47 protein-coding genes and 1 pseudogene (1 of these 48 cut by a window edge) are annotated in these 45,327 nt (G+C 30.6%); 40 read left to right on the top strand and 8 right to left on the bottom strand.

The features are described from left to right. Nucleotides 1–172: 172 nt before the first annotated feature. Together J2Z44_RS12940 and J2Z44_RS12935 are read right to left on the bottom strand one after the other, a co-directional pair. Nucleotides 173–1,552: an MATE family efflux transporter gene (locus tag J2Z44_RS12940; RefSeq protein WP_342591517.1), complete on the bottom strand. Its 1,380-nt coding sequence runs from the start codon at nucleotides 1,550–1,552 to the stop codon at nucleotides 173–175. Between the two features lie 307 nt (nucleotides 1,553–1,859). Next, nucleotides 1,860–3,938: a helix-turn-helix domain-containing protein gene (locus tag J2Z44_RS12935; protein ID WP_209649637.1), complete on the bottom strand. Its 2,079-nt coding sequence runs from the start codon at nucleotides 3,936–3,938 to the stop codon at nucleotides 1,860–1,862. Nucleotides 3,939–4,169: 231 nt separating this feature from the next. Between J2Z44_RS12935 and J2Z44_RS12930 the strand changes: the two genes are divergently transcribed. From J2Z44_RS12930 to J2Z44_RS12900, 7 genes are all read left to right on the top strand, one after another. After that, nucleotides 4,170–4,727, top strand: coding sequence for a GNAT family N-acetyltransferase (locus J2Z44_RS12930; RefSeq protein ID WP_209649634.1), 558 nt, complete (start codon nucleotides 4,170–4,172; stop codon nucleotides 4,725–4,727). Between the two features lie 14 nt (nucleotides 4,728–4,741). Next, nucleotides 4,742–5,245, top strand: coding sequence for a hypothetical protein (locus tag J2Z44_RS12925; protein ID WP_021282934.1), 504 nt, complete (start codon nucleotides 4,742–4,744; stop codon nucleotides 5,243–5,245). Nucleotides 5,246–5,421: 176 nt separating this feature from the next. Continuing rightward, nucleotides 5,422–6,168 carry a nickel pincer cofactor biosynthesis protein LarB gene (larB, locus tag J2Z44_RS12920; protein ID WP_021282933.1) on the top strand — a complete coding sequence of 249 codons (747 nt, stop codon included), beginning with the start codon at nucleotides 5,422–5,424 and terminating at the stop codon, nucleotides 6,166–6,168. A gap of 74 nt (nucleotides 6,169–6,242) precedes the next feature. Then, nucleotides 6,243–6,428, top strand: a complete 186-nt coding sequence (locus J2Z44_RS12915; RefSeq protein WP_021282932.1) for a DUF6440 family protein — start codon at nucleotides 6,243–6,245, stop codon at nucleotides 6,426–6,428. Nucleotides 6,429–6,771: 343 nt separating this feature from the next. After that, complete coding sequence (locus J2Z44_RS12910; protein ID WP_021282931.1) at nucleotides 6,772–7,446, top strand: uracil-DNA glycosylase; 675 nt, start codon at nucleotides 6,772–6,774, stop codon at nucleotides 7,444–7,446. Nucleotides 7,447–8,317: 871 nt separating this feature from the next. Continuing rightward, a complete protein-coding gene (locus tag J2Z44_RS12905; protein ID WP_021282880.1) occupies nucleotides 8,318–9,478 on the top strand; it encodes a murein hydrolase activator EnvC family protein in 1,161 nt (386 codons plus the stop codon). A 167-nt stretch (nucleotides 9,479–9,645) separates the two neighbouring features. After that, on the top strand, nucleotides 9,646–9,900 hold the full coding sequence (locus J2Z44_RS12900) for a hypothetical protein (RefSeq protein WP_021282881.1): 255 nt from the start codon (nucleotides 9,646–9,648) through the stop codon (nucleotides 9,898–9,900). A gap of 404 nt (nucleotides 9,901–10,304) precedes the next feature. Here the strand turns inward: J2Z44_RS12900 and J2Z44_RS12895 are convergent, their stop codons facing one another. Beyond that, nucleotides 10,305–11,243: a hypothetical protein gene (locus tag J2Z44_RS12895; RefSeq protein WP_209649633.1), complete on the bottom strand. Its 939-nt coding sequence runs from the start codon at nucleotides 11,241–11,243 to the stop codon at nucleotides 10,305–10,307. A 395-nt stretch (nucleotides 11,244–11,638) separates the two neighbouring features. On the opposite strand from J2Z44_RS12895, the gene J2Z44_RS12890 reads away from it, so the two are divergent. From J2Z44_RS12890 to J2Z44_RS12870, 5 genes are all read left to right on the top strand, one after another. Beyond that, nucleotides 11,639–11,839 carry a hypothetical protein gene (locus J2Z44_RS12890; protein WP_021282884.1) on the top strand — a complete coding sequence of 67 codons (201 nt, stop codon included), beginning with the start codon at nucleotides 11,639–11,641 and terminating at the stop codon, nucleotides 11,837–11,839. Between the two features lie 378 nt (nucleotides 11,840–12,217). Continuing rightward, nucleotides 12,218–12,589 (top strand): ArsR/SmtB family transcription factor, encoded by a 372-nt coding sequence (locus J2Z44_RS12885; protein ID WP_021282885.1) that lies wholly within the window; start codon nucleotides 12,218–12,220, stop codon nucleotides 12,587–12,589. Between the two features lie 376 nt (nucleotides 12,590–12,965). Continuing rightward, the gene (locus tag J2Z44_RS12880; protein WP_245353295.1) at nucleotides 12,966–13,943 is read left to right on the top strand and encodes a permease; all 978 of its coding nucleotides are present in this window, start codon (nucleotides 12,966–12,968) and stop codon (nucleotides 13,941–13,943) included. Between the two features lie 193 nt (nucleotides 13,944–14,136). Then, entirely contained in the window at nucleotides 14,137–14,367 is a 231-nt protein-coding gene (locus tag J2Z44_RS12875) for a thioredoxin family protein (RefSeq protein WP_021282126.1), read from the top strand. Nucleotides 14,368–14,469: 102 nt separating this feature from the next. Continuing rightward, the gene (locus J2Z44_RS12870) at nucleotides 14,470–15,405 is read left to right on the top strand and encodes a CobW family GTP-binding protein (RefSeq protein WP_021282127.1); all 936 of its coding nucleotides are present in this window, start codon (nucleotides 14,470–14,472) and stop codon (nucleotides 15,403–15,405) included. A gap of 161 nt (nucleotides 15,406–15,566) precedes the next feature. Here J2Z44_RS12870 and J2Z44_RS12865 read toward each other — a convergent pair whose 3' ends face one another. Both J2Z44_RS12865 and J2Z44_RS12860 read right to left on the bottom strand, forming a co-directional pair. After that, the gene (locus J2Z44_RS12865; RefSeq protein WP_021282128.1) at nucleotides 15,567–16,340 is read right to left on the bottom strand and encodes a flagellar motor protein MotB; all 774 of its coding nucleotides are present in this window, start codon (nucleotides 16,338–16,340) and stop codon (nucleotides 15,567–15,569) included. A 2-nt stretch (nucleotides 16,341–16,342) separates the two neighbouring features. Continuing rightward, nucleotides 16,343–17,139: pseudogene (locus J2Z44_RS12860) on the bottom strand (flagellar motor protein). Between the two features lie 330 nt (nucleotides 17,140–17,469). On the opposite strand from J2Z44_RS12860, the gene J2Z44_RS12855 reads away from it, so the two are divergent. Further along, complete coding sequence (locus tag J2Z44_RS12855; RefSeq protein WP_021282132.1) at nucleotides 17,470–17,718, top strand: hypothetical protein; 249 nt, start codon at nucleotides 17,470–17,472, stop codon at nucleotides 17,716–17,718. A 160-nt stretch (nucleotides 17,719–17,878) separates the two neighbouring features. On the opposite strand, the gene J2Z44_RS12850 is transcribed toward J2Z44_RS12855, so the two are convergent. Further along, nucleotides 17,879–18,451, bottom strand: coding sequence for a nitroreductase family protein (locus J2Z44_RS12850; protein ID WP_021282133.1), 573 nt, complete (start codon nucleotides 18,449–18,451; stop codon nucleotides 17,879–17,881). Between the two features lie 466 nt (nucleotides 18,452–18,917). Here J2Z44_RS12850 and J2Z44_RS12845 point away from each other — a divergent pair, with 466 nt between their 5' ends. The 7 genes from J2Z44_RS12845 (at nucleotide 18,918) to J2Z44_RS12815 (ending at nucleotide 25,725) form a co-directional block, all read left to right on the top strand. Next, nucleotides 18,918–19,496, top strand: coding sequence for a hypothetical protein (locus J2Z44_RS12845; protein ID WP_021282134.1), 579 nt, complete (start codon nucleotides 18,918–18,920; stop codon nucleotides 19,494–19,496). A gap of 448 nt (nucleotides 19,497–19,944) precedes the next feature. Further along, nucleotides 19,945–20,628 (top strand): nitrite/sulfite reductase domain-containing protein, encoded by a 684-nt coding sequence (locus J2Z44_RS12840; RefSeq protein WP_021282135.1) that lies wholly within the window; start codon nucleotides 19,945–19,947, stop codon nucleotides 20,626–20,628. Further along, nucleotides 20,615–20,848 (top strand): DUF2164 domain-containing protein, encoded by a 234-nt coding sequence (locus J2Z44_RS12835; protein WP_021282136.1) that lies wholly within the window; start codon nucleotides 20,615–20,617, stop codon nucleotides 20,846–20,848. Before J2Z44_RS12840 ends, J2Z44_RS12835 begins: the two co-directional genes overlap by 14 nt. Before the next feature lie 368 nt (nucleotides 20,849–21,216). Continuing rightward, nucleotides 21,217–22,164: a DUF6263 family protein gene (locus J2Z44_RS12830; RefSeq protein ID WP_021282137.1), complete on the top strand. Its 948-nt coding sequence runs from the start codon at nucleotides 21,217–21,219 to the stop codon at nucleotides 22,162–22,164. 202 nt (nucleotides 22,165–22,366) lie between these two features. After that, on the top strand, nucleotides 22,367–24,283 hold the full coding sequence (gene cooS / locus J2Z44_RS12825; RefSeq protein WP_021282138.1) for an anaerobic carbon-monoxide dehydrogenase catalytic subunit: 1,917 nt from the start codon (nucleotides 22,367–22,369) through the stop codon (nucleotides 24,281–24,283). 261 nt (nucleotides 24,284–24,544) lie between these two features. Next, nucleotides 24,545–24,805, top strand: coding sequence for a cupin domain-containing protein (locus tag J2Z44_RS12820; RefSeq protein ID WP_021282139.1), 261 nt, complete (start codon nucleotides 24,545–24,547; stop codon nucleotides 24,803–24,805). 386 nt (nucleotides 24,806–25,191) lie between these two features. Then, a complete protein-coding gene (locus tag J2Z44_RS12815; RefSeq protein WP_021282140.1) occupies nucleotides 25,192–25,725 on the top strand; it encodes a protease complex subunit PrcB family protein in 534 nt (177 codons plus the stop codon). Between the two features lie 208 nt (nucleotides 25,726–25,933). On the opposite strand, the gene J2Z44_RS12810 is transcribed toward J2Z44_RS12815, so the two are convergent. After that, nucleotides 25,934–26,761 (bottom strand): MBL fold metallo-hydrolase, encoded by an 828-nt coding sequence (locus J2Z44_RS12810; protein ID WP_021282141.1) that lies wholly within the window; start codon nucleotides 26,759–26,761, stop codon nucleotides 25,934–25,936. A 349-nt stretch (nucleotides 26,762–27,110) separates the two neighbouring features. Here J2Z44_RS12810 and J2Z44_RS12805 point away from each other — a divergent pair, with 349 nt between their 5' ends. The 5 genes from J2Z44_RS12805 to J2Z44_RS12785 all read left to right on the top strand — a co-directional run bounded on the left by J2Z44_RS12805 (nucleotide 27,111) and on the right by J2Z44_RS12785 (nucleotide 30,467). Beyond that, nucleotides 27,111–27,302 (top strand): hypothetical protein, encoded by a 192-nt coding sequence (locus tag J2Z44_RS12805; RefSeq protein WP_021282142.1) that lies wholly within the window; start codon nucleotides 27,111–27,113, stop codon nucleotides 27,300–27,302. A 190-nt stretch (nucleotides 27,303–27,492) separates the two neighbouring features. Beyond that, the gene (locus J2Z44_RS12800; protein WP_209649631.1) at nucleotides 27,493–27,759 is read left to right on the top strand and encodes a 2TM domain-containing protein; all 267 of its coding nucleotides are present in this window, start codon (nucleotides 27,493–27,495) and stop codon (nucleotides 27,757–27,759) included. A 210-nt stretch (nucleotides 27,760–27,969) separates the two neighbouring features. Further along, complete coding sequence (locus J2Z44_RS12795) at nucleotides 27,970–28,968, top strand: NADH:flavin oxidoreductase (protein ID WP_209649629.1); 999 nt, start codon at nucleotides 27,970–27,972, stop codon at nucleotides 28,966–28,968. Between the two features lie 182 nt (nucleotides 28,969–29,150). After that, a complete protein-coding gene (locus J2Z44_RS12790) occupies nucleotides 29,151–29,513 on the top strand; it encodes a VOC family protein (protein ID WP_021283641.1) in 363 nt (120 codons plus the stop codon). A gap of 273 nt (nucleotides 29,514–29,786) precedes the next feature. Next, complete coding sequence (locus tag J2Z44_RS12785) at nucleotides 29,787–30,467, top strand: hypothetical protein (RefSeq protein ID WP_021283642.1); 681 nt, start codon at nucleotides 29,787–29,789, stop codon at nucleotides 30,465–30,467. A gap of 217 nt (nucleotides 30,468–30,684) precedes the next feature. On the opposite strand, the gene J2Z44_RS12780 is transcribed toward J2Z44_RS12785, so the two are convergent. Further along, entirely contained in the window at nucleotides 30,685–31,284 is a 600-nt protein-coding gene (locus J2Z44_RS12780) for a stage II sporulation protein M (RefSeq protein WP_209649628.1), read from the bottom strand. 466 nt (nucleotides 31,285–31,750) lie between these two features. Here J2Z44_RS12780 and J2Z44_RS12775 point away from each other — a divergent pair, with 466 nt between their 5' ends. The 15 genes from J2Z44_RS12775 to J2Z44_RS12705 form a co-directional block, all read left to right on the top strand. Beyond that, complete coding sequence (locus J2Z44_RS12775) at nucleotides 31,751–32,548, top strand: lipid II flippase Amj family protein (protein ID WP_021283644.1); 798 nt, start codon at nucleotides 31,751–31,753, stop codon at nucleotides 32,546–32,548. 43 nt (nucleotides 32,549–32,591) lie between these two features. Then, nucleotides 32,592–33,239, top strand: a complete 648-nt coding sequence (locus J2Z44_RS12770; RefSeq protein WP_021283645.1) for a zinc dependent phospholipase C family protein — start codon at nucleotides 32,592–32,594, stop codon at nucleotides 33,237–33,239. 174 nt (nucleotides 33,240–33,413) lie between these two features. Then, nucleotides 33,414–34,211, top strand: coding sequence for an APH(3') family aminoglycoside O-phosphotransferase (locus tag J2Z44_RS12765; protein ID WP_021283646.1), 798 nt, complete (start codon nucleotides 33,414–33,416; stop codon nucleotides 34,209–34,211). Nucleotides 34,212–35,217: 1,006 nt separating this feature from the next. Further along, a complete protein-coding gene (locus tag J2Z44_RS12760) occupies nucleotides 35,218–36,570 on the top strand; it encodes an MATE family efflux transporter (protein WP_021283647.1) in 1,353 nt (450 codons plus the stop codon). 1 nt (nucleotide 36,571) lies between these two features. Continuing rightward, nucleotides 36,572–37,879, top strand: a complete 1,308-nt coding sequence (locus J2Z44_RS12755) for a GNAT family N-acetyltransferase (RefSeq protein WP_031271514.1) — start codon at nucleotides 36,572–36,574, stop codon at nucleotides 37,877–37,879. Between the two features lie 88 nt (nucleotides 37,880–37,967). Beyond that, nucleotides 37,968–38,474, top strand: coding sequence for a GNAT family N-acetyltransferase (locus J2Z44_RS12750; protein WP_021283649.1), 507 nt, complete (start codon nucleotides 37,968–37,970; stop codon nucleotides 38,472–38,474). Nucleotides 38,475–38,549: 75 nt separating this feature from the next. Then, entirely contained in the window at nucleotides 38,550–39,371 is an 822-nt protein-coding gene (locus tag J2Z44_RS12745; RefSeq protein ID WP_021283650.1) for a GNAT family N-acetyltransferase, read from the top strand. Between the two features lie 47 nt (nucleotides 39,372–39,418). Continuing rightward, complete coding sequence (locus tag J2Z44_RS12740; RefSeq protein WP_021283651.1) at nucleotides 39,419–40,063, top strand: MBL fold metallo-hydrolase; 645 nt, start codon at nucleotides 39,419–39,421, stop codon at nucleotides 40,061–40,063. 75 nt (nucleotides 40,064–40,138) lie between these two features. Next, nucleotides 40,139–40,582, top strand: coding sequence for a GNAT family N-acetyltransferase (locus J2Z44_RS12735; protein ID WP_021283652.1), 444 nt, complete (start codon nucleotides 40,139–40,141; stop codon nucleotides 40,580–40,582). A gap of 115 nt (nucleotides 40,583–40,697) precedes the next feature. Next, the gene (locus J2Z44_RS12730; protein ID WP_021283653.1) at nucleotides 40,698–41,459 is read left to right on the top strand and encodes a Nif3-like dinuclear metal center hexameric protein; all 762 of its coding nucleotides are present in this window, start codon (nucleotides 40,698–40,700) and stop codon (nucleotides 41,457–41,459) included. Between the two features lie 55 nt (nucleotides 41,460–41,514). Continuing rightward, nucleotides 41,515–42,549 carry a hypothetical protein gene (locus J2Z44_RS12725; protein WP_021283654.1) on the top strand — a complete coding sequence of 345 codons (1,035 nt, stop codon included), beginning with the start codon at nucleotides 41,515–41,517 and terminating at the stop codon, nucleotides 42,547–42,549. Nucleotides 42,550–42,585: 36 nt separating this feature from the next. Next, a complete protein-coding gene (locus J2Z44_RS12720; protein WP_152513261.1) occupies nucleotides 42,586–43,173 on the top strand; it encodes a GNAT family N-acetyltransferase in 588 nt (195 codons plus the stop codon). Between the two features lie 48 nt (nucleotides 43,174–43,221). After that, entirely contained in the window at nucleotides 43,222–43,827 is a 606-nt protein-coding gene (locus J2Z44_RS12715) for a GNAT family N-acetyltransferase (protein ID WP_021283656.1), read from the top strand. A 22-nt stretch (nucleotides 43,828–43,849) separates the two neighbouring features. Next, a complete protein-coding gene (locus J2Z44_RS12710; protein WP_021283657.1) occupies nucleotides 43,850–44,323 on the top strand; it encodes a GNAT family N-acetyltransferase in 474 nt (157 codons plus the stop codon). 166 nt (nucleotides 44,324–44,489) lie between these two features. Beyond that, on the top strand, nucleotides 44,490–45,327 hold the 5' portion of the coding sequence (locus J2Z44_RS12705; protein ID WP_161624470.1) for an MBL fold metallo-hydrolase. 11 nt of this gene lie beyond the right edge of the window; 838 of the gene's 849 nt are visible here — the first part of the coding sequence; its start codon is at nucleotides 44,490–44,492; the stop codon falls past the right edge of the window.

Genomic DNA, 45,327 nt, shown 5'->3' with positions numbered 1-45,327 from the left:
ATGGTTTATATAAAAATCATAGACAAATTGAACTGAAAAATATACAGAAAATTAATTGCTTAATTGGAAAATTAAGTTATTCGGAATATGAGTTAAAATTAGAATGACAAATAGAATTGTAAAATAAAAAACTGCTTCTAAAGTTATATATAGAAGCAGTTTTTCTTATAAGTTAATTTAAAGCAATTTTTTTACAAGGTAGTTTTTCAGAGAACATATCTTGTTTTGACGCTTTATTTAAAAGAAATGAAGATACTAAAGCAGAGATTAAATCAGAAACAGGATAAGCTATCCAAGCGCCTAAGGTTCCAAGGATTTGAACAAAAATAAATGCCAAAGGGATAAAAATTACAAGTTGTCTAAAAACAGATAATAAGAAACTTTTTTTAGCTTCACCAATTGCTTGGTAATAGTAGATAGCAATATAATATATGCCAGTAAAGGGAAGTAATGAAATGCAAATTCTAAAAGCTTTAACTGCTGAAGGTAATATTTCTTTATCCATTAGAAAAAAGCCTATAATTTCATTAGATAACAAACCAAGAATTCCAGCAAAAATTATTGATACAAAGGTTACGGTTTTAATTGAAGCCCTAACTGTTTCTTTCATCCGATTATATTTTTCAGCTCCAAAATTGTAGGCTACTATAGGTTGCATAGCAGAGCTTATACCAATTATTGCAATGAACATAAACATGGAGATTTTTGTGATTACTCCGATGATTATAATTGCTGTATCTCCGCCTTTAGAATAAAGCAAATTATTTAGTATTACAGATACTACTGCATCAGAAATTTCAATTACAAAGGTAGAAAAACCAATAGCAATTATACCCATGATTATATCTAGATTTAAGGAAGAGAAAATTGCTTTTATTGAAACTTTAATTTTAAAGCTTTTTACTACATCCTTAAACTTATAAACAATGAAGAAAAAGGAGACAACTTGAGAAAATACAGTTGCAATAGCAGCGCCTTGTATACCTATTCCATAATGGGCTACTAGGATATAATCCAAAATAACATTTAATATGGCACCAATTGAATTGGCATAAAGGGTTATTTTTGTATTTCCTAAGGCAGTCATAATATAGCAAGCAACTAAGCCTAAACATTGGAATATAGCACCAATTAAAATTATCGATACATATTCATTAGTTAAAGGATAAGTTATACTACTAGCTCCAAGTTTATAGAGTATAGACTCTTTAAATAAAAATATCAATAAAGGGATAACTACCATTAGAATTAGGATAGTTACAAAAGCATTAATTATGGTTTTCTCTATTTCTAAGAAGTTTTTTTCACCTAGATTGCGTGATACATAAGTTGAAGTACCAACAGCAACTAAGAAACCAAGAGCAATTAAAAATCTTTGAATTGGAAAGGATATAGTTAGTGCAGCAATAGCATTAGGTCCAATGTAGCGACCAACATATATAGTATCCACCATGTTATAAAGTTCAGCTACTAATAACGAAATAATAGCTGGTATAGCAAATCTTAAGAGTATCTTACTAATTTTTCCTTCAGAAAAAATTCTATCGTCCATTCCCATGAATTCCACCTCAATTTTAAGTAATCTATATAAATGTCTTTTCGTGATTTTATAGAGTAAATCAAACTATCAATCCTCTTTCAATATTATTTAGGGTGTAAAATAATGCTTATAAATTAGAAAACAAGCTTTCATGATTTTCAATTAATGAAAATAAGGTTTTATTTTTGAAAACTAGTTCTTATAATTCTATTATAGAAATTAAACGAATTTCTTACATTCACTTCTATGCTGAATAAAAGGTACTTTCATGATAAAGTTACCTATTCCTAAATATAAAAGAAAGCACAAAACCACCTGATTAAGGATGGTTTTGTACTTTTTTAATTAAAATGAGAATTGCACCATAGCTTTTAAGTAAAGTTTGAAGGTTTATTACAGCACTTTTTTTGAAATGCTGAAATCTAATTTGGGGAAATGAGGCTTTATAAAGAATTTCCTTTTCTTCTTTAGTCAATCTTTTAGGGCTACCCATTTGGAGCCAGTAGTTAAAAGAAGAACCCTGTTTTTCACTTATTTCATAGCTAGTAATCTTAATATCAGAACAGGTATTTATTATGTTTAAAGAAAGCTTCTTTGAAGTAGCATTTTTTACCCCTCTTAATTTTGAAAATTTCTCTAAGGGGATTAGCTTATCTATATCCTGATGAAAGTTATAAAGTAAAATTTGATATTCATCTTCAGTTTTAGTAACAATGTATCCATCTTCTTGAGCTACTAAAATATCACCAAGTTTATTTAAAAGATAATAACCATAGTAGGAAGGTTTTTTTATACCTTTATCATTAATTAAACCAGGATATCCGAAAAATACTTCATTGGTTAAGTCTACCTGTTTATCTAAAACATCAAAAGCTCTTAAAAAAGGCAAGCTATCTTTATTTGCTAGAAGGTTATGAATTACATAAGGAAGCATATAGCCTGTATCATAGATAGGGTTTATTTGTGAAATTTTATCCATTGTGTAGTTAGCGTGGATTTCAATATTATGGTTATTTATAAATAATTCTTGTATTTTGAATTTTAAGGTCTCTGGAAGCTCACTACTAAGTTCAAACTTAAAGGCTTTAAAATCTAAGGACTCTAAATCACTGAAATAATTTATAAAGGATTCCATGACTTGCATAAAGTTTTCTTCAGTAAAACCATTAGAATCAATAACAATAAGTGGATTAAGATTGATTGAGTATAAAAACTCTAAAACGTCTTTTGTTCTATTCCAGTTACAAAATCTGGAGTTTGGAAATATAGCCATATCAGAGGTGAATACATTAAGAATACGACCATATTTAAATCCAATTTCATTTTGGATTTCTTCTAGGGTGTCTTTGTTATCTTCAATGAGAAGATCAAAGGCATCTCCAAGAGTAATAATAGTCCTAAAGTTTTTATTAAAGTTACCTAAGTCCTTACTCATATCTATATTTATTTGGAAGATTTTATCCTCATAATTAAACCTGTCATAGTCCTCTAAAAAATATGAAAGATAAGAAATACTTTCATTTAAATCTAATATTTCAAAGTTTTTAAGCTTTTCTAGTTGAACCTCATCAGCTTTGTACTTTTTCCTAAATTGTAACGGAGTAACCTTATAGTTCAACTTGAAGTTTTTGTTAAAATATCTTGTATGAGAGAAACCTACCTCCTCTGAAATTTCTGATATAGTTTTATCTGTATCAAGAAGCAATTTTATTGATTCTTCTACCCTAGTGAGATTTATTAAGTCTGTAAAACTATAACCAGTAGCATATTTAATTTCATGAGATAAGTATTGAGGACTTAAAAATTCGTTGTTGGCAATATCCTTAAGTGTTATGTTATTGTTGTAATTATTAAAAATATATTTTGAGATACTATGATATCTTTGAAGTTGATTAGCATCATCCTTAAGTTCTTCCTTCTCATAAATTAAATAATTAAAATTATTTATAAGGTGATAGAGAAGTTTAACCAATAAATCCTCAATTTCTTCATCATAATCCTCTTGTTTTTGAACTACTTCACATAATATTCTAGATAAATATGTTCTTAGTTCATCATACTCCTCACTACTTTGAGAATGTAAGGATGAGGATTTTGTATAGAAAAACATATTTTTTATATCTGAATAATACTTTTCAAAAAAATAGGGATCTATATGAAAAATTAGTATTTTATTATTTTCCTTACTATGAAGATGATGAACTTCGTCTACATTTATAATTTCTAATTGACCCTGATGAATTTCGTATTTTCCTGAGTTAATATAGACCTCTAGGGTACCCTTAAGAACATAAATAATTTTTATAGCATAATGCCAATGAATAGGATATTCTTTGATATCTACATAAGATACAGTCATAGGGATGTTTGATGGGTAATTTATATATTCTCTTCTCAAAAGAAAACCTCCTTTGAATTTGGAATCATAAGGATATTATAAATTATAATAACATAAAAATTTAATCCTTTCACAGTCTATAATCTACTAATTTATGTTAATATTAATATAGGCAATTAGTTAAAAAGTTAAATACTCTTAACCTTTTACATAACTTTTAGCTGGAGATAAAGTAGGTTTCTAGACTAGTGCTTATACTAATAAATACTTAAGTGAAATTGGGGGATTAACATGATTCAAGGGAAAAAAGTAATAATAAGACAATTAGAATTAGGGGATGAAGAGTATCTATATAAGTGGTGGAATGATAGTAATCTGATGGACCATGCGACCCATTGTTATGGGACGTTACAAAGTAAGGAAGCTATAAAAATAAATATTTTAAAAGAAATAGAAAGTACAGCTATGTTTCCAGAGCAAAAGAGGTTCATAATCTGTGATAAGGATACTTTAAAACCTATAGGAGAAATGAACTACTCTGGATGGGATAGCAGAAATCAAAAATGTGAACTAGGAATAAAAATTTGTGAATTAAAAGAACAAGGAAAAGGTTACGGGGAAGATGCATTGACTCATTTCATAGATTTCCTTTTTAGATTTTTGAATTTAAACAAAATTGAACTTACTACCATGATAGATAACAAGAGAGCTCAAAAATTATATAAAAAATTAGGTTTTAAAGAAATTGGTGTTATTAGAGAGGGCTATTTTGATAGTAGAACTGGCAAATATTCAGATGTGGTATACATGGACTTATTAAAATGTGAGTGGAAAAAAAGAGATGAGTAGAGGGAGGCGAGTTCTTGAATAAAAAAAGAATAATTGTACTGGCAACGATTTTTATTGTTGCCTTAACCTTTATATATTATTCTAAACCTATAAAAACTTCTGAGGAACTTCAGGGTATAATACTTAATAAAGCAGCAGAGGATAGAATAGAAAACGCATCTATAAGGTTTGAGGGCTACACCTACAGAAAACTTTTTAAACCTAATACCTTTAGGGGGCACATATATATTAATGATAAAAAGTACCCTCATGCTAATTTTCAACTTTTGAAAGACTCTTTTTCAGAGGTTTTATATTGGAATGGAGATGAAAACTCTCCTGTAGATGGGATTTTTGTGAGCCTTGGGAGAGTATTTGTAGATAAAAGTTTTAATAGCCTTGAATTTAGGCTCACTAATGAAGAAGGGGTAGGAAATAATAAAGTATTAGTGGCTCCTGCAACAACTTTAAAGGAAGCACAGGATATCATGGATGAAATAAAATATATAATCGGAGAAAAATATGCTATGAAATATTAAGTAAAACTTATAAAATACAAGGAAAAATAGTGAAAGTATAAGCTTTATAGGTATATATAGTCCAATAAAATCAGTTCATATAACATACGTTAATAGGTTAAAAGGCAAAGTGTGAGCTAATAGAACATAATAAATCAAATTAGCAAACTATTAGGATAAGTAGAAGGAGAAGTAAAATGGACAAAAGTTCTTTAGAGGAATTATTACAATTAGTTAAAGAGGAAAAAATAGATATAGATGATGCAGTAACAAAGCTTATAGATTTACCCTATAAAGATATGGGATTTGCAAATATTGATAGTCACAGAGAGCTTAGAGTTGGATATCCAGAAGTAATATACTGTGGAGGAAAAACCGTTGAGCAAGTGAAAAAAATCTTTGAGTTTATGGCTAGTAAAGAAAGCAACATATTAGGAACTAGAGCAACAGAAGAAATGTATGAAGAAGTAAGAAAGATTTGTCCAGAAGCTGAGTATAATACTTTAGGAAGAACTATTACGGTAAAGAAAAAGGAAATGCATAGTACAGATAGCTACATTGCTATAGTAGCTGCAGGAACTTCCGACTTACCAGTGGTAGAAGAAGCTTATGAGACAGCTAAGATTTTTGGTAATAAAGTTGAAAAGATTGTAGATGTAGGAGTTGCTGGAATTCATAGACTATTTAACAGATTAGATCTTATAAGAGGAGCTAAGGTTGTAATAGTTGTGGCTGGTATGGAAGGTGCTCTTGCTAGCGTTATTGGTGGACTTGTAGATAAGCCAATTATAGGAGTTCCAACTAGTGTAGGGTATGGTACAAATTTTGGAGGAGTTTCAGCACTTTTATGTATGCTTAATAGTTGTTCAAGTGGACTTAGTGTAGTAAACATTGATAATGGCTTTGGAGCTGCTTATCAGGCTAGTATGATTAATAAATTATAAACTAGTAGTAGTAAATAATTTATTAAAAAGTTTCTATGAAATGTTATAGGTATATTATAGGAGGAGGGGTTAATATGTTTGAGAATAATAAGAGGTTTGAAGTTATTCACAAAGAAAGTTCAATCGGAGAGGGATGTAAGATATTCGTGGATAAGGAAACAGGAGTAAACTATTTATTTACTTGGGCTGGATATGCAGGAGGATTAACTCTGCTAGTAGATAATGAAGGAAAACCAATAGTTACTCTTGTAGAAAGGTAAAAGTGCTACAAAAAAGCATGAACTAGTAAAACCATGTTTACTAGTTCTATTTTCATTAGGGGATTAATGAAAAAGCATTACTTTACTGTAGGCATCTTCAAAAAATAAATAAGTTAATCTGCTCGTCTATTTTGTGCTATACTGCGTCAACAGAACCCTTAGATAGCCCCACTATCTGCGGAACCTGTTTTCTTGTCTATCACAAAATATCCTTCACATATTGAACTTGTTATTTATTTTCAGATGCCTTATTGACTATAATAGTATAATAACAAAGCAATGTGAAGAAATTATAAAGATAATGTTTAGATTATATTAAGTTTTTATAGAGAGGAAGAAGAAAATGGTTACTTTTAACAATAAATGGGATGAACTTCTAGAGAATGAATTTAAAAAGGATTATTACTTAAAATTAAGAGAGTTTTTAATAGAAGAGTATAAGACAAAAACAATTCATCCTGATAAACATAATATTTTTAATGCTTTAAAGCTAACAGCTTATGAAGATGTAAAGGTAGTTATTATAGGTCAAGACCCATACCATGGGCCAAACCAAGCCCACGGACTTTCTTTTTCAGTTCAGCCAAGGGTTCAAACACCACCATCCTTATTGAATATGTATAAAGAACTTAAAGAAGATTTAGGCTGTTTTATTCCTAATAACGGGTACTTAGTTCCTTGGGCAGACCAAGGAGTGTTACTTTTAAATGCTGTACTTACTGTAAGAGAAGGTCAAGCAAATTCCCATAGAAATAAGGGGTGGGAGAAGTTTACTGATAAGGTAATTGAACTTTTAAATGAAAGAGAAGAGCCAGTGATATTTCTTCTTTGGGGAAATAATGCTAAAGAAAAGGGGCAGCTAATTACCAACAAACATCACTTTATATTAACCACTGTTCACCCAAGTCCCCTTTCAGCTAGCAGAGGTTTTTTTGGCTGTAAACATTTTTCAAAAGCTAATGAAATACTTAAGAAAATAGGGAAGGAACCTATTGATTGGCAAATTCAAAATATATAAGTTATGTAATAGAAACTATTAGGCATTTTCAAAAAATAAATAAGTCAGTATGTTTGTCTATTTTTAGTTATACTGCGTCAACAGAACCCTTAGATAGCGCTACTATCTGCGGAACCTGTTTCCTTGCCTAACTAAAAATATCCTTCCCATCTTTGACTTGTTATTTATTTTCAAATGCCTTATATAACTTAAGAATCAAAGTATATGGACTATAAAAATTAGAAATTCTAGTATTAGCGTCCATTTACATAACTTTTTATCAATTAAGTAGTACTGTAAAGTTACATAACTGTCGTCTAAATTAAGCTATAATCAGAAGCAATCGAATATTAAATTTCAGGGTTAGGTACTATGTTTGCCTAACTCTTTTATTTTAATTTTATGTAGCTATGATAATTTATAAAGAAATAGCAAACTTTAGCCAAATATTTGAAGGTAATTATCAGAATGTGTAGAATATATGTAAGGGGAAATAATTGGAACAGATAAAGGGTTGTAATATTATAGTACTTTTAGTTATAATATTAGCAGGGAATTTTATATTTTAGTAATATAATTAATTTTTTGTAATAAATATATCTATATACACATTTTATTTGTAACAACATTAAAAACTACTTAACCTTTTGCGCAATATAATAATATGCATCTTTTTCTAGATTTATAACAGAAGGTTATTTTAATACATATTAATAGCATGATTAACACATGAGGATTGTGCCCTTAAGTAATAGGGATATTTGCTTACATGTACTTGAATTAAATTCCGGATGAAGTTTGCATAAATCATATAGAAATAATTTATTATAAGGTCTTAACCTTATGTTTTCCTTAAAGTAGACATAGGACAAGCTTTATAGAAGGAGGAATTATGAATAAAACGGTTAAAGCAATAATTGCTGCAGTACTATGTGGGAATTTATTAACTACAACAGTAATGGCTAGTGAGTTAGATAGCAAAAAGGAAGAATCTAATAACATACAACAAAAGATAAATGAAAGTAAGGAAGCCATTAAAGCTTTAGAAAATACTAAAAGTGATATATTAAAAGAAGTAGAAGATTTAAACAATAATATTTCAGTCCTTGATGAAGAAGTGGAAGGTTTAAATTTAAAGATTAAGAATACCACTGAAGAAATAACCGCCTTAGAGAAAAAATTAAATAAGTTAAAAGAGGACTTAGAAAAAAATAAAAAAATAATGGAGAAAAGAATGAGAGCCCTATACATGAACCAAGGGCAAGGTTATGTAGAAACTTTGCTTCAATCAAAGGGGTTATCTGATTTTCTAGAAAAAATAGAAGTAATTTCAACCCTTATAAAATATGATAAAGGTGTTATTGAAGATTTTAAGAAAAACCAAGAGGAACTGGACACTACACTAATAACTCTTGAGACAGAACATAAAAGTTTAGAAAGCTCTAAAGCTTTAGCACAAACTAAATTGGATGAATTAAACACTAAAAGAGATGAAAAAAATACTTTAGTAGCTAAGGCAGAGGAAGATATAGAATCTCAACAAAAGATTATTGCGCAAAACGAAGAAGAATATCAGAAAGTAGCTGCCTTAATAAAAAATTTAGAAAGCCCTTCAAGACCTTCAAGGGGAGGTTCTGGAAGTACTCATGTATCTGATGGAAATATGTTCTCTATTACAGGAGGAGTTGGATATCAAATAACTTCACCATACGGTTATAGAGATGGATTATATAAAGGTGATGGAGAATTTCACCCAGCAATTGATATAGGAGCACCTTATGGTTCAGGGGTATATTCTTTAATGTCGGGAACTGTAGTGTATGCTGGTTGGATGAATGGCTATGGTAATGTAGTTATTGTAAACCATGGGGATATAAGTACTTTATATGCTCATAACTCAAAGTTACTTGTAACTGAAGGGCAGCAGGTTCAAGGTGGGGAGCAAATTTCTGTAGTAGGTTCTACTGGTTGGTCAACGGGACCACATATACACTTTGAAGTAAGAGATTCAGGCGGTCAAAGAATGGACCCAACTCCATATTATATATATTAAATAATACTGTATAAAATATAGTGTAGCAAAAGCCCTTAGGATTTTAAGCCTTAAGGGCTTTTTTTCTATGTAAATTTATAAGGAAATAAGAGCTTCTTCATTATATCTTCATATAAGTTATATATAATAAAACAAAATAAAATAAACTTTTCAAAGGAGTATATTGTATGAAATGTGATAAAAGTAATGATAAAAAACACAAGCCAATGAAACACATGCTTATGATGGGACTATGTTGTGGTCTCCCAATTTTGATTGTTGGGATACTACCACTACTTAACATTGGAGTAGGAGCTAAGACTATGCTTGCAAGCATTACTCCATTTATTTGTCCTATAATGATGGTACTTATGATTCCTATGATGTTTAGAAATATGAAGGATGGAGCTTGCTGTGGTGAAAAAAAGGAACAAAGTGAATAAGGGGAAATCTGCAAGCTATAAGAACCTTTATAAATGAAAAGATATTTAAAACTTTTAAAATACCTTCGAGATAAGTTAGATAAATAAATCTAGTTTGTCTTAAGGTATTTTTGTATTGCAAAGGAAAATATGGACCATGAAGAAGAGATGAATCACATATGCGAAGCCTAGAAAAAGTATTATTGTTGTAATGAAGAATACAAAAACTAAACAATATAATTTTATACTAAAACGCTGAAGGTGCTATTGGATAACTCCATAGCACCTTCAGTAAAATTATGAAAATTATTATTATTGGGGTAAAGTTAAATCAAATTTTGGGATGGGGTATTGATAAAACTTACTATGCTTATAATTTAATATAAAGTTGTGTAGATAATATGAAGATTAGTAAATTTTCTATACTACACACTTTCAATAAATGAGTTTAATTCTTCTCTCTTAGCCTTAGCTTTTTCCTTTGTAGTTATTAAAGAACTGCTTAGTCTATTAATAATAACTTTTACATTATTAGCTACATTAATTACATTTTGAAGTGATTCTTCAATTTGAGATTGGACAACCCAATCTGAAATTAGACCATCAAAAAAGTAATCTGCAAAGGTGCTAAAGCTACCTACATTCAAAGTAAGGTCTGAACCAATACTTACATCCTTAAGCTCTGCTTCAAATTTATTAATAAGATTTTGAGCAATAAAAGCATGATCATTTGCTTCATCGATTTTAGAATGTTTTGAAGCAGTAGCTAAAAGTCCGCCACCAAACATGTCCCAAGTACCCCAGTTTTCTGCACTTTCAAGGGAAGAAATTATGTCTTGCAATTTAGAGTAAACTGCATTTCCAGCAGAAATAGCCTCTTCTAGTTCTTTTATGTTAGATTGTAGGGCAGCTAGATCCTCAGTAATACTAATTAACTGAAGTTTAGTTTTATCATTTACGTTAAATATAAGCTTTTTCTTTTCTTCAACTAAGGCTTCATATTCACTTTGAGAATGACTGCACTCTGCTAGGGAAGATTCATATTTTAAAATAACTTCTTTCAAAGAAGCAACACTATTAGCACATTCATCATATTTTAATTTAGCAAGAAGTAACTCTTGTCTTTCTTTTTGTAATTGATCTTCCTTGTCTCTAAGAATAGTGTGAAATAAAGCATGAATAGTTAAGCCTTCTAACTTTTTCACATCTAAGGCTTCTCTGTCTAGCTCAATTTTTAAATCCTCAAGTCTTACACTTTCTCTTTCAAGGTTTTTCTTAGCATCTTTAAGCATACCTTGAAGTTTTTCACATTCCCTTACCTTTTCTTTTACCTTAATAATTTCATTTGTAATTTCAAAAAACATATTATCCTCTCATTTCTTAAATAAGTTAAGGCATCCTAAAATAAACAACAAGTCAAAGATGTGAAGTATACTCTAGTCATACAAGAAAAAAGGTTCCTTAGATAATGGAACTAGCTAAAGGTTCTGTTGACGTAGTATAACACAAAATATATCATCATTCTGGCCTATTTATTTTTTGAAAATGCCTAAATATATAAACCTATTATAAATTTATTAAGTACCCTGTAATTATAGTAATTATTATAAATTATTTTTTATAGATAAGCTATAGGATTATGTAAGGAAAGAAGTAAAAAGAGCAAAATATATTCTTTGGGAACACGAACAAGTGTTTGATAAATTTTAGATTTTATGGTATAATATTAGTATAGTTCTAATTGAGAGGTGTTAAAAAAATGTATGATAATTATTTAAAGACATCTTTAGAAGCACATAAGGCTATCAACATAATGTATATGAAAAATAGCGAAATAACCCAAAGGAAAATTAAGGTCTTAAAAATAAGGGATGAAGATATAGAGGCATTTTGTTATTTACGTCATGGTATTAGGCACTTTCGGAAGGAAAATATTTTAGCAGTTGAATATATTCAATAAAGTAATTTTCAATGAGACTTGTATACACTGGATAATAATTCTTATTGATTTATGATATTTCTAAAAATTAATTGTTATTAAAAGGCTGTAAATAGTGAGTTTATCACTTGTTTTACAGCCTTTTTCTATACCAAATTTTGTTTTTTTATGAGAAGGTTTCCATAGATTTGGTATTAAGAAGATTTAAATTTAACGCAAAAATACTAATGATAAACTTTTAAAAACTATTGAATGTAGAGCTAATGTTAAGGGGAAGGCTACATAATAAACTTATATAAACATTAGTAGCATTTAACAAATTGTTGCGGGAATGAATAGAATGAGTTATAATACTTATATACCCATATGCGTATATAAGTATTCGATGGAGGTGTTATTTTGAATAAGCTAACAGATTTTTTTAAATTATTATCTGATGAAACTAGGGTTAGAATTTTAGTTTTACTCTATCATAAAGAACTATGTGTGTGTGAAATGTGTGGCATTATGGAAGAGTCTCAACCTAAAATTTCAAAGCATCTAGCCAAGCTAAGAGATATGGGGCTTGTTAGGGACGAAAGAAAAGAACAATTTATATTCTATTGTTTAAACATTGAAAATCAACTTTTTAAAGATGTTATACATAAGATAGTAGAAGGGTTAGAGAATTATCCAGTACTTAAAAAGGATATGGAAAGAAGTAAGGAGGCAGAAAAATACTTAGAATCTTGTAAAACTAAAGGTATTGATTTAGGCATCTTCAAAAAATAAATAAGTCAATCTGCTCGTCTATTTTGTGCTATACTGTGTCAACAGAACCCTTAGATAGCCCCACTATCTGCGGAACCTGTTTCCTTGTCTGCACAAGCTTGCTTGTGAACACAAAATATCCTTCACATCTTGGACTTGTTATTTATTTTCAGATGCCTTATTAAAAAACATATAAAACTATCAAGAGGTAAGTGGATGGAGATTCAATTTGCTTAATTGTAGATTTTAGTTATTATAAGTTTTTTTAGGTAAGTAAGCTAAACACTAAAATCAAGAAAAGTTTAGTTGTTTATTAGCTTATAGTTATTATAAAAACTTTTATAAGGGGTGGATGTTAGTGAGTATTATTGAAGGTATATTTAATGGACTTAATAATATGCTGCTAAAAATGACATGGCTTTGGGATTTAGTAAAGCTACTGGTTGAGAAAGTCTTTAGGCTTTCAATAGAGGATAGATTAGGTGGTAGTATACACTTTTTTATTTATGATAGTATTAAAATATTTATACTGTTATCCGTATTAATATTTTTAATATCCTATATTCAAAGTTATTTTCCACCAGAGAGAACGAAGAAAATTCTTGGCAATTTTAAAGGGATAAAGGGAAATGTTATAGGCGCTTTACTTGGAACTATAACTCCATTCTGTAGTTGTTCTAGTATTCCTATATTTATAGGTTTTACTTCAGCTGGACTACCCCTTGGAGTAACCTTTTCTTTTCTTATATCCTCACCTTTAGTGGATCTAGCTTCATTACTAGTTTTAATGTCCTTCTTTGGAGCTAAAATAGCTATAGCTTATGTAGTGGTGGGGCTAATTCTTGCTATAGTTGGTGGTACTATTATTGATAAGTTAAATATGAAGGAATATGTAGAGGACTATGTGTTTGCAATCCCTAATGTGGAAGGGGAAGTTATAGAAACTACTAGAAAAGATAGAATAGCCTACTGCAAAAGTCAGGTTATAGAAATAGTCCACAGAGTGTGGGTATATATTCTTGTGGGTGTGGGTATTGGTGCTGCTATTCACAACTGGATTCCTCAGGAACTTGTGGAGAAAATTATTGGTGTAAACAATCCTTTTGCTGTGGTACTTGCAACAATTATAGGAGTACCTATGTATGGAGACATTTTTGGAACTTTACCTATTGCAGAAGCACTTTTTGGAAAAGGCGTTGGTGTTGGAACTGTTTTATCCTTTATGATGGCAGTTACAGCTCTTTCGCTTCCATCAATTATAATGTTAAGTAAAGTTGTTAAAAAGAAGCTGCTAGGTTTGTTTGTTTTTATAGTAACTACAGGAATTTTAATAATAGGCTACGTTTTTAATGCATTATCTTATTTATTTATATAATTGGTTTTTATTTTGGTGGCTTCAAGGTTATTAGTTCTTGTTAGGCAATTGTTCAATTTAGGTAGATTCTTTTGATAACATGATAAAATTGCTCACAAAATTATTACAGCAAAAAGCTAATTGATACCTTAATTAAAGTTTATGAAATAAAGTCTCTAATATAAATCAAGTTTAAATTCAGGGGGGAATAAAAATGGAAATTAAAATTTTAGGTTATGGCTGCGATAAATGTGATAAGGTGGAAAAAAATACAAAAAAGGCTATTGAAGAGCTAGGGATTGAAGCTACTATAGAGAAAGTTGAAGATTTAAAAACTATACTTTCCTATGGAGTTATGAGTACTCCTGGCTTCATGGTAGATGGAAAAATTAAGTCTGTGGGAAGAGTACTTTCTACAGAGGAAATAAAGAAAATTTTAAAATAACATGAATTTAAGCTTTAAGGGAACCAAGAGAGGTTTATACATAAGTTAAACCATAATTTTGGTTTCTTATATAGTATTTTTAATTTAAAGGGGAGATAAAAAATGACTAAAGAAAAGATCAATCTTTACTTACTTACAGGATTTTTAGGTTCAGGAAAAACCACAGTACTTTTGAAAATCTTAGATAAGCTGCAAAAGGAAAAGGTAGGAGTTATTCAAAATGAGTTTGGTAAGCTTGGCATAGATGGAACTATTCTTAAAAGAGATAATATAGAGATGATAGAGATTAATAAGGGTTCTATCTTTTGTTCCTGTCTTCAATTGTCTTTCGCTCAAGCTATGGCGGAAATGTCAAAGATGGATTTGAAATATTTATTTGTGGAAAGTTCAGGACTTGCAGACCCTTCTAATGTTGAGGAAATTTTAGGTGGGGTAGAAGTTTTAGTTGGTGATGTTTATGATTTCAAGGGTGTAATCTGTCTTATAGATGGAGCAAACTTCTTAGAACAATTAGGAGACTTAGAAACTGTTAACCGTCAGCTAAAGCATTGCCATATGGCTATAATAAATAAGGTAGATTTAATAGATGAAAATCATCTTAAGAATGTCATTGAGGATGTAAGAAGTATAAATCCTAAATGTGATATTCAAATTTGTTCTCAGGGGGAAATTGAATTTGAATTCTTAGAGAAAAATCTTTTAGAAAATAAATGGGTAGAAGGAGAAGAAACTACAAATTCACCAGAAACTAAACCTAAGAGTTTATTTATGAATTTTGATGGAGTTGTGGAAAAAGAAAAACTTTCAGCCTTTTTAGATGTTATAAAAGGGGATTGCTATAGAATAAAAGGGTTCTTTAAGCTAGAGGATGGATGGAATCAAGTAGATGTAGTAGGAAAAAACATTGATTTTAAGCCTTGTGAGGAAAAAGAGGTTTCTCAATTAGTATTTATTTCAAAGGTTGGACCAAAGGTTATTAAGCCTATTTTTGATACTTGGGAAGAAATTATAGGAAAGAAAATGGAACTTAAAAACTAAATTTTTTCTAAAAGAACTGTTAAAGCCTAACTTGTTTCAAATAGACATGGTCTTTATAATTGGGGAATCAAAGTTAAAACTTAAGCTTATTTCAGTGTTTTTACTTTGATTCCATTAATGTTTTTGGGTATGAATCAGGTAAACTCTCATCCTAGAAGCCTTTAATTTCCTTCAATTTTATTGAATTTTGTATCCATTATTACTATATCTACTCTTCTATTTTTTGATCTACCATCTGTGGTAGTATTATCAGAAATGGGCCTATATTCTCCATAGCCTACTGCAGATAACCTTTTAGGATTAATATTAGCTTCATTGATTAACATTTCTGTAACATTGGTAGCTCTAATTACAGATAATTGCCAGTTAGATTCAAAATGTGAATTTTTTATTGGAACGTTATCTGTATGACCTTCAATACGAATATAGTTTTCTATAGAGTTTAGCATTTTTCCAACTTGGATTAATTTAGATTTATAGATATCCTTTATATCAGCCTTACCAGAGTCAAATATAATAGTGTTATCCACCCTAATAATTAGGCCACGGTCTTCAATCATAGTATTCACATTTGAGTTTAAGCCATTTTCATTCAGATATTTATCCACTTGTCCCTTTAATTCTTCGAGCTTATCTTTTTCAGTGGAATTAGTATTTTCTCCAGAGTTTACCTCAGCGGAGGAGCTGTCATCATTATTTCCAGGTACAGGGAGCGGTATAACACCATCACCGCCACCACCTTCACCAATTAATTTTCCTGTACCGGTACCCATTACAGAACCAAGCGCATTAGTAAGAGCAGTGTACTTTTGTTGATCTATTTTACTAAAGGAATAGAGGATGATAAAAAAGATTAGCAATAATGTGATTAAATCTGAATAGGTAATTAACCAGCGTTCATGATTACCGTTGTGTTCTTCTTCAAACTTTTTCATTGCTAAATCACCCCATTATTAGAAGTTGAATTATATTCAAGGATTTCTTTATTACTAAGAAAACCTTTAAGTTGTTCCTCAATAATATTAGGATTTGTCCCGTGCTGTATAAGAGAAATTGCCTCAATGATTAATAATTTCTCATTGATTTCTTTCTTATTTAATTCCTTCAATTTATTACCTATGGGTAACCAGAGAACATTAGCAGATGCTACTCCGTAAAGTGTTGCAATGAAGGCTGTAGCAATTTTAGGAGCTAATTGCCCAGGGTCGCCATCCAAGCTACCAAGAATGTGAACCAAGCCAAGAACTGTTCCAATAATCCCCATAGTAGGAGCATATCCACCAGCAGCTTCAAACATGGATGCACTAGCTTTATGCCTTTCTACCATATTTTCAAGCTGAAGCTCAAGGGCATTTTTTAACACTTCAGGCTCAACCCCATCCACTACCATTCTTAAGCCCTTAGTTATAAAAGGATCCAAATCTACGGATTTTTCAATATCTTCTTCTAAACTCAATAGACCATTTTTTCTTGTTTTTATAGCAATGTTTTTAAAAAAAATTATCAAATCCTTATTGTTTCTTTTTTTCCATGAAAGGCAATGGAAATTGATTTTATAAATTTTTTTAATTCTTCACCGGGAAAAGATACCATAACGGCCCCAATTGTTCCACCAAAAACTATTAAAGCTGCAGTAGGTTGCAATAAACTTAATATATGACCGCCTTCTAACATAAACCCTAAAACCAATGACATAAGACCAATAATCAAACCTAAATAGCCAGACATGATAATCCCCCTTATAAAATTCATTAAAGCTAGAAGTAATTGATTAGTAATTTAAACACCTATATGGTAATTTTATCATTTATTTACATAAAACAAAAATTATTAGGAACGAAATTAAAGTATTTTTGAAGAAAAAAACGTGTATTTCCTTAAGCTTAGTTATAGTTTCATTGATATGTATAAAAGGGAACAATTGCTAAGAGTTTAGCATAGGATATATTACGCCAATAAGGGTTCCGCTAGTGAGTTATAGGTGCAAGGCAAATAAGCCTAAAGAAACTAACAGAAGCTCACTTAAAAAATACTAAATTGCCCAATATAAATGGAGGTGCTAAAATGTTTGAGGAGTATATGTCAAGCAACAACAATTCTCATGAATGTCCAGATATGGAAGGACAAATAGCTAAAATTAATTTGCCACCTGGATTTACCATTAAACTTTTAGGGTTACTAGAACTAACTTCTCCAGGAGGCATATGTTTAATCCTTAGAAGTCCATTAATTAGTGGAACAAATACTAACTTAGAAAGTATAATAGATGCATTTAAAAAGTCAGGAATAACAGTTCAACTAGAGAAAAACTAAGAGACATAATTAAGAAGTGTATTCTAATAAAATTTATACATTCATATTTTACATTCAAAAGTGACTAATAGTTAGTAAAATCTATCCTAATTATTGGAACAGATACAGCTGAATTTAAAATACAAGGCATAAGCTACAAATAGCTTATGCCTTTATAATATTATAGATCTAAAATTAATTCCTCTAATTTTCTTTTTGGCACATGGTGAACTTTATTTTCATCACGATAATATTTAATGTCTCTAGCTTCATTAAGATCTTCAAGAACAACTTCTTCCTTTGGCTTACCAAGAGCAATTACTAAAAGTAACTCATATCTTTCAGGAATGTTCAGTGCTTCAACAAGCTTTTCCCTGTCAATAGAACCAAACATACAGCCACCTAAGCCTTTCTCAGTAGCTCCAAGAAGGATACTTTGACAAGCAATTCCATGATCCCAGAAGTAGTTTTTACTAATCTCCTTATCTGCTACCATTACAATGTAACCAGTAGGTCTCTCTCCCTCTTCAGGTCCATTCCAATCCTTTAGGTAACCAGCCCATCTTAAATGAGGGAATATAGCATTATTTTTTTCCTCTGTGCAAGATATGATATATTTTAAGGACTGAAGGTTAGCACCAGAGGAGGATAAACGAGCTAAATCCACTAACTCTTTTAAAGTATTTTCATCAATTTTCACATCTTCATAAAATCTTCTGTAGGTTCTGTTTTTAACAATAAGATCCTTAATCATTTCAAAAACTCCTCTCAATTATAGGTTTCTGTAGTGAATATTTTAATTATATATCTCCTAAAGACTTAGGGAAACCAAGGTAGATGACCCAAATAAGCTGAGTCTTAACTTTGATTCAGTAATTATAAATATATTTTAACATATTTAACATTAGTTATAGTAACTGAATAGATAAATTTTTTCATTTTATCTTTGAAAAATTTTAACTGCTAAGCTTAAAGTGTTTAGGATTATAGGTATAGAGAAATATAGATGGCAAAGTATTAGCACAAAGTTTTTTAAAACAGCTTTAAACACTATAGAAGATAATGAATTAAATTTATTTATGTATGAGATTATATAGTTAGTGTTATAAACTTGCATATTAATTATAAATTTATGATAAATGAATAATAATATATTATGAAAAATTACAGCAAAAGTTTGTATACAAACTAAAGCTATGAAAGGCGAAGGAGTAACGTTAATGAATAGAACAATTAATAAGATGTTAGTTGGGGTTATGCTTTTAACAATTTTTCTATCAATATATTTACAAAGCATAAATAAAGACTATAAAGCTGTTCAAGCTAGTGTGGTTATAGTAGAGAGTGAAGTAAGTGAAAAACTTAGTTGCATTGAAAATCCTGAGGAAGAAGAAATGAGAGTTAAATTGTATATAGCTGTGATGAAAGATGCATTTAACATAGCAAATGGAGGGAATGACTTCATTGCAATAAAAAAAGATACTCTTAAGGGACTTAGTGAAAAGTCCAAAGAAGAAGTACGACAAGGGCTAGAGGTGTTATCGCCAAAGGTATACTGGTTTGAGGATATTAAAGACAATAAGACATTTTTTATAATTAATGAAAAGAAAAATAATCAAATATCAGCAACTATTAATGGTACACTGCTTTATTTGGATTTAAGAGAATTTAAGGGAAATGAGGCAATAGTTGAAACCACTTCTTGGTATGGTAATTTAGGAGCAGTTATTCCAACCTACAAGGCTTTATATAAAAATGGACAATGGGAATTAAAAAATATAGGTACAGGGGTGTCATAGAACTCACAAAAAAGTTACAAAACTACAAGAAATCTCTTTTGCGGTTTCTAGAATTTTATTAGAGTATGAAGCTAGAGTTACCATTAAGTTGGGAACTCTAGCTTTTATATTTTTAAAATTCAATACATATATCTAGGAAAAACATTTCTAGTCCATAATACATAAAGAAAGCTTCCTTTAATACGTAGGTTATAATAAGGAATCCATTTATGCATTAGAACCTGACATTTATTATACATATAAGGCTATTAAGTGAGCTTATAGATATGGTAAAATAATCTTACAATATTACAAGAAAAATCTAAATATAACACAGATTTAAAGAATTATTTCATAGATAATTATACTATCATTGAGGACAAAATAAGTAACTAGATGTTACAATAAAAAGTCTCTATGATACAGAAGGTGAAAAAGTAATAAGAATTGGAGAAGGAAGGGATTTAATGTGAGTCACTACGGAAATCTACAAAAAATAAGAGATGGCAAAAGAAAATTTGGGATTACACCACATATACCAGGAGGATTTATTAGCCCTGATAACCTAGAGAAAATTGCTAAAGTAGCAAGAAAATATAATGGGGTTTTAAAAATAACCTCAGGTCAAAGAATACTAATTACAAACTTAGAGGAAAGTGATCTTCCTGCAATATGGGAAGAACTTGGCATGGTGCCAGCAGTAAAAACACAAAACTCCGTTAAAAATGTAGAAATGTGCCCAGCGGGATTCTGTAAAAGAGCTAAGCATAACACCATTGGAATGGGAATGAGATTATCTAGAAAATATCATTGGGCAGAAATGCCTTGTAGAACAAAAATCGGAGTTGCAGGATGTAGAAATGCTTGTGGAAGTGTATATAGTAAAGATGTAGGAGTCATAGCTGACAAAACAGGAATTATGGTTACCGTTGGAGGGTCAGCTGGTTATAATCCAAGGCTTGCAGATGTTGTAGCTGTAGATTTAGACGAAAAGAATGCAGAAAAGTTAGTAGACACCATATTTGACTATTACAAAGAAAAGGCCGAAGATGGTGAAAAATTAGGATTTTTCGTTGACAGAATAGGAATTGATAATTTTAAAAAGGAAGTATTAGAAAGAGCGGGGTTAGAAGTTAAGAATGAAGAAAAGTAATAAAATTAATATAACTAAAGAAAAAAGAGCGGATATGATTTCAGAGATACAACGTTATTTTGATAATGAAAGAGAAGAAGAATTAGGAGATTTAGCAGCAGGATTACTGGTAGATTTTATTATAGAAAAACTTGGACCTGAGTTTTATAATCAAGGAGTCTTTGATTCTTATGTTTATATGAATGATAGAGTAGAGGATTTACTAGGAATTCAGAAGTAAACTATATGGCATAGAAAATTGAGTTTTAGGCATTTGAAAATAAATAACAACTCAAAATAGACAAACATACTGACTTATTTATTTTTTGAAAATGCCTTATATATAAAAATAAGGGAATAGGAGTTTGCATTGAATTCTTTATAAATTTTGTAAAGAAGAAGAGGTAGTGGTATGATTCATCCATAATTTAAACTTTAAATAAAAATCTTTTAAAAAGGAATATTAATTGGTGCTTTGAGAAACTATTTCTATAAGGGCATCTAAAAATAGCTAGCAAGGATGTTAGCTATTTTTTATTTCTGAGTAAGTCTGTGAATGAAGTTTTAGAGAACTAATTATGAAAAGCATTAATAAGAGGAGGAGAAATTATGAAGTTAAAAAACAGAGGTTCAATCTATTTTCTATTAGTAATGTCCCTTTTAATCCTTACTTCCTGTGGTCCTAAGAAAATGAATTTAGGTTTTAATGTAAAGCAAGGAGAAAAGTATAAGGTTCAGCAAACTATTGAGCAGAAAATAGTTCAAACTCTACAAGGGCAAAATCTTCAAACAAATCAAAATATAAATATGGGGTACACCTATGATGTGTCTGCAGTGGATGATAAGGGAGTGTCTACTATTACAACCACCTTTGATAGTGTTTCAGTAAATATTACTGGAAACGGAGAAAACATTCAATACGACTCATCAAAGGGTGGAGTTGCGGATGATCCTTTAGCAGCAGTTTATGGAGGAATCATAGGTAAATCAATTACCATGAAAGTAGATAAACAAGGAAATGTTATTGAACTTCAAGGAGTAGATAAGCTTATGAGTGATATGTTAAACAATTTAAAGGTTGACGATCCTCAAACAAGGCAGGCAATTCAGCAGGCTTTGGAGCAAAATTTTGGGGATGAAGCTCTTAAGGAATCTTTTTCAAAAGTTACAAAGATATATCCTAAAAATGATATCAAAGTAGGAGATACTTGGGAGGATATACAAACTATAAACATGGGATATCCAATAACTATGACAAGCAAATACAATTTAAAAGAGGAGCAAGGAAACCTATTAACTATAGATATGACTTCAGATATAAAAACTAGCAGTGCTGAGCCTATGGATATGATGGGAATAAGAGCTAGATATGATTTAAGCGGAAATCAAAGTGGAACCTTTAAACTTAATAAAAATACAGGTATAGCTGAAAGTGGAAACTCAACTCAAAAGATGGCAGGAAGCATAGTTTTTGAACCTAGTGATTTTGCACCGCAGGGACTTACAATGCCAATTACTATAGATGCTAAAACTACCTTTGAAATGAAAAAGCAGTAAGAGCACACTTTATGTATAATCTCAAGCAAAGCACATATTGAAAGGAAAAATTTATTTGTATTGAGGTTTTCAAGTGTAAATATTTATTGAGAAACTAAAGGTGCTAAGCTAGATAATAATGTATTTATGTTTTTTCTTATACATAATTAAACATTTCTATGGGAAAACTTAGTACAGAAAAAACTAAAGGAGTGAAACTTTAATGGGTGAAACTATATTAGAAAAAACTGAGGGCCGTATAAGTTACCATGATTCAGTAGAGGAAATGGTAAAAAGAATAAGAGAAGATGGTATGTCTAACGTATTTGATAGATATGCACTTCAAGAAAAAATTCGTTGCAAGTTCTGTCTAGAGGGACTAAGCTGTAAATTATGTTCTAACGGACCTTGTAGAATAAGTGAGAAGGGCGGCCAAACTAAAGGGGTATGTGGTATAGGACCTGATGCTATGGCCATGAGAGAATTTTTATTACATAATATTATGGGAGCTGGAACTTACAGCCACCATGCTTACGAAGCTTTCCGTACACTAAAAGCAACAGCTGAAGGAAAAACACCTTTTACAATTAAAGATGTTGACAAGTTAAAATGGATGTGTGAAAAAGTTGGTATAGATACTAATCAAGAAGTAAATGACATGGCAATTGAACTTGCAGTTTTACTTGAGGACCAACAAAGAATTGGGGTAGAAGAAGAAAACATTATGGTTAAAGCCTTTGCTCCAAAGAAAAGACAAGAAAAATGGAGAGAAATTGGAATCTACCCAGCAGGAACTGTTCATGAAGAGCAAAACTGTGTAGCAAGCTGTTTAACAAATGTAGATGGAAGCCATGTGTCTCTTGCTATGAAGGCATTAAGACTTGGTATTGCTACAATATATAATACTCAAATAGGTCTTGAAATGGTTCAAGATATATTATTTGGAACACCAACTCCTCACGAAGTTAATGTTGACCTTGGTATAATGGACCCTGAATACGTAAATATAGTATTCAATGGACATCAACCTTGGGCAGGAGTTGCCACTATGCAAAAGGCTAGAGGAATGGATGTTCAAGATAGAGCTAGAGCAGCAGGAGCAAAAGGACTTCGTATAGTAGGTTCTATAGAAACTGGTCAAGAATTATTACAAAGATTTGATGTAGATGATATATTCGTAGGGCTTATGGGTAACTGGCTTGCAATTGAGCCACTTCTAGCAACTGGTACTGTAGATGTATTTGCTATGGAAGAAAACTGTTCACCACCAGCAATAGATATGTATGCTGAGAAATATCAGGCTACTTTAGTTGCAGTAAGTACGCTTATAGATATGCCAGGGTTAGAGCACAAAATTCCTTATGACCCATCAGAAGTTGACACAATGGCAGATAAATTAATAGACCTTGCTATAGAAAACTTTAAAAAGAGAAAAGATAGCGTAAAACCAATGGTTCCTCAAATGACTACTAAGGCTATTGCTGGATTCTCTACAGAAGCAGTTTTAGGAGCCCTTGGAAACAAACTAGAGCCACTTGTAGATGTAATAGTTGCAGGAAAAATTAAAGGAGTAGTAGCTCTTGCAAACTGCTCAACTTTAAGAAATGGTCCACAAGACTGGATGACAGTAAACCTTACAAAAGAATTAATTAAGAGAGATATATTAGTGGTTGCTGGTGGATGTGGAAACCATGCTCTAGAGGTTGCAGGGCTTTGTAACTTAGATGCAAACAACACTATGGCTGGAGAAGGCTTAAGAGAAGTTTGTAATGCACTACAAATACCACCAGTATTAAGCTTTGGAACTTGTACAGATACTGGAAGAATATCAATGCTTGTAACAGCGTTAGCAGATCACTTAAATGTAGACGTACCAGACCTACCAATAGCTGTAACTGCACCAGAATGGATGGAACAAAAGGCTACTATAGATGGAGTGTTTGCTGTAGCTTATGGAGCATATACTCATTTATCTCCAGTACCATTTATCACAGGAGCTCCAGAATTAGTTGATTTATTAACTAATAAGGTAGAAGGAGTAACTGGTGGCAAGGTTGCTTTAGGAGATGACCCTGTTCAAGTTGCTAAAGATATAGAAACTCATATAAATAGCAAGAGAAAAGCAATGGGATTAAGCTAATCCTATAAAAAAGAGGGGATTCTTAAATTGTTATTTAAGAATGCTCCTCTTTATCTTTTATTAAGCAAGTATTATAGATTACTAAATTAATTTTCTATAATGATTTTTATAAAACAAACTAAGAATGATTTTGCAATCCATCATATTACTTAAATATGATAGAAGCATATTCATAAAAGTGAATAGATATTTATTCAATTTACATATACATAATTATTTGATAGAATTGTGTATTATAACATGATAATGAGGAGAGATAATATGGATTTAGAAAATATTAAAGCAAGTGTAGTTACAAATGTTTATCACATTAATGCAGAAAAAAATGTACCTCTTCATAAACACCCTAAAAATGATGAAATATTTTATTGTATTAAGGGAGAAGGTTTTGGAGTTTTAGAGAATGGAGAAGTTCAGCTAACCGTTGGAAAAGCTTTTATAGTTCCAGCAGGAGTGATGCATGCTCTAAGAACTGATAGTAATCTTTATGTTACCTCATTTTTAGTACCTGTAATTGAATAAGTAGCAGTAAATTGTTGATAGTTAATAAGTCCTTTGGTAAGCTTAGCCGAAGGATTTATTTTATTTTGAAGAATATATAGACTTATAGGATGAAGTTTTATTTTACTCAGTGTTAAAAGCATTATTTAAACTAACTATTATATAATAATTATCGTAAATAATATAAAGAAGAAAGGGCAAAATAAATCAGGATAAGTAGGGGGGCTGTGAAATTTGTTCACATTAAGAATACCCTAGATATTTAAAGTATATTAGACTTATCTACCTCTTTTAGGGAGACTATTTCTTGGAGATAATCCTTTGAATGTTGAAGTAATTTCTCTATATAAGTAAAATTGTATTAATAGCGGAATAGTAAAGTAGAAGGTATAAAGGGGCGAAGTAAAATGAAAAAGAAATCCTTAATAATATTAGTAGTTTTGTTAGTTATATTGATTCCAACCTTTGTATTAATAATAGGTAAGGAGAAGAATAACATGGAAAAACCAACAAGTACAAAATTAGAAAATAAAGAGCCTGAAAGAGGCGAAAACCAAGGCATAACTGTGAATAAGCTAGAGGTGATTTATCTTAATCCAAGTGAAGCAGAAAAAACTTTAGGAACAAGTTATACTAGCATAAAAAGACTAAAGGGATATAAGCTAATAACTGTAAACAATGAGGTGTATCTTTATATTGGTCTAGGTAAGAAGAATACAGGAGGCTATACTTTAGAGGTAGTAAATCTAGAGGATAGTGAAGGAATTTTAAATGTTCAGGTTAATATACAACAACCTAAAGAGGGCGATATTGTAACTCAAGCAATAACTTATCCTCATAAGGTTCTAAAACTTAACTTTATGCCTACAAAAGTAAATATTAAATCTATGAATACAGAAGATACTTTTGAAGAAGTTATACCTGAAGGAGTTATTGAGTAATAAAAATATGTTGTGGTTAATTTCTAGTAATTCTCATAAGGATAAGGATTACCTTTATAGTTTAGAAAGTAGATAGTTACACCATAGTAGAATAGTTAAATATTCATAGAAGCAATGATTTTATGATGATAAGGACTGTCTAATATTGCATTTTATGCGATATTAGACAGTCCTTTTGTTATAAATTCAATTTCTTACAATTAGTAAATTAGTGTACAAACTTTCCTTGCTCTGGCACTGCAATTTCTTCAAAATGCTTAGCTAGCATATCTAAGTGCCTTCTAAGTTCCTCACCCTCCATTGGTTTTCCATGGCTTGGAAGCACAAGATTTGGATTAAGCTCTTTAAGAAGTTTTACAGAAGCTTCAGCTGCCTTCCAATCTGTAGTTAAGTAGGCTGGAGGACCACTAATTTCTTCCTCTTGAGTTAAAACAGAAAGCAGAGATTCTTGCTTAACTGTAGTAAAAGCATCAGCAGGAATAAGCACACCATCACTTTCTCTATATAAGGATATGTGTCCTTCAGTATGACCAGGGGTATGAATCCATTTCCAACCAGGCATTCCAGGAATAACTCCATCAGATGGAAGCTCTTTAGCATAGGAGCCTAAATCGATGCTTGTGTGTGGGAAGGTTTTTGACATGGCAGCTACCATTCCGCCACCAACAGTTGGATCTCCAATTGGATAGTCCTTTTTACCTGTTATGTAAGGAAGTTCTAGATGGTGAATATAAACAGGCACATTCCAATACTTAGATAGTTTAATAACAGAGCCTACATGATCAAAATGGCCATGGGTAAGAATAATTGCTTCAGGCTTACTATCCTCACCAAAACGTTCCTTAGAAATTTCTAGAATATAATCTCCAGAGTTTTCAAGGCCTGTATCAACAAGAACCCACTTAGGATTTTCAATCTTTGGATTTCCCACTAAAAAAGCATTAACTACTCTAAATTCTAAAACCATAATATCTGAAAGTACTTCTTCTGAGGAAGTAGTAACTGCAGAAAGTCCTTCAACTAATATATTTCCCATAAGAGAAAACCTCCTTTAGGCATCTGATAATAAATAATAAGTTAAAATAAACTAATATTAATATACTGACTTATTTATTTTTAAGATGCTTTAATATATAAAATCTACCTAAAGCTTAGTATTTACCAAGGAAATAGTAGGTATGCTATATAGGTTATAAACATATTTTAAATTTCTTATTGGGAGGGAAAAGAACTTACTCATTAATAGATTAATGAAAAATTTAAAGATTTCATTTCATATGAAAGAATTATTGAAAATGGTTTTTCTAAAGATAATAAAAGTGCTTATACATAGATTCTTTAGGTTTAATGGATAATAAGAAAAAGAGAAACTGGAGGTAGGAATTATGAAAAGAGATTTAAGCAGAAGAAATAAGAGCTATACCATAAGAGAAGTTGAAGACAATTTAAATGGAATGACAAACCATATAACAGAAGGTTCAGATGTAGGAAGTGAGCCTTTTCCTTTTAGTGAAGAAGAAAATAAAACTAAAGAGCAATTTCATTTTGGAGCTATTGAAAGCAATAGACCTTTATAATTTATAACAATAAAAGATTGCAATACTAGAAGTGATTCAGGAGCAAACATAGGCTCCTGAATAAGTTAAGTTTAATTTGGATTTCTTAGAAAAAAGTATTATAATCTATTCCTTTGTGACATAAATTGGATTAGTATATAAATATATTATTTACTTTCAGATGCCTTATTAAAATCATGGGGGAATTAAGATGAGATGGGAGAGAGAAAATCGTAGAAGTAAAAAAGATGGAACAAATAAATTAAAAACTTGGGTTAAGATATTATTTTTTATTCATTTAGCAGTATATATTGCAGTTAACGGATTCTTAGCCTTTGTAAACTTTTTTACATGGAATGGCTACTTATGGTTTGTGTGGCCTTTGTTTTCATGGGGAATAGGCGTTATGATCCACGGGGGAATTACACTTTTAATAATTTATCTATGTAATTCTTCACAGAATGGACAATCTAATTAGGCATCTGAAAATAAATAACAAGTCAAAGGTGTAAAGGATATTTTGAGTTCACAAGCAAGCTCGTGCCGACAAGGAAATAGGTTCTGCAGATAGTAGAGCTATCTAAGGGTTCTGTTGACGCAGTATAACTCAAAATAGCCGAGCATACTGACTTACTTATTTTTTGAAGATGCCATATATAAACAAGTAAAAGATTATGGAGGATGAAACATGAGTTATTTACTTAAACCATTAAAAACTAAAAAAATAGAACTTACTAATCGTTTAGTTATGCCACCGATGGCTACAGCTAAATCTCAAGGTGATGGTAAAGTTAGTGAGGAGATTTTAAATTATTATCAGGAAAAATCAGAGGGAGGATATATCTCCCTAATAATTATTGAACATAGTTTTATAAATCAGCAGGGAAAAGCAAGCAATGGTCAGCTTTCAATTGCTCAGGATAGTGATATTGAAGGATTAAAAAAGTTAGCAAAGATAATTCAAAAAAGTGGCTCAAAGGCTGTAATGCAAATTAACCATGCAGGAGGGGCAGCAACTAGAGAGGTTACAGGAATAGCTCCAGTAGGGCCTTCAGCAACAGAAAATCCTCGCTTTAAAGATAGAGAAATACCTCAAGAGCTTTCTAAGGAAGATATAAAAAATATAATAAAAGATTTTGCTGAGGCAGCAAGACGTACTAAGGAAGCTGGTTTTGATGGGGTAGAAATTCACTCAGCTCATGGATATTTACTTAACCAGTTCTTCTCTCCACTTTCCAATAAGAGAACAGATGAATATGGCGGAGATGTGAATAGCCGTATTAGGATTCACCTTGAAGTAATTAAAGCTGTGAAAGATGCTGTTGGAGAGGACTTCCCAATACTTTTAAGATTAGGCGCAGCTGATTATATTGAAGGTGGAACTGTGGTTGAAGATAGCATAGTGGCAGCTAAAGCCTTTGAAAAGGCAGGAATAGATATTATTGATATTTCTGGAGGCTTCTTAGGCTATGTGATGCCAAATGCAACAGAACAAGGATATTTTTACCCACTAACAGAAGCTATTAAAAAAGAAGTTTCAATTCCAGTGATTTTAACAGGTGGAATTGTAGATGCTGAGGCTGCTGAAAAACTTCTTGCAGAGGATAAAGCAGACTTAATTGGAGTTGGAAGAGTAATATTTAAGGATTCAACTTGGGCTAAAAGAGCAGTAGAAACCTTGAGTTAATATTAAGTATAGTAAAAATCAATAAGCTTATATACACCTAACATTGTATAGGAATTGAAGAAGAGAATTTATTTTATCATACTCAAAAGATTTTAATGGAATCAAGGAAGAGTTTGTGTATAAATCTAGCCTACATTGATTCCATATAAATTCCATAAGATTATTAATTTAGGAGGATTATAATGAAATTTTGTTGGAGTACATTAAAGGTTAAAAACATGGAAGATTCACTTAAGTTTTATGAGGAGATTATTAATCTTAAGGTGAATAGGAGATTCAATGCTGGCCCAGGCGTTGAAATTGCTTTTTTAGGTGATGGAGAAACAAAGATCGAATTAATATGCGATAAAAACAATGAAGATATTAATGTAGGAAAAGATATATCTTGGGGTTTTGAAGTAGATTCAGTGGATGAAATGATTAGTTTTCTTAAAGAAAAAGGCATAGCAATTGCGGATGGCCCTATTCAACCAAATCCTCATACAAAATTTTTCTATGTAATTGATCCAAATGGTTTAAAAATTCAATTTGTTGAAAATATGTAGAGAATTATTAAGAATGTACTAAAGTGCTACAACCCTTATCCTTTTTAGAGGATAGGGGTTTAATTTTTTATTATTTTTAGTAGTATAGAATCTTTTATTTCAATATATTATTAGATATTGTAGATTGAAAAGCAAACACTTTCCCTCCTAATTTGATGTAAATGTTACAGCATTGATAAATTCATCAGTATTGTAATAAATGGTAAAATTAACTATATTAGTGGTAAAGAGTTTCACAACTGACACGATAATATAAGCAAAGGGGGAGATTATATGCAGATTCAAAGACTAAATAATTGGAGTAACCCAATGTATGTTAAGCTTAAAGAAGCTTCAGATAATCAAAAGAGAGAAAAAGCAGAAGAGGGAAAAAGTATAAAGATAGAAAAAACCTCAAATCAAATAATAAAAAATTTGGAGGAACTAAAAGAAGGTTTCAAGGAAGAAAAAACAAAACTTCAAGAAACAGAAATGGATCCTAAGGAAAAAAGAGCAAAACTTGAAGATATAAACAAAAAAATTGCCGAAATAGAAGCTGAAATTCAACAAATAAGATTAATGGAAAAAGAAAAAGAAGCCTTAGAAAAACAGCGTAAGATAGAAGAAAAAAGCAAAAGAGATGAAGGTATTAACTCTAGAAACAAAACAAACTCTAATGACAATATTGATGGAGTAATAGTTGAAGATAGTTTAAAGAAGTTAATTTCAGCTAAAAACAAATTAAGCAATGTAAGTAATTTTGGTAAAACTAAAACGACGCTAGAGGTTGAAAAAGGATACTTAAAGCCTACTGGAAATGAAAATTCCTTTGTTGATAGACAATATATTAAATTAACAAAAGGAATAAAAGGTATAGAAAACAGAATCTTAAATGAAGTAGGAAAAGTAAGCAAAGAAGTTAGTGATAATTATAAAGATAAAAAGGCTTTGAAAGATGAAAATGAAAAAGAATAAGGATCTCTTATTTTCATTAGAACGAGGTCAAGATAACATAGCAAGAAACAGAGTGTGCTAATTTTATTAACACACTCTGTTTCTTATTGCAAATGGACAAATTTTTTATGTTGAATTTGCTATTTTTCTTCAAATAAGTGTTACTTTAGATGAAAGCAAAAGTATAGCAATTTATTAAGTATATTACCTTAACTAAAAGTCATAAGTTGATTATGGTTTATAGAAGAAATGCATTCATAAGATAAGGTACTATAAAAGCCTCAATAAAAGCAGCTATAAGTAACATGGGTAATATAATAAAAATAAAAGCATCTTTAATTTCAACAATATACTTTTTTGTTGGAACTTTTTTTACTATTGAAGTCGTGATACTTAAGCAAAGGTGAATTCCAATACTAAAAGAATATAGTACTGCTGGAATTTCAAAAATTCCATGTGGAACCAATGCAACTAAAGCAATCAGAAATAAATTTTTTTTTAAAGCATCCATACCTGCTAGGATCAAGCCTACAGGATAGGCATTTTTAATGCATGCTATGACAGGTAAAAATACAAAGGGAAGGAATCCACTCAATATAGTAAAAAAACAAACAATTAAATTATTAATAAAAATCTGGCCAAATACATTGAAGGCTGTATCATTTAAAGCTAGTTGTGAAGCTTGATTATCTAAAATACTAATCACATTTTCTGGATTTCTTGTAAATATAAACTTTGTAATAATTAAGGAAGTAAAGAAAAGAAAAAAGCAAAATAAAAAATATTTAAATATAACCTTATTAAATTCTATAAATTCATTAGTAAAAATTTTTTTCATAATGTCCTCCTAAAAAGCATATCTAAGCTTAATAATAAATCATATTAATTGACAGTTTACATCTGGATAAGAAGGATTGTATCCTCAAAAGCTGAAAGAAATCAAATTATCTTCTTATAAATATAACAATAAAAGAAGATAAGAAGATATAGTATTCATGCTGGTTCCGGAGATTAGACACATATAAATTATATACTGCAAACATAACAAGTAAGGCTTTATTAGAAGATTAAGCTTGTATATAGCATATATTTCTTCAGATAAGATGTAGGCTTAAAATTATTTCAGCTTGTACATAAACATAATTATAGTGTAATATGGAAATAAAACAATATCCTGTAAGAAATTTGGCAATACTTATACAAAAGGAATATGAAGTAGTTTATAATTTTAATAATCTATTTAAAGAAGATTTTATTAGTACTCAAAGAAAAAGTAAAATCTTCAATATTAGAAGGAGATTACAATGGCTTTGAATTCTGATTTACTTACGAAGTTGATTTTTTTCACAATTATTATACATGTAGTAGACACCTTAGCTTATTCTGTTAGGTTAAATTCTGTTAAGAGCGGAAACTTTGCACTATCAATGTCTTTGTTCAATATCATAGTTTTAATTGCAAGAACAGCTAACATGGTTCAGGCTCCACTGATTGGATTAATTATTGATAGAAGTATTAACGCTAGCTATGATCCTATTATGGAAATTAGATATACTGTATTTGCAACTACTATAGGAACTGTAATAGGAATTTTATTGATACCTACTTTTTTAAGAGTTTTTTCTAAAGCAGTTACAAAACTTGAGGAGACAGGTTCTGTTCCAAGTTTAGTAGTACAATCTTTAAGTCTTGCAAACATTAAACGAGTTGCAAAGAATACTGTATCACCTTCAAGAAATATGCTTAAGAACCTGAGGTATAAAAATATTCCTAAAAGATTGCTATTAATGAATATTTTCATAACAGGGGTTTACACCATAGGAGTTCTATCAGTTTTCTATGCATCGACTTTTAACCCAGCTAAGAGGGTGGCAATTTCTTCATCCTCAGGGATGATTAATGGAATTGCAAGTATACTATTAACTCTTTTTGTTGACCCAAAAGCTGCAATGATAACCGATGAGGCAATGAGAGGAAAACGGGAATATGGAGATGTTAAAGCCTTAGTAATAGTACTTATTGGAACAAAACTTCTAGGAACTTTACTAGGTCAGGTGCTATTAGTGCCGGCGGCTAGAATCATAGAGTTTTTCTTTAGATAATAATATAAATAATTTAATAAATGGGGGAGAGTATTATGGCAACATGGATTGCACATTTAAGAGTAGGGGAAAAAATATTAAAAAGAATTTCAACTTGGAGGCAACTCCATTTTTAATTGGAAATATTGGGCCAGATTCAGGGGTGCCAAATGAAGATTGGAGTAGTTTTGACCCTCCAAAGAAAATTACTCACTGGATGGATGAAAATAAGAATTTTGATGCAGAAGAGTTTTGGAATAAGTATTTAAATAGTGAAGAAGTTAAAGAAGATAAGGAGAGATATTCCTTTTTATTAGGATACTACGTTCACTTGCTGACTGATATTCAGTGGTCAAAGCTTTATAAGAAGAAAAAAGAATTTCCACTTTATAGTGAGGGCCTAGAAAAGGATCCAAACTTTATTTGGACAATAAAAAAGGATTGGTATGGGTTAGATTATTTATATTTAAGTAAAAATCCACAATCCATGTTTTTTACAGTGTTTAAAAATGTTAGACAAGTTCCAGATTATCTAGATTATTTTCCAAAGGGTGCCTTTGAACTGCAAGTTAAGTATATAACTCAGTTTTACCTAGGAGAAAATGAAGAGACCAAAGAAAACTTCATATACTTAACAGAGGAAGAAATGGACAAATTTATTGAAGAAGCTACTGAAGAGATTGCAAGTATATTAAAAGAAAAGTTATGTTAATTTAATTAAGCTAAGCTATAGTCTCAATGTTAAGTCATAAGGTAGTAGAAAAAAGAGATAATAAGTGAGTGGAAAGTTCACCCTTATTATCTTTAAGCTTTTATTAAGGTGTAAAATAAGGGGCTATAAAAGGTTGAAAATATAAAGGAAGAACATAAGAGGGGATTTAAATTTATGAAAATAGATGAGTTAATTTGCAGCTTTCCAAAGGAGCTAAAAGAGCTTCTTGAAGGTTGTAGATATGAAGAAAACAAAGTAGGCTGCTCAGATACTATGGTTTACAAGGTTATAGGTAAAGATGGAAAAGACAATAGGTATTTGAAAGTAAGTAGCAATAAATTTGAAAACTTTAATTATGAAGTTGATTTACTAAATTGGATAAATGGAAAGCTACCTGTGCCACGAGTTCTATATCATGGTCATAGTGGAGAATACGAATTTTTCCTTATGTCCGAAATTTGCGGCAAAGACTCTTCAGTAATAGATGAAAACACTGATAAGGTAAAGGTAGCTAAAGCTTTAGCAAGAGGGTTAAGAGTAATTCATAGTGTACCAATTAAGCATTGTGATTTTGATCAGAGTTTAGAAACTAAACTAAAAATTGCAGAATATAATGTGGAAAATCATTTAGTAGATGAGGAAGATATAAAAAGTAGTGACCCAAATATTACTCCAGAGAAAATATTGAAAGAACTACAATATAACAGGCCTAATAGTGAGGATAGTGTGTTAACTCATGGGGATTACTGCCTACCTAATATCATATTAGATAAGGACTACAATATTTCAGGCTTTATTGACTGGGGTAGAGGGGGAGTCAGTGATAGGCACCAAGATATAGGTATAGGGTGTAGATCTATAAAAAAAAACTTAGGAGAAGAAATGGTTCCAGTGTTTCTTGAGGAATATGGCTTAGATAAAATTGACTATTCAAAAATTGATTATTATATATTATTAGATGAGTTATTTTAGAAATATACAACCAAACTATGTAGTATTTACTAATAGCCTTGTATGAAAGTTAAAGTGATATTAATTATCTTAATATCACTTTGACTTTTTGTGAATTATCCTATAACGACAAGGATTTTTATCTCTTGGAAATATAAATGCATTTTGAACTATAAAAGAATATTTTGAAAAAATAGAAAATAATTCTTGATATAATTAGTAACAATGTATATAATTGTAATATAAGTTTTAGTGATTATTTGGAAGAGGAATTATCTCATGGTTTTTAGGTGGTAATTCTTAGCTTAAAACTAAGCTTTCATGGGACAAAGTACATTTGTTTGAATTAGAGTTTCTTCCAAAGTAGTTAATAAAATTAATTTGTGTTTATTTAAGGAGGTTCTATTAATGATTAGATATACTTGCTAGTAATTTTCAAAATTGAAAATTTAAAAGAAGTTTTTCCATACCTAGTTATTAGGTCTTTTTGTGATGCTTCTTTATAGTAAGTTGAAAGAGTCATTTTATAGAATCTAAATATTATATTGTTTTTCAATTATGTGCTTTATGGTTTAATATGATGTTTTTAACATATTAAATACTTTAAAGAAGCCTAATTTAATTTATCTATATAAATTATTGGTGGGTTTCTTAAAGTGTATGAACTTAGCTTTGCTAGGTTTGTTTATGTGCAAGTAATTTTGAAAAATAGAATAGGTATTTATGACTATAGGAAGGCGGTGCTTTCTTATAGTCTTTTATTTTTTGATTGTTACTACTGCCATACTTGTAATTCATAGGAGAACATTATTAAAAAGTAAATAGGGAAATTAAGCAAATACAGGCTTCCTTAGTTAAGGTTTAATTTATTTAGGTTCAAAAAGCCTTAAGGGAACCAGGGTGGGACTCATGTATAAGATAAGTAGTAACTCTGCTTCCTTATACAATGGAAAATATTTCAAATTATTTATGGGGGGATTAGGATGATAAAGAAAATTTTAAAGCAGTATGAGAAGTGGGGGATAAAATGATTAAGAGAATAACAAACTTTAAAGCAACGTCAGACTTAAAGAAAATATTTCAACTATCTTGGCCAGTGATGGTGGGGATGATACTACAAAGTTTACTTGGAACAGTGGATATGATGTTTATATCTATCCTTGGAACTACTCCACTTGCAGCATCATCCATAGCTAACTCTGCAACTTCAGTGGTGTTTGTGTTTTCAACTTTAGTTTCAGCAGGAGTTATAGCTCTAGTTTCAAGAAGCTATGGGGAAGAGGATATGGACTCTGTTAGAAAATTTAGTGGAGAAGCTTTTCTAATTTCACTAATTATTGGTGGAATTCTTAGTGTTCTTTGCTATATCTACACTGTACCAATAATAAGGATTATGTTTAATCCAGGGCCTGAAATTACAGGATTTGCAAAAGAGTATCTTTCTGTAATGTTTATAGGAACAGTATTTGTGTTTCTAAATTCAGCAGCAAGAACAATTATGCAGGCTCTTGGAGATACCAAGACACCTCTTTATATTTTTGGGGCATCAAACATAATAAATGCAATCTTCACACCTTTATTTATGTTTCCTTTAAATATGGGAATAGCAGGAGCTGCATGGGCATCTGTATTATCTATGGTGTTTTCACTAGTAGCTATAACTTATTTATTAATTAAAAGAATTTATAATAAGAGTTTTATAGGCTTTCTTAAGTCTATGAAGTTAGAGCTAAGTAATACCTTAAGAATTTTAAAAATTGGAAGCTGGGCATGCATACAGCAAATTGCAAGACCTATAACAGGGATGCTAATGGTAAGACTAGTTTATGAAGTAGGGGGAAATTCAGCTTCAGCAGCCTTTGGAGCAGGAGGGCAATTATTTAACTATACTTTTATATTTCTTGTTGGATTATCTACAGCCATTGCAATTATGGTAGGTCAGAGCCTTGGAAGAAAAGATATTCATGGCTGCGATAATATCATAAAAGAAGGGATGAAACTGGCAGTTTTTAATATGATTTTATTTGCAATTCCTTATTTCATTTTTCCAGAGGGGATTATGAAAATATTTTCAAGAGAATATGAGGTTATAAAGGTTGGAGCAGAGTATTTAAGAATAGTTTATCTTGGAGTAATTTTTGTTATATTCCCAACTATTTATGGAGGAGTTTTTCAGGGAGCAGGGGATACTTTTCCTCCTATGATTTCTTCCCTAATTGCAAATGTGGTGCTAAAGTTACCAATTGCATATTTACTAGCTAAGACTTTTAACATGGGAACTAATGGAGTGTGGATAGCAGTTGCCCTATCTGTAATTATTGAAGCAGCAATTATAGTTGTTTATTTCAAAAGAAACAAGTGGAAAGAGAAGGTTATTTAGAATGTTAGTTAAGGTAAAAATGAATAAAGCTATAAGAGACTTTTTAGAAAGTGATCTTATTTATAATTTAAACGTTTTAGGTGTAATAGATAACATGCCTGATGCAGAAATATATGTGGATGATGAAAAAGCTCCTAAGGGAGTAATGGTTAGAAAGGATTATTTTAACTATATATACTCAGAAGATGATGGATTCATAGATGAAATGCTAGAAAGTCACTTTGCTGAAGGATTTTTTGGATTCTCAGGACTCAAGAAATCCATAGCAGAAAAAATTAGAAGCAGATTTATGAATTCATGGGAAAGCAAGTGCACTCTTTATTACTTACCTGAAGGTGCTTTAGATTTAAGCTTAATCAAAACTCCTGTTAGGGATATAGATATAAAGGATGCTGAAGTAGTTGATAAGTATTACACTTATAGGTCACCTTGGAGCATTCATGAAATAAGGGAGAATATAACAAATAGACCTTCTTCAGCAGTATATGTGGATGGAGATATTGCTTGTTGGGTATTAATTCATAAAGATGATTCTATGGGAATTATGTATACCAAAGAAGAGCACAGACAAAAGGGCTATGCGGTGGATGTAACCATTGATCTTGCAGAAAAAATCATTAAAAGAGGAAAGATTCCTTATCTACAAATTGTTGAAGGAAATAGCATGTCTCCAGGACTTGCTAACAAGTGTGGATTTATTCCCCATGGAAAATGTGAATGGTTTGGAATAATTGTAGGAGTTCCTAATGATTTTGTAGAGTTATCTAAGAAGGGAGAAGAAATCCTAATAAATGAGCTTTCACCAGAGCTTAAAAAGGTTATGAACCTTCAAGACTTCACAGAAAAACATCTATATAATGCCACCTTTGAATTAAAGAAAATAGAACATGAACTTGAAGGTTTTAAAGTTGAAAAGGCTGAAAGTAAGAATGATATAAAGAAATGGTGTGAAATTGTAGCTTCAAGTTATTGTTGTAGTAAAGAGAAATATAAACAGTTTAATGATGAACTTCTTAATACAGTTACTAAAGAAAATTCATTATTTAATTTATGGATAGGATACTTAAATGGAAGTGGAGTTTCGGCAATAGCTACGTTAGTTTATGAGGAGGAGATTTGCGGGCTTTACTTTAACTCAACTGTAGCTGAAGCTAAAAATCAGGAAATTGAAAAAGCCACTATACTAGAAGCTTTAAAATTAGAAGATAAAAACTATATAGAGTTTGTTGTACTTCAAACTTCTAAAGAAAAAGTAGGGCTATATGAAGACTTGGGATTTATGGTAATACCAGAAGAGAAATTAGTTTAACTTAAATATGTGATACTTATTAAACATATTGCTATTAGCTTTGTATTAAATCTGGGGATAGAAAGAGTTTATATAGGGGGAATAGGTTATGAATATTAATATTAGGGAATTATCAGAGGATTTATTTTTAACTACAGCTAAAATGATTACAGAATTAATGAATTACCATAGGAAATTGAATAATGCTCCTAAAAAATACTGGCAAACAGATGAAGAATCCAAAGAAACCTTAGAGTATTGGAAAGAGGAAGGAACTGTTTACAATGTATTTTTAGATGATGAGGCAGTTGGATTTTTCTATGTGAGATTTGGCGGTCAGAATGTAGCTTGGTTGGAAGACATATTTATATCAGAGCAATATAGGGGTAAGGGTATAGGTAGATTTGCTATGGAAAAATTAGACGAGTTAATGATTGAGAAAGAAGTAGTTGCAATGTTTGTAGATGTTATACCACGTAATACCAGTGCTATCAAACTATACAAAGAATGTGGATTTGACCACTTAAATTTAATTCAACTAAGAAAAAACTATGACAAAAAATTAGATAAAGATGAAGAAATAGATTTACTGGGGTTTAATTTTAAAAAGTATTAGATGGATTAGCTAGTAACTAGTATTAGAGTACTACTTCTTGTCCAGAGAATAATTAGTATTGGAAGTGTTGATGTAATGTTACAAGAAGAAATATTGCAGTTTATAGGAAACATATCCCCTCAAGCAAGGGACTATGTACAAAGTTCTTTTAAAAATATTGAGGTATTATACTCTTTGATTACAGATAAAAACAGTGGTGTATTTATAAAAGTTAATAGTGAGGAGTGTTGTATTTTTTATGCATCTTTTCTTAATGAAGATAACATAGAAGATATTCTAGAGATAATCAAAAATAAAACTAATGAATATACCTCAAAAATAGGTTCAAAAGAAGTGTGTTTTAATGTATATGGAAATAATCTCAAAATAATTAATTTAGTAAGAAGGTTAGGCTTTAAAATAGATATTGAAGGATACTACCTTGAATATGGAAATAAAGAAATACCTCAACTAAAAAATAGTAATTTAACAGTTAAAGGCTTTGAAAGAAGTATGTTAAAAGAATATGTTCATTTATTTGATAGTGCATATTATCAAATAAATATAGATAATCATTGGGAAATAAATAGCTATGCTAAAAATCAAGAACAATTTCATGAAAAACTTAACACTTTGAATAAACATAACCAAGTTTATTCATTTTGGATAGATAAGGAATTGATTGGAGCTTACATTTTAAAAGAGAACTATATTATGGATTTTGTTGTAAATCCAATATATCAAAACAAAGGGTATGGAAGTTATATGTTAGCACACTGTATAAAAAATATGAAAGAAAATAAGGCTATTGAAAAAGTAAGACTTGGAGTGGTAAAAACAAATGCTGCTGCTAAAAGGTTTTATGAAAGAAATGGGTTTGTTGAGATTTCATGCTATTCAGAACACACATATAGATAAGGATATAAATGGTTAATACCCTTAGGGGTAAGTCAGGAGGAATTATTATGAAAATCCAAAAAATAAAAAATAGAGGTGTTTTATTTACATATACTACCTCTTTAGGGTGGGATTTAAATATTCATCTAATTATGGGCGAAAAATATAATTATATCATTGATACAGGATTAGGTTCTTTAAGTATGGAGCCAATTAGGGAATATATAAAAGATAGCAATAAACCTATTATTGTAATAAATACGCATTATCATTGGGATCATGTGTGGGGAAATGGTTCATTTCAAAATTGCATAATTATATCTCATAAATTATGTAGAGAAATCATTGAATCAAAATGGGAAGAGATGATGGATAAGAATAAGCAGTATTGCCAAGGGGAAGTAGAAATGTATCTTCCTAACTTGGTTTTTGAACAGGAGCTTTACTTCCCAGAAGATAAAATAAGAATTATATACACACCAGGGCATACCATTGATTCCATAAGTGTAATAGATGAGGAAGAAAAAGTGATTAATGTAAGTGATAATATTGGGGATAATCTTGATGAAATTATTCCTAATATTTATTGTGAAAAAGAGCTTTATCATGCCACTCTTTTAAAGTATATGGATATGGATTTTGATACTTGTATATCAGGCCATAATGTAATTTTAGGGAAGGAAATTATTGAGAAAATATTGAGTATTCTATAATAATTTCTACCATTAAAGAACTTTTAATTTATTGCTATGCAAAGAGTAAAAGTAAGCAGTATGAGGAGGAGTAAAATGGAAAAATTTCTTTTATTAAAAATACAAGAACATATGATTGATGAATGTGTGGATTTATTTATTGATACATTCACTAAAGAACCGTGGAATGATATTTACGAATCAAGAGAACAAGTAGTGAAGTTTTTTGAGAATCATTTTAAAAATAACTATTTTGTAGGTTATGCAGCTATGCTAGACAATAAAATGGTAGCTTTAAGTATTGGAATGAAAAAGCCCTGGATAAACGGGTTTGAATATTATATTGATGAATTTTGTGTTAGTTATCACATGCAGGGCAAGGGTATCGGAAGCTGGTTTATAAGCGCAATAGAAGAAAATATTAAAGAACAAGGAATGAATGGAATAATGTTAAACACAGAAAAAGAGTATCCATCACAAAAATTCTATGAAAAAAATGGATTTAAAACACTTGGTGACTTAATAATTCTTGTTAAGTAGCATGGAAGTTAAATAGAGTTATATTTGAGAGTTTAATCATTTATTTATATTAGATAATCAATGTACAATACTAAGGATTACGAGTATATAAAGTTTGATAAATTGGAGGTAGTATATGGATGTTTCACATATTGTTGAAAGAATTAATGATCTTTTTGATATAGCAAATAAGGAAGTCTTTTTTAGTGAATCTGGGGTTACGTACCATACAGATAGAGAAGTTAAAAAAATGGGATACTGTGTTAACCTAACCTTGGAGACTATAGAGGAAGCAAGAATTCATGGAGTTGATATGATGGTGACACACCATCCTGCATGGGAAGAAATATATGGGTTAAAAGAGGCGTGTTTAGAAAAGTTAGCAGAGTATGGTATAAGTCATTACTATAATCACTTACCCCTTGATGACTGCAACTTTGGCACAAATGATAGTTTAGTAAAAAAATTAAATTTAAGAAATGTAAAAAAAACTCATGAATGGGAAGGGTTATATTTCGGTAGAATCGCTGAATACGATGAAGAAATTGAATTCAATGAACTAGTAAAAAGTATTGAAAATCTACTTGAAGAACCCGTTAAATCTTGGAGGTTTAATAATAAAAGAGTTAAGCGAGTGGGTGTACTCTGCGGTAATGGAGGACCAACAGCTTGCATTAGGGAAGCTGTAGAAAATAAGTGCGATGTATACATTACAGGTGAATGTAATTTATATACCATTGAATATGCTCAGCTTAAAGGGATAAATCTTGTCGTTGGAAGTCATACTTTCACAGAAATCTTCGGAATTGAAAGTTTAGCATTGAAGCTGAAGAAAAATATAAAAGAACTTGAAGTAGTGAGACTTAATGAAAAGCATTATGAAGCCAATATAAAATGAGATGAAATAATAGATGTATGAAAGTTGATAGGTAATTTTATAAGGGGGTTAAATTATGGAATTGATAAAAGTTGCAGAGGCGTTCATTGAAAAAATAAGGAAGGATTATCCTGATGATATATCAATTGTTGCATTGTGTGGTTCATACGTATATAACGACATTCATGATAAATCTGACCTTGATTTTTATTTCATTCCTAAAACAGAACGTGGCTATCAGGTAGCTAAAACTTTTATCTTAAATGATATCAGTTTTGATTTTTGGGGATTATCTTGGGATAGAGCTACCTCAATGGCAAATTATAACGAAGAAAATGTTTCTATTATCGTAGGTTCGCAAGTAGTGTATTATTCATCTGAAGAAGATTTAGAAAGATTTAGGGAGTTACAAAAAATCGGAGAACAAATTAGCAAATTTGAGTTTCGTAAAAAGGCAATAGTTCAATTAGAAAAAAGTTATAATATTTACTTTGATATGCTTAGTTACAGTAATGACTTACATAGAGTTAAGTTAAAAGCAATAGAAATACTTCGCATTTTATCATATGCTATTGCGCTTTTAAACTGTACTTTTGTAAGAAGAGGTTGGGGTAAGTTGATGTCTGAAATTTGTGATATGAACTTTGTTCCTATGGATTTTCCTTTGCTCTACGAAAACATATTGCAAAGTTATGATTGTAAGGAATTACTCTGTAAATCTCAGCAAATAATCATAAATACAAAAGCGTTAATTGATTCTCAAACTCCAAAAACTATGCCATCAGATTTTACAAAGGTATTTAATGGTTTTTATGAAGAAGAAAAATCCTATTACAATAAAATAATCCATGCATGTGAAATTGGAGATTATCAAACAGTGGTATTAGCAACTGCATCATTGGAAAATATTATTATTGATTTTTTAAATGAAACTGGAACAAGTTATAATGGATTTCCAAAACTCTTAACTGCTATAAATAATGCAAGTTTAATTGAATTTATAAGCTTGATAAAATCACATGAAAGATATTTTATAAACTTACTTAAAAGTAAGAATGTGGATATTGTTAGTTATCAATGTTTAGATAGCCTTATAAATGACATTAAGTAATGATTAAAATTTAAGATTAGGGATGATAAGTTGGAAATGAAAAATGAAAATACAGAAAGTGAATTTAGAATATTTAATGGAGATATATTTTTAAGAGATATGTGTATGCAGGATATCAATGATTATATCATATGGAATACCACTGAAGTTGAGTGGCAGGATTGGGATGCTCCATGGGAAAAAGAAGAAGTAAATATTGAAGATCTAAAAAATAGTTTATTAAAAAGATTAAATAAAACAGTTCCAGAAATAAGAAGACGACTAGAGATATGTACTGTAGAAGGAAGCCATATAGGTTGGGTTTCATCTTATAACATTGACGGTAATAAAGAAAGACTTGCAGTAGGGATTGATATTCCAAGCAAAAGTTATAGAGGTAAAAACATGGGGAAGTCAGCTCTTATTCTGTTTATTTCATATCTGTTAAAAGCAGGATTTTTATCAGATATATATACACAAACTTGGTCAGGTAATTATAGAATGATAAGTCTTGCAGAAAGCTGTGGATTTAAGATTGTAGCTAGTGAAATGAATTGTAGAGAGGTTAGAGGGAGTAGGTACCATGGACTGACATTTAAACTTAATAAAGACTTATTCTGGGATAGGTTTAAACACCTGGAATAATAGATATAAGAAAGTTGATAGTTGATTTTAAATTAAGGGGGAATTTTTGTGAGAGAAGCGGCATATGAAAATTATTTTTGGCAAAATGAAAAGATAAGATTAAGACCTTGGAGAGAAGAAGATTGGGAGTGCCTCTATAATACTGGATTTGATACATCCTTAGGTAGGTTAGCAGGATATAGAGTTAGTTTTCCGCCAACAGCTTCAGAGGCAAAAGAGTATAGCAAGGAAGTTGAAAATTGCAAAACAAAAGATGGCAGAACAGTTTTTGCTATGGAAACCCTAGATGGTGTACATGTGGGAAGAATAATTTTTTCCTTAGATGAGGAAAGACACGGCACCTTTGGAATTGGACTTAGGATTGCTAAAGAATATCAAGGCAAAGGTTATGGGATAAGTGCAATGAAGATACTTTTGCAATATGGCTTCATGGAAAGAAGACTAAATAAATGTTCAGCTACTGTTTTAGAAACCAACGAGGGTAGTATTAAATTGCATAAAAAGCTGGGGTATGACCAGGAGGGTTTACTTAAGGAAAGCATTTATATGAATGGAAGCTATCATAATGAGATATGTTTTGGCTTAACAAAGACAATGTATTTAAAGAGTATAAGTAATACATGCGAAAAATCGGAGCACAGAGAATATTGCTAGGAAATTAATGGGGGATAAAATGATGGGGATTGAAAATTTAATTATTAAATCCGCAACAAGCGAAGATATAGAGGGAATATGCATTTTTGAAAAGCAAGCACGAATCACTGAGCCAGATGTTCTTGGTTGGGAATTGGATGAAGTTAGCTATAAGGAAAAACTGCATAGTGCAAAGCTTGAAGAATTAAAAAACACTAAAATCATAATTGCAAAACAGGATGATATTGTCATCGGAAGATGTGATATTTCAATAATGTTAAGCCTTGTGGATTTTGAAAAAATGGGATATGTGGAGTGGATATACACTTTAATTGATTATCGTGGTAAGGGCATAGGAAAAAAGCTACTTAATGGAGCTGAGAACTATTTCAAAAGTGAAGGAGTAAGTAAGTTTTTCTTATTTACGGCATCTAATGAGCAAGCACAAGAATTCTATCATGGGAATAATGATTTAACTTTCTCAAATAAGGAAGTGGCGGAGAAGGAAATAAGCTAAGAATAATCTTGAATCTAAACTTTGGACATGAATTGAAGTGAGAGGATCAAAGGGTGGTGCAGAGGAATCCAGTTATAGTTAAATGCATGTATTTAAGTTTTGCTATATATGAAGTTTAGTGAAAATTGAAAACTTAAAATTTAAAGTAGAAAGTATGTGGGGTTATATGAGAATAATGTTTTTGGGTACCTCTGCTGCAACATCATGTCCGTTGGTTTTTTGTAATTGTACAGTATGTAAAAATGGTAGAACTAAAAAAGGAAAAGATATTAGAAAAAGGTCATCCTTGCTTATAAATGAAGATTTACTCATTGATTTAGGACCAGATGTTCCAACTTCTTCTTCTATGTACAATATTGATTTGACAAAGGTTAAGTATATATTACAAACCCATGGACATTCTGACCATTTTGATGCAGGACATTTAATAACACGTCTTCAGGAGTATGCACCAGAAAATGTAGAAAATATTAGTTTATTAGCATCTAAAGGGACTATAAAGTCCTTAAATAGACGGCTCAAAGCTGAGGAGCCTGATGCCAATTTGTTTGATGAAGATTGGCAACGTAGACTGTCTATGGACATTAGGTATATGGATAATGGGGATTGTATTAAGCTTGGTAGATATTTCATTACAGCCGTAGAATCTTTACATGATATTAGTGAGAATTCATTAATATATGTGGTTAATTCCAATGAAAAAAGTATTTTATATGGAACCGATTTGTTAAGGTTATCTGATAGAGCATGGGATACTTTAAAAAGGTTTGAACTTGATGTAGTTATACTTGACCATACATATGGAGAAGGTTTTAATGCAGGAGGACATCTAGATTCAGGACAAGTAATTGATATTATCACAAAAATGAAAATTGAAAAAATAATACATGAAAACAGCATGATTTATGCAACACATATATCACATGAGGGAAATGATATTCATGAAGTAATGGACAAATTAGTGAATAAAAATGGATATCATATTGCTTATGATGGGTTGGAGT

Origin of the sequence: Clostridium punense, assembly GCF_017874425.1 — a bacterium.
Taxonomy (GTDB): Bacteria; Bacillota; Clostridia; order Clostridiales; family Clostridiaceae; genus Clostridium_J; species Clostridium_J punense.
Note: the sequence above shows the minus strand (reverse complement) of the source record. Positions and strands in the feature narration are given on the sequence as shown.

Coding starts and splice junctions, on each gene's coding strand:
- J2Z44_RS12940 (WP_342591517.1), bottom strand. CDS start 1,552: ATGGACGATAGAATTTTTTCTGAAGGAAAAATTAGTAAGATACTCTTA.
- J2Z44_RS12930 (WP_209649634.1), top strand. CDS start 4,170: ATGATTCAAGGGAAAAAAGTAATAATAAGACAATTAGAATTAGGGGAT.
- larB (WP_021282933.1), top strand. CDS start 5,422: ATGGACAAAAGTTCTTTAGAGGAATTATTACAATTAGTTAAAGAGGAA.
- J2Z44_RS12915 (WP_021282932.1), top strand. CDS start 6,243: ATGTTTGAGAATAATAAGAGGTTTGAAGTTATTCACAAAGAAAGTTCA.
- J2Z44_RS12910 (WP_021282931.1), top strand. CDS start 6,772: ATGGTTACTTTTAACAATAAATGGGATGAACTTCTAGAGAATGAATTT.
- J2Z44_RS12905 (WP_021282880.1), top strand. CDS start 8,318: ATGAATAAAACGGTTAAAGCAATAATTGCTGCAGTACTATGTGGGAAT.
- J2Z44_RS12900 (WP_021282881.1), top strand. CDS start 9,646: ATGAAATGTGATAAAAGTAATGATAAAAAACACAAGCCAATGAAACAC.
- J2Z44_RS12895 (WP_209649633.1), bottom strand. CDS start 11,243: ATGTTTTTTGAAATTACAAATGAAATTATTAAGGTAAAAGAAAAGGTA.
- J2Z44_RS12890 (WP_021282884.1), top strand. CDS start 11,639: ATGTATGATAATTATTTAAAGACATCTTTAGAAGCACATAAGGCTATC.
- J2Z44_RS12880 (WP_245353295.1), top strand. CDS start 12,966: ATGCTGCTAAAAATGACATGGCTTTGGGATTTAGTAAAGCTACTGGTT.
- J2Z44_RS12875 (WP_021282126.1), top strand. CDS start 14,137: ATGGAAATTAAAATTTTAGGTTATGGCTGCGATAAATGTGATAAGGTG.
- J2Z44_RS12870 (WP_021282127.1), top strand. CDS start 14,470: ATGACTAAAGAAAAGATCAATCTTTACTTACTTACAGGATTTTTAGGT.
- J2Z44_RS12865 (WP_021282128.1), bottom strand. CDS start 16,340: ATGAAAAAGTTTGAAGAAGAACACAACGGTAATCATGAACGCTGGTTA.
- J2Z44_RS12855 (WP_021282132.1), top strand. CDS start 17,470: ATGTTTGAGGAGTATATGTCAAGCAACAACAATTCTCATGAATGTCCA.
- J2Z44_RS12850 (WP_021282133.1), bottom strand. CDS start 18,451: ATGATTAAGGATCTTATTGTTAAAAACAGAACCTACAGAAGATTTTAT.
- J2Z44_RS12845 (WP_021282134.1), top strand. CDS start 18,918: ATGAATAGAACAATTAATAAGATGTTAGTTGGGGTTATGCTTTTAACA.
- J2Z44_RS12835 (WP_021282136.1), top strand. CDS start 20,615: ATGAAGAAAAGTAATAAAATTAATATAACTAAAGAAAAAAGAGCGGAT.
- J2Z44_RS12830 (WP_021282137.1), top strand. CDS start 21,217: ATGAAGTTAAAAAACAGAGGTTCAATCTATTTTCTATTAGTAATGTCC.
- cooS (WP_021282138.1), top strand. CDS start 22,367: ATGGGTGAAACTATATTAGAAAAAACTGAGGGCCGTATAAGTTACCAT.
- J2Z44_RS12820 (WP_021282139.1), top strand. CDS start 24,545: ATGGATTTAGAAAATATTAAAGCAAGTGTAGTTACAAATGTTTATCAC.
- J2Z44_RS12815 (WP_021282140.1), top strand. CDS start 25,192: ATGAAAAAGAAATCCTTAATAATATTAGTAGTTTTGTTAGTTATATTG.
- J2Z44_RS12810 (WP_021282141.1), bottom strand. CDS start 26,761: ATGGGAAATATATTAGTTGAAGGACTTTCTGCAGTTACTACTTCCTCA.
- J2Z44_RS12805 (WP_021282142.1), top strand. CDS start 27,111: ATGAAAAGAGATTTAAGCAGAAGAAATAAGAGCTATACCATAAGAGAA.
- J2Z44_RS12800 (WP_209649631.1), top strand. CDS start 27,493: ATGAGATGGGAGAGAGAAAATCGTAGAAGTAAAAAAGATGGAACAAAT.
- J2Z44_RS12795 (WP_209649629.1), top strand. CDS start 27,970: ATGAGTTATTTACTTAAACCATTAAAAACTAAAAAAATAGAACTTACT.
- J2Z44_RS12790 (WP_021283641.1), top strand. CDS start 29,151: ATGAAATTTTGTTGGAGTACATTAAAGGTTAAAAACATGGAAGATTCA.
- J2Z44_RS12785 (WP_021283642.1), top strand. CDS start 29,787: ATGCAGATTCAAAGACTAAATAATTGGAGTAACCCAATGTATGTTAAG.
- J2Z44_RS12780 (WP_209649628.1), bottom strand. CDS start 31,284: ATGAAAAAAATTTTTACTAATGAATTTATAGAATTTAATAAGGTTATA.
- J2Z44_RS12775 (WP_021283644.1), top strand. CDS start 31,751: ATGGCTTTGAATTCTGATTTACTTACGAAGTTGATTTTTTTCACAATT.
- J2Z44_RS12770 (WP_021283645.1), top strand. CDS start 32,592: ATGGATTGCACATTTAAGAGTAGGGGAAAAAATATTAAAAAGAATTTC.
- J2Z44_RS12765 (WP_021283646.1), top strand. CDS start 33,414: ATGAAAATAGATGAGTTAATTTGCAGCTTTCCAAAGGAGCTAAAAGAG.
- J2Z44_RS12760 (WP_021283647.1), top strand. CDS start 35,218: ATGATTAAGAGAATAACAAACTTTAAAGCAACGTCAGACTTAAAGAAA.
- J2Z44_RS12755 (WP_031271514.1), top strand. CDS start 36,572: ATGTTAGTTAAGGTAAAAATGAATAAAGCTATAAGAGACTTTTTAGAA.
- J2Z44_RS12750 (WP_021283649.1), top strand. CDS start 37,968: ATGAATATTAATATTAGGGAATTATCAGAGGATTTATTTTTAACTACA.
- J2Z44_RS12745 (WP_021283650.1), top strand. CDS start 38,550: ATGTTACAAGAAGAAATATTGCAGTTTATAGGAAACATATCCCCTCAA.
- J2Z44_RS12740 (WP_021283651.1), top strand. CDS start 39,419: ATGAAAATCCAAAAAATAAAAAATAGAGGTGTTTTATTTACATATACT.
- J2Z44_RS12735 (WP_021283652.1), top strand. CDS start 40,139: ATGGAAAAATTTCTTTTATTAAAAATACAAGAACATATGATTGATGAA.
- J2Z44_RS12730 (WP_021283653.1), top strand. CDS start 40,698: ATGGATGTTTCACATATTGTTGAAAGAATTAATGATCTTTTTGATATA.
- J2Z44_RS12725 (WP_021283654.1), top strand. CDS start 41,515: ATGGAATTGATAAAAGTTGCAGAGGCGTTCATTGAAAAAATAAGGAAG.
- J2Z44_RS12720 (WP_152513261.1), top strand. CDS start 42,586: ATGAAAAATGAAAATACAGAAAGTGAATTTAGAATATTTAATGGAGAT.
- J2Z44_RS12710 (WP_021283657.1), top strand. CDS start 43,850: ATGGGGATTGAAAATTTAATTATTAAATCCGCAACAAGCGAAGATATA.